A 57,073-nucleotide genomic window follows, 5' to 3' on the forward strand; every position below is an offset into this window, starting at 1 on the left:
TGAGCGTGCCGGTGCTGGCCGGCTTCGGTGCCGGCCTGGCCGTGATGCTGGGCGCCGGCGGCATCCTCTACTACAACCTGCACATCGCCAACGACTACCAGACGCCGTTCCGCCGCGATGCCGACCGTGCCGACTACGAACGCCGCTACAAGGCCACCGCCGCCCTGCCCCAGCCGCGCATCACCTCCGTGCACCTGGACGTGGAGATCATGCCGAACGAACGCCGCCTGGTGGTGAAAGGCCGCTACCTGCTGGAGAACCGCAGCGGCCAGCCCGTTACCGCGATCTACGTGAGCCGCGATCCGCAGGCCGACATGGGCGCGCCCGTGTTCGGCCTGAACGGCAACCGCGCCACGCTGGCCGACCGCGCGCTCGGCTACTACCGCTATGCGCTGGCCACGCCGCTGCCGGCCGGCGGCCAGTTGCCGATGGAGTTCGAGATCGCCTGGTCGCCGAAGGGCTTCTTCGGCCTGGGCAAGGATACGCCGGTGCTGGCCAACGGCACCTTCTTCAACAACGCGATCCTGCCGCGCATCGGCTACCAGCGCGACCGCGAACTGGTCGATCCGCGCGACCGCAAGCAGCACGGGCTGCCGGCGCGCGAGCGCGCGCTGCCACGCGACGATCCGCAGGGCCTGGCCAACAACATGATGGGCAGCGACGCCGACTGGATCACGTTCGATGCGATCGTGGGCACCAGCGCCGACCAGACGGCCATCGCGCCCGGCATGCTGGCGCGGGAATGGACGGCCAACGGCCGGCGCTACTTCCACTACCGGATGGATGCGCCGATCCTGAACTTCTATTCGGTGCAGTCGGCCCGCTACGTGGTGCGGCACGACTGGTGGCAGGACGTGGGCATCGAGATCTGGTACCACCCGGGTCATGAGTTCAACCTGGACCGCATGACGAAGGGCGTGAAGGATGCGCTGGACTACTACAGCCGCAACTTCGGGCCCTACCAGCACAAGGTCGTGCGCATCGTCGAATTCCCCCGCTACGAGACGTATGCCCAGTCGTATCCGAACACGATCCCGTTCTCGGAAGGCATCGGCTTCATCGCCAAGGTGGACGAGCGCAATCCGAAGGACATCGACTACCCGTACTACGTGACGGCGCACGAAGTGGCGCACCAGTGGTGGGGCCATCAGCTCGCGGCCGGCAACACGCGCGGCGGCACGGTGCTCTCGGAAACGCTGGCCGAATACTCGGCGCTGATGGTGATGAAGAAGACCTTCGGCGCGGCGCGCATGCGGCGCTTCCTGCGCTACGACCTGGACATGTACCTGCATGGCCGCGCGCTGGAGAATCACCAGGAGCTGCCGCTGGCGGACAACGAGAACCAGCCCTACATCCACTACCGCAAGGGCAGCCTGGCGATGTACCAGCTGCAGGACCTGGTGGGCGAGGACCGTGTGAACGCCGTGCTGCGCGGCCTGCTCAAGCAGCACGCCTACAGCGGCGGGCCGTATCCGAGCGTGACGGCGCTGGTGGACGGCCTGCGCGCCACGCTGCCGCCGGATCGCGCCTACCTCGTCGACGACCTGTTCAACGCCATCGTCCTGTACGACAACCGCGCGCTGTCGGCCACGGCGCAGCGCCGCGCGGACGGCCGCTATGACGTGCAGCTGACCGTGCAGGCGGCCAAGCTGCGCGCGGACGGCCTGGGCGCGGAGCGGGAAACGACGCTGGCCGACCTGGTCGACATCGGCATCGACGACCGCGACGGCAAGCCGCTGCTGCGCGAGCGCCGGCGCATCGGCCCCGGCGAGACGAGCTTCACGCTGGTGGTCACGGGCCGCCCGGCGCGCGCCGGCATCGATCCGGACAACAAGCTGATCGACCGCAAGCCGGACGACAACATGACGGCCGTGGAGCTGCCCGCGAAATAGCCGCATTTCGCGGCCACTGCGGCGTCCACCCGTGCGTGCGTCCGCGAACAGAGCCCGCCCTGTGCCGCCGCTATCCTGATCGCTGTTTTCAACACAGGAGCCGGCAATGGCATTCGATCTCGGTAATCTGTTACAGCAATACCTGGGCGGCGCGGCCGACCCCGCCCGCGCGGAACAGGACTTCACGCACGCCGCGCAGCAGGCCCCGCAATCTTCCGTCGCCAGCGGCGTGACGGAAGCGTTCCGCTCCGACCAGACCCCGCCGTTCGCGGACATGGTCAGCCAGCTGTTCGGCCGCAGCGACCCGCAGCAGCGGGCCGGCATGCTGAACCAGCTGCTCGCCAACGTGAGCCCGGCGATGCTGACGGCGCTGGCCGGCAGCATCGGCGGCCTGTTCGGCCAGAACGGCCAGCCGCAGGTGACGGCCGAGCAGGCCGAAAAAATCACGCCGGCGCAGGTGCAGGAAATCGCCACGACGGCCGAACAGCACAACCCCGGCATCGTCGACCGCATCGGCGACTTCTATGCGCAGCACCCGCAGCTGATCCAGGCACTGGGCGGCGCGGCACTCGCGATCGTGCTGGGCAAGATGGCGCAGTCGCACCGCTGATCACAGCGTTCCATAGCACCCGCGGCGCATCGGGCACCGCGGGTCGCATCTTTCACGGTTCAATCAAAGGAGAACATCCATGGGCATCCTCAGCAATATCTTCCACAAGATCTTCCCTTCTTCGCACCCGGCCGTCGCCGCGAAACCGGCCGCGCCGGCAGCACCAACGGCCGCACCGGCTGCGCCTGCAGCACCGGCCGCCGCACCAGCACCAGCACCAGCCGCCGCGGCGCCACTGTCCGAAGTGGACGTCGAGCAGATCCTGAACAGCAAGGCGCAAGGCGCGGGCCAGCAGCTGAACTGGCGCTCGTCGATCGTCGACCTGCTGAAACTGCTGGACCTGGACAGCAGCCTGCAGTCGCGCAAGGAGCTGGCGCAGGAACTACATTACACCGGCGACACCAATGATTCCGCCACGATGAACATCTGGCTGCACCGCCAGGTGATGAACAAGCTGGCCGCCAACGGCGGCAAGGTGCCGGCCGACCTGAAGGACTGATCGAACACCCGCGGCACCAAACAATAAAGCGCCCGCGGGCGCTTTATTGCTTTAAAGAGGACAGTCCAATTTTTACAACAGGGGACAGTCCCCATTTTTACAACAGGGGACAGTCCCCATTTTTTACAACAGGGGACAGTCCCCATTTTTAGGAAATATTTCCAGAAAAGGGGGACAGTCCCCGTTTTCAGGAAACTTTTTGGTCGGGGTGCGCGCTCAGGCGGCCAGCCGCAACGAGGTCGAACCGGCGCGTACTGGCGCGGCGTCGTCGATCTGGAACACGGCCACGACCTGCGCCAGCGCCTCGGCCTGTTCGCGCATCGATGCGGCCGCGGCAGCTGCCTCTTCCACCAGCGCGGCGTTCTGCTGCGTCACGCCGTCCATGTCGGCGATCGCGCGGTTGACCTGCTCGATGCCGGCGCTCTGCTCCACGCTGGCGGTGGTGATCTCGCCCATGATGTCGGTCACGCGGTGGATGCTGTCCACCACTTCCGTCATCGTCATGCCCGCTTCAGCCACCAGCTTGCTGCCCGCATCGACCTTGGTGACGGAGTCGCCGATCAGCTCCTTGATTTCCTTCGCTGCCGCGGCCGAGCGCTGCGCCAGGTTGCGCACCTCGCCTGCGACGACGGCAAAGCCGCGGCCCTGCTCGCCCGCGCGGGCCGCCTCCACCGCCGCGTTCAGCGCCAGGATATTGGTCTGGAACGCGATGCCGTCGATGACGGAAATGATGTCCACGATCTTGCGCGCGGACGCATTGATCGACTCCATCGTGTCGACCACCTTGCCCACTACCGCGCCGCCGCGCACCGCCACTTCGGACGCGCTCACGGCCAGCTGGTTGGCCTGGCGCGCATTGTCGGCATTCTGCTTCACGGTGGACGTCAGTTCCTCCATCGACGATGCCGTCTCTTCCAGCGCGCCGGCCTGCTGCTCGGTGCGCGCCGACAGGTCCATATTGCCGGAAGCGATTTCGCCCGAAGCGCTGGACATGTGCACGGTCCCGCTGCGCACCTGCGACACGATCTGCACCAGGCCCGCGTTCATCTGGCGCAGCGCGGCCAGCAGGCGGCCCGTTTCATCGGTACTGGTCACTTCGATGTCATTGCGCAGGTCGTTGTTGGCCACGCTGGAAGCGATGTCCACCGCGCGGTTCAGCGGCACCACGATGCCGCGCGTGAGCCACCAGGCGCAGAACGCGCCGATCACCAGCACCACCACGCCGCAGGCGACGAGGAAGCTGCGGTTCCCCTGGAACAGCGTGTCGATGCGGACGGCCTGGGCGTCGATCTCGGCGCGCTGCATCTGCAGCAGGGCGTTCAGCGCGTCCTGGTAGGCTTTCGCATCCGGCGTGAAGTCCTTCATCAGGAGGGCGTCCGCCTCTTCCAGCTTGCCTTCCTTCTTCAGCGCCGTGATGGCATCGCGCGACTTCACGTAGCGCTTGCGGGTTTCCGTCACGCGTGTATAGGCTTCCTTTTCGGCGGGCGTATCGAGCAGGCCTTCCACCTTCTTGCTCAGCTCACCGATCTCGGCGGTGGAATTCTTCAGGTCCTCGGCAAAGAAAGCGGCCAGGGACGGGTCGCTGCTTTTCGCGATGGCCGACGTGCGGCGCACGCTGGTGTGGATCAGGCGGTACCAGTCCGCCATCATGCGTTCCTTCGCCAGCGGCACGGCCATCAGGTCGTGCGTGGCTTCGGCCACCGATTGCATGCGCAGGATGCCGAACGCGGTCATCAGGGTCATGAGGACCAGCACGAGGCCGAAGCCGACGGAAAGACGGGTACCGATTTTCAGGTTGTTCATGGGGGTGCCGCGGAGTGCGGAAGGATTGCTGGATGATCGCGAGTCTAGCAGTACCTTTTCCATGCAGCAATGTCTAGAACTGCCGCTGTCGCATCGAAGCCATATCTCGAATGCATGACATGGGCTGGACATATTGTGCGTGTAGAGGCGCCATGCCGGCCGATGCAGGGTGGCACCGGCACCGCAAAAAAAAACGGGACCCGCGCGGGTCCCGTTGGTGCTGCGGTGCGGATGCTTATTCCGCCGCCACCACTTTCTTGACGGCCGTCTTCTTCGCGGCCGCCTTCTTGGCCGGCGCCTTCTTCGCGGCGGCTTTCACGGCGGTCTTGGTGGCGGTTTTGGACGCCGCCTTCTTGGCCGCAGCCTTCACCGGCGCTGCATCCGCGCCAGCTTCCGCCGGTGCGTCGCCTGCCGCGCCAGCCTTCGGTTTCGCGCCCGGCTTTTCCTTGCGGGGCTCGAATTCGAAGCTAATCTTGCCGTCCTTGCCGCGTGCCAGGAAGGCCTTGAACGGCCGGCGCGTGCGCTGCGATACAAAGCCCGGCAGCAGGTCGGTCTTGCCCTCGTTCAGCAGCTTGACCATCTGCTCCGGCAGGATCTCCTGCTGCAGGATGATGCGGCCGCTGCGGAAGTCGCACGTCTTCGGCTTTGCCACGCTGTGTTCGCACACATAGGCCAGGCCCATTTCGTACACGCCGCCATTGCACTTCGGGCAAGGGCCCAGCGCGGTCTGGCCGGTGAAGTCCACGCCTTCGCCGTCCTCGCCTTCCTCGTCGTTCTGGCCGAAGTCGAATTCCAGCTTGAAGTTCTTGATCTCTTCATCGCGCACGATGCGCAGGATCGCCGCGAACGGGCGGCCCATCTTCGAGCGGAAGCCCTGCAGCGGACCGATGGTGCGGTTCTGCAGCAGCTCTTCCACTTCGGCGATCTCGAACTGGCGGCTGCCCGGCGTCTTCGACATCGAGAAGTCGCACTTCGTGCAGGCGAAGCGCCGGTAGTTTTCCTTCACCACGGCCGCGCAGTTCGGGCATGGCGTGGTCAACGTGGCGTAGTCGCCGGGGATCGTGTCGTTGCTGTATTCCTTGGCGCGCTTGACGATAATCTGCGTCATCTGCTGGATTTCGCGCATGAACTCCTCGCGCGAGATGCGGCCCTTCTCCATCTGCGACAGCTTGTGTTCCCACTCGCCCGTCAGCTCCGGCGCCGTCAGTTCGTTCACGCCCAGGCCGCGCAGCAGCGTCATCAGCTGCGATGCCTTCGCCGTCGGGATCAGTTCGCGGCCTTCGCGGATCAGGTACTTCTCGCCCAGCAGGCCCTCGATGATGGCGGCGCGCGTGGCCGGCGTGCCGAGGCCCTTGCCGGCCATCGCATCGCGCAGCTCGTCGGAATCGACCAGCTTGCCGGCGCCTTCCATCGCGGACAGCAGGGTCGCCTCCGTGTAGCGCGCCGGCGGCTTCGTCACCAGGCCATTGGCATTGACCTTGTCGGTGTGGACCTTCTCGCCCTTCGCCACCGGCACCAGGTTGCCGCCGTCCTTGTCGCCGTCGGCCGCGGCATCCTTGCCGTAGATCGCCAGCCAGCCGGCGTTCGTCATGACCTTGCCTTCGGTCTTGAACTGATGGCCGGAGACTTCCGTGAAGCGCGTGGTGACCTGGAATTCGGCAGCCGGGAAGAACACGGCCATGAAGCGGCGCGTGACCAGGTCGTACAGCTTCTGTTCCGGCTCGGAGAGGCCCTTCGGCGCGATGCCGGTCGGGATGATCGCGAAGTGGTCCGAGATCTTGGTGTTGTCGAAGATGCGCTTGTTCGGCTTGACCCAGCCCTTGTCCAGGATCTGCTTGGCGAACTGGTGGTAGTTCGGGTTCTGCTTCACCACTTCCAGCGTCGACTGCACGGTGGGGATGTAGTCTTCCGGCAGGAAGCGCGAATCGGTCCGCGGATACGTCAGCACCTTGTGCTTTTCATACAGCGCCTGCGCCAGGCCCAGCGTGTTCTTCGCCGAGAAGCCGAAGCGGCCATTCGCCTCGCGCTGCAGGCTCGTGAGGTCGAACAGCGCGGGCGCCATCGAGGTCGTCGGCTTCGATTCTTCCGTGACGATGCCGGGCTTGCCCTTGCAGGCCAGTGCGATCGAATCGGCGGCAGCCTTGCTCCACAGGCGCTCGGCGCGCTTCTCCGGATCCGTCTCGTCCTTCTTGAACTTCGTGTCCAGCCAGCGGCCTTCGTACACGCCGGCGGCGCACACGAATTCGGCGCGCACTTCCCAGTAGTCGCGCGGCACGAACTTCTTGATCTTGTCTTCGCGCTCGACCACGATCGACAGGGTCGGCGTCTGCACGCGGCCCACGGTCGTCAGGTAGAAGCCGCCCTCCTTCGAGTTGAAGGCCGTCATCGCACGGGTGCCGTTGATGCCGATCAGCCAGTCCGCCTCGGAACGGCAGCGCGCCGCGTCGGCCAGTGGCAGCATCTCGTCGTCGCTGCGCAGGTGCGCGAAGCCGTCGCGGATCGCGTTCGGCGTCATCGACTGCAGCCACAGGCGCTTGACGGGCTGCTTGGCCTTGGCGTTCTGCGCGATCAGGCGGAAGATCAGTTCTCCTTCGCGGCCCGCATCGCATGCGTTGATCAGCGCCGTCACGTCCTTGCGCTTGATGAGCTTGTTGAGCACCTTCAGGCGGCTCTCCGTCTTCGCGATCGGATTGAGCGCGAAGTACGGCGGGATCATCGGCAGGTGCGTGAAGCTCCATTTGCCACGCTTGACGTCATGCTCTTCGGGCACGGCGATTTCCAGCAGGTGACCCACGGCGGAGGACAGCACGTAGTCATCGGACTCGAAATACTCATCGTGCTTGGTAAAGCCGCCAAGCGACTTCGCGATGTCGTTCGCGACAGAAGGCTTCTCGGCGATGATGAGGGTTTTGCTCATGTTTGTTGTTCTCGGTTGCTTTGCTCGGTTGCTTTGCTCGGTCACGTCGGGAGCGGCCTCGCGCGGTGCGCGGCGGCGTCACTCTCCCCGGGGGACGGCAGGCGCATGATACATGGGCAATGCGCCTCGTGCCGGATTTCGTGTCTGGTTGGGGGGCAATCATAAGCGCGTTGCCGCGCAAACCGCAAGCATCGCCCCGCCCGTGGCGCGGGCACACCGCAGTGCCGCCCAATGCAAACCGGCCGCAGGGGCGGCCGGAGGATTCTACCTTTGGAGGGAGAGATTCAGTGCAGCAGGCGCGGGGTCTGGTCTTCGTCGGAGCCGAACAGGTCGTCGAACATCAGCGCATCGGGCTCCTTGCCCTGGCTCCACAGCAGCATCAGCACGATGATCTTCAGCTTGCCCAGGTTGACGGGCGACTCTTCCAGCGCCAGCGCGCGTTCGATGACGATCTCGCGCTGCAGCGGCGACAGCACGCGCGCGCTTTCCAGGAAGGCGATGAAGCCGATCGCCGGTGCACCCAGCACATCCTGTTCTTCGGCCACGTAGAAACGCGTGCCCGTCGATGCCGCCGTACGTGCCTGTTCGATGCCGGCCAGTTCGGTCAGGTCGTTGAGCCAGACCAGTGCCTCGGAGATCTCCACGTCATCGAAACCGACAGCGGAAAGCTTCTTCGCCAACGCGGCCGGTTCGGGGCACGCATCGGGGCGGTAATAGGTCTCGTAGAGGTATACAAGGATGTCGAACATGGCGCTACTCTATCAGCATAAATCGGCGCGGCACAAGTCCCGCACCGCAGCAATCACCGTTTGAGTCGCTGAAAAACACCACCCGGCAGCCGTTCCACAACACCTGCTAACTCAAGTGCAAGCAAACTTGCCTGAGTGGCAGCGGCATCGAGCTGCAGGCGCATTGCCAGTTCGTCAGCGGGCATCGGATCGTACGACAGCACGGTGAGCAAGGCCCTTGCGGCATCGGTGATTTCCTCCAGCATTTCGCTCTCCACTTGCGCTTCGCTCAGTGCCCGCGGCAGGCTGTATTCCTTGAAGATGTCGTCCACCGTCTCCACCAGTTTCGCGCCTTCGCGCAGCAGCTTGTGGCAGCCTTTCGACAGCGACGAATGGATCGAGCCCGGCACGGCGAACACATCGCGGCCCTGGTGCGCCGCAAGGTGCGCAGTGATCAGGGAGCCTGAACGTTCGGCCGCTTCGACCACCAGCACGCCGCGCGACAGCCCGCTGATGATGCGGTTGCGAACCGGGAAATGGTGCGCGCGTGGCGGCGTGCCGAGCGCATGCTCGCTGAGCAGGCAGCCTTCGCTGCGGATGCGTGCCGCCAGCGCTGCATTCGATGCCGGATAGATCATGTCGATGCCGGTACCCATCACCGCGATCGTGGAACCGCGCTCCGCCAGGCCGCCCTTGTGCGCGGCCGCATCGATACCCAGCGCCAGGCCGGACACGATCGCCAGGCCCGCGGCCGACAATGCCTGCGCGAAGCGCTGTGCATTGGCGCTGCCCTGCGCAGTGCATGTGCGGCTGCCGACCACACCGAACGCGGTGCGCTGCAGCAGCGCGACGTCGCCCTGCGCATGCAACAGCAATGGCGGATCGGCAATCTCGCGCAGCGGCGGCGGATAGGCCGCATCGTTCAGCGTAACGAGATGGTTGCCGTGCAGGGCGGCCCAGGCAAGTGTTTCTTCGGCCAGCTTGCGCAGGCGCGGCGCGACCGGTGCACGCAGTGCCTTCACAAGCTGCGGCGACATGACTTCTTCGTCCGTCCCCGCTACCTGTTCGACGTGTTCGTGCGCAGCATGGTCATCCGCATCGTCGATCTTGCAGGCAGCCTCGATCAACGCCTGCGGCGTGCCGTAGCGCCGCACCAGCCGCGCCTTCGTGTAGCGCGGCAGGCCGGGCAGCGCCAGCACGCGCAGCCAGGGCAGCAGCGTGTCGATGCCGGCAATGGGAAGGGATTCCGTGGCTTGCACGGCGCGGTTTACTCCGGAGTTCTGGCAACGTCGCCCACCACCACCGGTTCCGTTACCTGCATGATCAGGCCATACGCAATATGGTTGAACACGCGGAAGATAAACAGGCTGCCCACTTCTTCGTCCGGCAGCTTGACCTGCGGATTGCCCAGGTTGTGCCAGCCCTTGCTGGCGCCCTGGTCCGTCACCGTCTGCCCGACATGGTACAGCTGGAGCACGGTGCCAACGTCGAGCCCATCAAGCTTTCCCCGATTGACGGACACCACCTGGTTCTGCCCCGCGTGCGTGACGCCGTTGTAGATCGCCAGCACGCGCGCATCGACCTGGGTTGCCGGCGGATGGGGCACGTAGTTCTGCATCGGCATCGGCGGCATCAGCATCAGCTGGTCGCCGGCACCCATCTCTTCCTTGGCGCTGGCGACGATGAACGTGTGCACGTCCGAGCCGCCGGCCGCTTCCTTCTGCAGCTTCAGCGTGCCGAGATAGAACGCCTCGATGCCCACGGTCTTCTTCGTGACGGGATCGACCAGGGGCTTGCCCGGCCGGAAGGCCTGGAACGACGTGCCGCCTTTCAGGTTGCCGCGCACATAGGCCTTGTCGCCCTTGCCGATGATCACGCGGTTCTCCGCGGTCGCCACGATGCGCGGCGCATCCTTCAGTTCGTCGCCTTCGATGATCAGCGGCTGGCTCAGGAACGGTTCGATGACGCCGGCCGGGATCGACGGAATGGCATCCCGGCCCAGGCCTTCGGTGCGCGTCTGCGGCGACAGGCGCACGGTGCCCGCCCCGCCGTCATCCGTGACGCCGAGCCGTTTTGCCAGCCGCAGCCGGCCGGCGGCGCGGTCGAACAGGATCACCTGGCCCGGATAGATCCAGTGCGGATTGGCGATCTCTTCCCGGTTCAGGTCCCACACCTGCGGCCAGCACCACGGTTTCTCGAGAAAGGCGCCGGAAATATCCCACAGCGTGTCGCCCTTGACGACGGTGTGCTGGTCGGGCGCGTTCGGCTTGAATGCGCAGCGGAGAGCCTGGGCCTGCGCGGGCGCGACAGCGGCTGCGGAAATCAGTGCCGCCGCCAACAGGCGCACGCCGACTGTGCTAAAATTTTTCATTGAATATGTCCGTTCATCCGGCAGCTGGCCGGCCAGATTGCCGGGCTGAAGTGCCTGGACCGAAGTCCTGGCTTGCCGTACAGAAATTCTGCCCAACTTACCCTGATACAGCAAGCCCCACACGCCCAACGCGCCGCAAGCACTGTCCGGCGGGTCGCGAAGCGTTGCATTTTTGCCGGGGATTCGCCCCGTCATTGCCTTTATCAGCATCTCCATTCGCATCTCCATTATCAACAAGCCATCCATGTCGACACTGAACATCCTCCGCTATCCCGATCCGCGCCTGCACAAGGTCGCCAAGCCCGTCACCGTGTTCGACGAGCGCCTAGCGCGCCTCGTTGCGGACATGGCCGAAACGATGTACGACGCGCCCGGCATCGGCCTGGCCGCCACGCAGGTGGACGTGCATGAGCGCGTGGTCGTCATCGACATCAGCGAGACGAAGGACCAGCTCACCGTCTTCGTCAACCCGGAAGTGCTGTGGGCCAGCGACGACAAGCAGGTGTACGACGAAGGCTGCCTGTCCGTGCCCGGCATCTACGACGACGTGGAACGCCCGGCCAAGGTAAAGGTGCGCGCGCAGAACGAAAAAGGCGAGTTCTTCGAAGTCGATGCCGATGGCCTGCTGGCCGTGTGCATCCAGCACGAGATGGATCACCTGATGGGCAAGGTCTTCGTCGAATACCTGTCGCCACTGAAGCGCAACCGCATCAAGACCAAGCTGCAGAAGGAAGAACGCGGCATGGAACGCTCGCACCTGCGCGCCGGCGGCCGCCGCTGATGGGCAGCGTGCCGCAACGCCCCATGAAAGTCGTGTTTGCCGGCACGCCCGAATTCGCCGCCGTGGCGCTGCGCGCGCTGCATGCGGCCGGCTTCGAGATCCCGCTGGTGCTCACGCAGCCGGACCGCCCCGCCGGCCGTGGCCTGCAGCTGCAGCCTTCGGCCGTGAAGGCCTTCGCGCTGGCCCATGGCATCCCCGTGGCGCAACCCCTGTCGCTGCGCATGGATGCGAAGGATTTGCAGCGGGCGCAGGAAGCAAAGGATGCGCACGCGCTGCTGCTGGCCACCGACTACGACGTGATGGTGGTGGCCGCCTACGGCCTGATCCTGCCGCGCAGCACGCTCGACATCAAGCCCTGCATCAATATCCACGGTTCGCTGCTGCCGCGCTGGCGCGGCGCCGCGCCGATCCACCGCGCCATCGAGGCGGGCGACCATGAAACGGGCGTGACGATCATGCAGATGGAAGAAGGCCTGGACACGGGCCCGATGCTGCTGATCGAGCGCACGCCGATCGGCCCGCACGACACGACGGCGCTGGTGCACGACCGCCTGGCCGCACTGGGTGGCGAGATGGTCGTCAAGGTGCTGCAGCGCATGGCGCAGGGCCAGGTGGATGCGGTGCCGCAGCCGGAAACGGGCGTCACCTATGCCGCCAAGATCGCCAAGGAAGAAGCCACGCTGGACTTCACGCAGCCGGCCAGCGAACTGGACCGCAAGATCCGCGCCTTCAATCCCTTCCCCGGCGCGCACGGCACGGTGGACGGCACCGTCATCAAGCTGTGGGGCGCCGAGCTGCTCGACGGCAGCAGCGATGTGCCCGCCGGCCAGGTGCTCGCGGCGGATGCCCAGCACGGCATCGTGATCGCCTGCGGCCGCGGCACGCTGCGACTGACGGCACTGCAGAAACCCGGCGGCAAGCGCCTGCCCGCCGCCGAGTTCATCAAGGGATTCCCCCTGGACGGCCTGCGCTTCGCCTGAAGTGCAATGGGCCACGGCTGGCCCATTGCCCTGCCCCTTTCCTTACAGTAATCTGAACGCCTGGCGACTTCGGGCGGGACGGGCATGGATCAACTGGCTGCGCTGCGCGCGCTGCGGCGGGTAGTGGAACTGGGCAGCTTCACGGCGGCGGCCGATGCGCTGGGCATTTCGCACACGATCGTGTCGCGCCAGATCCGCCAGCTGGAAAGCCATCTCGGCGCCCAGCTGCTGAACCGCACCACGCGCCGCTTCGCGCTCACCGATGCGGGCCGCGGCTACTACGAAGCCTGCCGCCACATCCTCGATGCGCTGGACGATGCCGACCGCGCCGTCGGCCACCACCAGGCCCAACCCGGCGGCACGCTGCGCATCAATGCGCCGATGGCGTTCGGCACGCTCGAGCTGGCCGGCTGGCTGCCCCGCTTCATCGCCCGCTACCCGCAGCTGCAGGTCGATCTCGTCTGCAACGACCGCATCGTCGACCTGATCGGCGAGGGGTTCGACGTGGCCCTGCGCCTGACCCGCGAGCTGCCCGATTCCACGCTGGTGGCGCGCCGCCTCGCGACCAGCCCGATCCTCCCCGTCGCCAGTCCCGATTACCTGCGCCGCCATGGCACCCCGGCCAGTCCGGATGACCTGGTCCGCCACAACTGCCTGTGCTACACGCTGGCCGAGCGGCCATTCGACTGGACCTTCGAGCTGCCGGTCGGCGGCCACCAGACGGTTCATGTGGGCGGCAACCTGCAGGCCAATACGGGTGTCGCCCTGCGCAGTGCCGCGCTAGCGGGGCTCGGCATCGCCTCAAGCGCCGAATTCATCGTGCGGGCCGACCTGCGCAGCGGCGACCTGGTTCCCGTGCTGCCAGCCTTCCCGATGCGGCCCCGCGAGTTGTATGCCCTGTATCCGCAGAGCCGGCACCTTGCGCCGAAGGTCCGCGCGTTCATCGATTTCGCTGCTGAACATTATGAAGTTTAAACCCGTCAAATGCCGTTTTATATTTGGTGAACAAAAAATATTATCATATTAATATCTTTATTGTTTCAAGAAAACACCTTGCATCGAAGATAATTAAGCTGTTGTATTAGTGCACGTAAGTTGTTTACTGGTAGGAAGCTTGAGATAACGCAGATAACATCAAGCACATCCTCCTCCCATTATCGAGAACCGTCATGTTTAAACCATTAATGCTGGCCAGCCTATTAACTGCGAGCGTGGCGACGAATGCCACGGCCGGTACATGGCAATTTAGTTACACTGGTTTCCAGGATAGTAACTCTGGTGCCATCCTCGCTGATTACCAGATCTCCGGAAAATTCTCCGGCAGCGATGACAATAGCGACGGCATTCTGGAGCTGGCGGAAATCAGCTCGCTGTACGTGAACGGCATGGAATACATTGGTTGCGGTACGGGCAGCGATTATTATCATTGTGGCACCGAGCAATTCAGTTATCACATCGGTGGCCAACTGGATTTCGTTGCCGGCCAATATGGTTACGATCCAGAGGGCGCGTTCGGTGGCGGCCATTATTACCAAACCGGTGTAGGCGAATTTGAATACCATAACGCTTTTGGCCAATATACCGAGCAGGCTTATCTATGGACAGCGCAAACGGCGTTCGCGATTTCCAGCGGAACGGTGCTGGCTGGCGAGGTCGTTTCCGCCGTCCCCGAACCAGCTACCTGGACCATGCTGGCCGCCGGCCTGCTGCTGGTCGGCGGTACCGCGCTGCGGCGCCGTCCGTCGATGCTGACGCCGCACCGCCTCTGATCGCTACATCAGCAGTTTCTTCACGGCGCGGTATTGCTGCGTCAGCCCGCCCCAGCCCCACGCGGCCGGGCGGGCATCGTCGATGTGGATGTAGCTCACCTCGTGCAGTGCCCCCAGCAGTTCCCCCATATCGCGGAACACGGCCTCGATGTAGGCCGCCTTCTCCGCTGCCGTGTTGGTCTCGTCCGAGATCTTGATATCCAGGAAAAAGCTGGCCTTGCCCAGCGTGGCCAGGGTCTCTTCCCCCACGAACCAGTGGGCAGGATCACGGTAGGCGATCGCGATGGCCGTCAGTGCCGGCGCCTTGTGCAGGATTCCGCCGGTATGGCGCAGCAGCAAGTCGGCCACGCGTGGCGCGGGCACGCTCTGCGGGGTGCCCGCGATGGTGATGTTCAGGATCGGCATGTCATTCTCCCTGGATAGGCAAATCGAGAAGGGCCGCGGTCGTGAGGACCTCGGCAAAGTTGTCCGCCAGCGCCGTCAGCGCCGCGCGGTGCAGCATGGCGGACGGCACCACGCCATCGCCGTCCCAGCTGTCGATGTCGCGCGTGGCGCAGGCATCGCCCGCCACCAGCACGCCGTAGTCGCGGCCCGGCCCGAACGCGCGCGCCTCGCGCACCAGCGTGGAGACGCACATATGCGTCATCAATCCCGCCACCAGCAGGGTACCGATGCCCCGCTCGCGCAGCATGCCGTCGAGCGGCGTGCCGGCAAACGTGGCGACCATGGATTTTTCCAGCACATGGTGCCCTGCCGCCGGCGTCAGGGCCTGGTGTATCTGCGACGCCAGGCTGCCCCGGGCGAACAGGGATGCGCCCGAGGCATTCACGTGGCGCACATGGAACACGGCAATGCCGTGCCGGTCGGCATGTTCGACGAGCGCCTGCGCCCGCGTCAACGCGGCAGCGGCGCCGGGCAGCGGCAGGCGGCCATTGAAGTATTCGTTCTGGAAATCGACCAGCACCAGCGCCGTACGGCGCGGCTCGATCGCACCGGTGCGGACGGCACCGGCGATACTGCGGATGGTGGGGGACATGCTGGCTCCTCGTTGACGATGGAGCCATGCTAGAACGCCGTCCGCCGCCCGGGTAGGGGGCGGGCGCCACATGATTTGTGCGCAAATGGCACAAATCGGGCCGCCCGCTGGCTGGCGGGGCCGTTGCCAGACCTGCCCTCCGCTCTTACCTTATAATCTCAAGCCCCCTGCAAGTCTCCGATGGATAGCCAATGAACACGCCCGTGACCCGCCCCGCCCCCCAGACCGAAGCCAAGCTGCGCGACATCCTGTCGCGCCGCACCATGTTCCTCGACGGCGCGATGGGCACGATCATCCAGCAGTACAAGCTGGACGAGGCAGCCTACCGGGGCGAGCGCTTCGCGGACTTCGCGGCGCCGGCCGGCAGCGGCGCCCGCGAGCTGTTCGTGAAGGGCAACAACGAGCTGCTGAACCTGACGCAGCCGCATGTGATCCAGGAAATCCACGAGCGCTACCTGGCGGCCGGTGCCGACCTGCTGGAAACGAACACGTTCGGCGCCACCGGCATCGCGCAGGACGACTATCACATGGCCCATCTGGTGTACGAGATGAACCTGCAGGCCGCGAAACTGGCGCGCGCCGCCGTCGACAAGTACAACTCGCCCCAGAAGCCCCGCTTCGTGGCCGGCGCGCTGGGCCCGACGCCGAAGACCGCCTCGATCTCGCCGGACGTCAACGATCCCGCCGCACGCAACGTCACCTTCGACCAGCTGGTCGCCTCGTACCACGAACAGGTGTCGGCGCTGGTCGAAGGCGGCGTCGACGTGCTGCTGGTGGAAACCATCTTCGACACGCTCAACTGCAAGGCCGCGCTGTTCGCCATCGACCAGTATTTCGACGAGAACCCCGGCCAGGAACGCCTGCCGCTGATGATCTCCGGGACGGTCACGGACGCCTCCGGCCGCATCCTGTCCGGCCAGACCGTGCCGGCATTCTGGAACTCGGTGCGTCATGCGAAGCCGCTGACCGTGGGCCTGAACTGCGCACTGGGCGCAGCGCTCATGCGTCCCTATGCGGAAGAGCTGTCGCGCATCGCCGATACTTTTGTGTGCATCTACCCGAACGCCGGCCTGCCCAATCCGATGAGCGACACGGGCTTCGACGAACTGCCGGCCGATACGTCCGCGCTGCTGCGCGAGTTCGCCGACGCGGGCTTCATCAACGTGGCGGGCGGCTGCTGCGGCACCACGCCGGACCACATCGCCGCCATCGTCGACCTGCTCAAGGATGTCAAGCCGCGCGCCGTGCCGCACGTGCCGGTGGCGCAGCGCCTGTCCGGCCTGGAGCCGTTCACGATCGACGACGATTCGCTGTTCGTCAACGTGGGCGAGCGCACCAACGTCACGGGCTCGAAGGCCTTTGCACGCATGATCCTGAACGAGCAGTTCGACGAGGCGTTGTCGGTGGCGCGCCAGCAGGTGGAGAACGGCGCGCAGGTCATCGACATCAACATGGACGAAGCGATGCTGGACTCGCTGGCCGCGATGACGCGCTTCCTGAACCTGATCGCTTCCGAGCCGGACATCTCGCGCGTGCCGATCATGATCGACTCCTCGAAATGGTCCGTCATCGAAGCGGGCCTGAAGTGCGTGCAGGGCAAGTCGATCGTCAATTCCATCTCGATGAAGGAAGGCGAGGAGGAATTCATCCGCCAGGCGAAACTGTGCCGCCGTTATGGCGCCGCCGTGATCGTGATGGCCTTCGACGAAGTGGGCCAGGCCGACACGTTCGAGCGCAAGATCGAGATCTGCGCGCGGGCCTACAGGATCCTCGTCGAGCAGGTCGGGTTCCCGCCCGAAGACATCATCTTCGACCCGAACATCTTCGCGGTCGCCACCGGCATCGAGGAGCACAACAACTACGCGGTGGACTTCATCAACTCCACGCGCTGGATCAAGGACAACCTGCCGCACGCGAAGATCAGCGGTGGCGTGTCGAACGTGTCGTTCTCGTTCCGCGGCAACGACCCGGCGCGCGAGGCGATCCACACCGTGTTCCTGTACCACGCGATCAAGGCCGGCATGACGATGGGGATCGTCAACGCGGGCATGGTGGGCGTCTACGACGACCTGCCGGCGGAACTGCGCGAACGCGTGGAAGACGTGGTCCTGAACCGCCGCGAGGATGCCACCGAACGCATGATCGACATCGCCGGCACGCTGAAGGCGGGCGCCGGCAAGCAGGAAGCGGCCAACCTGGAATGGCGCAACGCGCCCGTCGAGAAGCGCCTGGCGCATGCGCTGGTGCACGGCATCACCCAGTTCATCACCGAGGACACCGAGGAGATGCGCCAGCAGGTGCTGGCCGCCAATGGCCGCCCGATCCACGTGATCGAAGGCCCGCTGATGGACGGCATGAACATCGTCGGCGACCTGTTCGGACAAGGAAAAATGTTCCTGCCGCAGGTGGTGAAATCGGCGCGCGTGATGAAGCAGGCCGTGGCCCACCTGATTCCGTACATCGAGGAAGAAAAGAAGCTCGAGGAAGAACGCACCGGCATCGTCGCGAAACCGAAGGGCAAGATCGTCATTGCCACCGTGAAAGGCGACGTGCACGACATCGGCAAGAACATCGTCTCCGTGGTCCTGCAATGCAATAACTTCGAGGTGGTCAACATGGGCGTGATGGTGCCCGCCTCCGAGATCCTGGCGCGCGCCAAGGTGGAGAATGCCGACATCATCGGCCTGTCCGGCCTGATCACGCCGTCGCTCGAGGAGATGGCCTATGTCGCGAAGGAGATGCAGCGCGACGAGCACTTCCGCATGCTGAAGATCCCGCTGCTGATCGGCGGCGCAACGACCAGCCGCGCCCACACGGCGGTGAAGATCGCCCACAACTACGAAGGCCCGGTGGTGTACGTGCCGGACGCGTCGCGCTCCGTGTCGGTGGCGCAGTCGCTGCTGACGCCCGAGTCACGGGACAAGTACGTGGCCGAACTCGATACGGACTACGCGCGCATCCGCGAACAGCATGCGAACAAGAAAGCGCTGCCGACGATCACGCTGGCAGCCGCGCGCGCCAACAAGGCCAAGCTCGACTTCGCACCCGTGAAGCCGAAGTTCATCGGTCGCCGGCTATTCCGCAATGTCGACCTGGCGGCGCTGGCCCAGTACATCGACTGGGGCCCGTTCTTCCAGACCTGGGACCTGGCCGGCCCGTTCCCCGCCATCCTGACGGACGAAGTCGTCGGCGAAGCAGCCACCAAGGTCTACGCGGAAGGCCAGGCGCTGCTCAAGCGCATCATCGAGGGCCGCTGGCTGACGGCCAACGGCGTCATCGCCCTGCTGCCGGCCAACAGCGTCAATGACGACGACATCGAGATCTACACGGACGACACGCGCGGCACGGTGGCGTTCACCTATTACGGCCTGCGCCAGCAGGGCGTGAAACCCGTGATCGACGGCGTGCAGCGCCCCAACCAGTGCCTGGCCGACTTCATCGCGCCGAAAGACTCGGGCGTGAAGGACTACATCGGCATGTTTGCCGTGACCGCTGGCCTCGGCATCGAAAAGTACGAGAAGCGCTTCGAGGACGCCCATGACGATTATTCGTCGATCATGCTGAAGGCGCTGGCCGACCGTCTTGCCGAAGCGTTTGCCGAGTACCTGCACCAGCGCGTGCGCACCGACCTGTGGGGCTATGCGGCGGGCGAGCAGCTGTCGAACGAGGCGATGATCAAGGAAGAGTACGTCGGCATCCGCCCTGCTCCCGGCTATCCGGCCTGCCCGGAGCACACGGTGAAGGCGGACATGTTCCGGGTGATGAATCCGGAGGAGATCGGCATGGAGCTGACGGAGTCGTATGCGATGTTCCCGGGCGCGGCCGTGTCCGGCTTCTACTTCGCCCATCCCCAGTCGAAGTACTTCACGGTCGGCAAGATCAACGACGACCAGCTGGACGACATGGTGGCGCGCCGTGGCGTGCCGAAGGCCGAGCTGGAGCGCTGGCTGGCACCGAACCTGTAACGCCGGCACGCTGCCGGCGGAACTCCCGCCCTCCCCCGGTGTCGAACCGCCAGGACCGCGAAGGTTCGATCAGGTTCAATCAGGTTCAATCAGGTTCGATTAGGTTCAACTGCACGGGAGGGCATCATGGCAATCGCACTGAAGCGCTGGCAGGACCAGCTGATCCTGCTGCTCGGCATCTGGCTGTTCATCACGCCGTGGATTTTTTCGTATGTGATTCCGTCACCGCACGCCTGGAACGCATTCCTGTGCGGCGCCGTACTGGCCGTGCTGGCCGCCTGCGACCTGTACAAAACCTATCTGTGGGCGGTGATCGTCAACCTGGCGATCGGCATCTGGGTCGCCGTGTCGCCGTGGGTGCTGGTGGCCGACTATGGGCAGGGCAATGTCATGCTGAACAACCTGCTGGTGGGACTGGCCGCGGCCGTGCTGGCGGCCTGGGAGCTGACAACGGATCCGGAGCTGCACAAGAAGTGGCCGGGCGCCGGGGCGGCCACGTAAAATACACGGGCCGCGCGGGGAGACGCGCGCGTCAGATCGCGTAGCGCACGACGTTGTCGCTCCATTCGAACGCGGCCATCTCCAGTTCCACCAGTTCCACGGTGGACACGGCCAGGTCGTGCAGCGCGGGCACGAGCTCGTCTTCCTCGACCCGTTCGATGCATTCGGCGAGCTTGAGCAGTTCGCCGAAGAAGCCGCCGCGGTACAGCAGCGCATCCGCCACTTCCTCGCTGACGGCGATCTGTCCCAGCAGCTCGGCCATCGGCATCGAGAACAGCGTGTCCATCAGCGACATGATGCCGACCGTGAAGGCGATATCGGCCACGTGCCGGTGCGCCGGCCGCAGCTTCTGGGCCAGCAGTTCCAGCAGGCGGCCGCGCGTGGTGGCCAGGGCCAGCAGCGGCGTCTGGCTGGTGCCGCGCTTGCCGGGCTCCGCATACAGCATGATCTGCAGCCAGCGCTGCAGCTGGCGGCGGCCGAGGATCGTCAGCGCCTGGCCGAGCGAATCGATGCGCTGGCGCGCGCCCACGGCCGGCGTGTTCACCAGCCGCACCAGGTTCAGCGCCAGCGCCGCGTCGCGCTTGATGGCCCGTTCGATCTCGCTGTTCTCCGCATCGGAGATCACCAGCGTCATCAGCTCCATCAGCGCGAGCTGCGAGGGCGACAGCTTCTTGCCGCTCATGATCACGGGGCGCGCGAAATAATAGCCCTGGAAAAAGTCGAAGCCCAGGTCGAGGCCGGTGCGGAACTGGTCCAGCGTCTCGACCTTCTGTGCCACCAGCTTCTTGCCGTCCCCCTTCAGCCGCGCGGCCAGTGCCACCAGGCCTGCCGGGGCCGCGGTGCCGCTCGCAGGGCCGCGATCGAGGCCCAGCTTCACGTATTCGGCCATCGGCAGCAGTGCCTGCAACTGTGCCGCGTCCTCGTGCAGGCCGTCCAGTGCGAAGCGGAAGCCGTGGCCGGCCAGGTCCGTCAGCCGCGCCAGCACGGCGGGCGAGGCCGGCACCGAGCCGGCAATTTCCAGCACGATGCGTTCGCGCGGCAGGAAGCCGAAGATATCGCTCAGCAGCGCCCCTTCGTCGACATTGACGAAGCCGGGTCCGTCGTCGATCGCCTTGTCCACGCCCAGTTGCGCGACATGCGCCAGCACGGCCGCGGTGGCCGACAGCGCCGTCGAGTCGAACTGCGCCGGTCCCACCGGGCCGTTACGGAACAGCAGCTCATAGCCGAACAGACCCTGCTGGCGGTCGAGGATGGGCTGGCGGCCCAGGTAGAACTCGCGCACGCGCTGGCTGCGCGGGGAATCCTTGGCGGAGAGATCGATCATGGAAACGTCCTTGTTTTCCGGCTATTTTGGCATTGATCGTCTGTTTAATGGCAGGAAAATATTCTTTCGCAGCAATCCGTCCACAAACGGCGCACGATATCCGGCCGTGCAGTGCGGGCCATGACAAGATGGTGACTGGTGACGAGGCCGGCGCGGATGCGCCAGGGAGGAAGGAGTAAGGCGCGGGAGAGAAGTGCAGGAGAGAAGTGCGGAAGACAGGTGCGCGAGAAACGAGGTGAACGCAATGGGAGCGAACTCCACGCCGGTCGGCACATTGCGGCTCGAAACGCTGACGGAACAGTGGCAAGGTCTTGTCGACCGTTACCTCACCACCGGAATGCTCCAGGAAGCGGCAATACCTGCTCAGTGCAGCAGCACCGGCTGGCTCATCAGGGAATCATAGGCGCCCAGGAATTCGTCGATCTCTTCCATCGACGGTTCGTTGGCGATCAGTTCGTTCACATCGCGGCGGAAGTTCTGGGCCAGCACGCCGTTGATGAAGATCTCGCGCTTGCCACCCTTGTCGACGATCTCGTAACCGCCGAAACGCAGCGATTCCAGCTCACGATCGGGACCGAATTCGACGACGCTGTACTGCTCGCTGTTGTAGATGAGGTTCATATCGCTTCCTTCTCTTCAGGGTGCGGAAACCGGTCGGGTTCCGCGTTCAGTATCGAAGTGGGGCTGTGGCATGCCATTTCAAGAGCCCTGCCGGCAAAGCTCAGCGATTGCCGGCGGGCGCCACGACATCGTTACAGAGGGCCAGCAGCGCATCGTAGGGCGAGGCCGACAACATGGCGCGCAGCTGTCCCACATGGGTGGCATCGGCCAGCGCGATGAAGAGCTGCGCAGGCCGGCGCCGCAACAGACGATTCAATGTAACACGCAACACCAGATTTCCCGCGCAGCACAGGCAGCCGGGAGCGATCCGCTCGATCTGGGCAGGCACGGCATCGGCCGCCAGCGCGCCAGCCGGATCGGCCAGGCCTTCGAGGATCACCGCGACCAGCGGCGGGGCGGAAGAAAAAGAAGGGGAAGGAGACGGGGACGGCTCGGCCCCGGCAGGCAGGCCAGGTGCGCCGGTCCCGGCCAGGCGCGCCGCGATCGCCGCTTCGCGATCGCGCGCGCTGGCGCCCGTGACCAGGGTGGCGGGAATGCGGGGCTGGGCGGGCGGGTTCAGGAAACGCTCAGGCCTGCTGGTTCTTCTTGGCCAGCTTGCCCGGCTCGACGCCGAGCTGCTTCAGCTTGCGGTACAGGTGGGTGCGTTCCAGCCCGGTCTTTTCGGCCACGCGTGTCATGCTGCCGCCCTCCCGCCCAAGGTGGTGCTCGAAGTACATGCGTTCGAACGCATCGCGCGCCTCGCGCAGCGGCAGGTCGAAGGACAGGCTGAACATGTGGCCTTCGCCACTGCCCCGCGCCACCGCGATGCCATGCGCGCCCTGCGGCGGCAGCGGCTGCGCGCCGAAGCTGGGCGGTGCGGCCTCTTCCGCCGGCGGCAGCGCGGCCGGACGGGGTGCCAGCACGGGCGCCCGCACCACTTCCTGGCCACGCGCCAGGCCGGCCTGGACCGCCTTGAGCAGTTTCTGCATCGCGATCGGCTTTTCCAGGAAATTGAGCGCGCCGATGCGCGTGGCCTCGACGGCCGTATCGATCGTGGCGTGGCCGGACATCATGATCACCGGCATGGTCAGCAGGCCGTCGCGCTGCCATTCCTTCAGCAGCGTGACGCCGTCCGTATCCGGCATCCAGATGTCGAGCAGGACCAGGTCGGGTGCGCCCGTGGCGCGCGCCTGGCGTGCCTGCTGGGCGTTTTCCGCCAGCGTCACCGCATGCCCCTCGTCGCCCAGGATCTCCGACAGCAGCTCCCGGATACCCATTTCATCATCAACTACGAGAATGTTTGCCATCTATCCCTGCCCTTGAGTTCTTGTCGTATGCATTCTTTTTGTGTGCATTCTCATGCCTGCGGCCCATGCCGGCGGATCCGGCCGCTGCGAATCGTGCGCGCCATTCTGCGCTTCGCCTGCCCTGCCAGCAGATTCTATTAGCCCTTCGACATTATGCCAACTGCACCGGTGCCAACTTTAACAGCAAAATCAGTACCGAAGCGCCAGAACCGTCGGCATGGTTCTGGATATCGATGCGGCCACCGTGTTCGTCGATGATCTTCTTCACCATCGCCAGCCCCAGTCCGGTGCCGCGCACCTTCGAGGTCACGTACGGCTCGAAGGCGCGGGCCAGGATTTTCGGTGCGAAGCCCGGGCCATTGTCGGAGATCGCCAGGCGCACGGCAATGCGCGTGCCGCCGTCCGCGCTCTGGTAATGGATCGCTTCCGTGATCACGTCGATGCGCGGGGCCGGGCGCGCATCGGCGTCCGGCAGGTCGGCCAGCGCATCCTGGGCATTCTGCAGCAGGTTGTGGATCACCTGGCGCAGCTGGGTGGGGTCGCCCATCACCATCGGCAGGTAGGGCGCCAGCTGCGGGCGGATGATGTCGTGGCCGTCGCCGGCCACGTACAGGTGCAGGATCTCCTCGACGAGGGAATTGAGGTCCAGCGATTCGAGCTGAGCCGGTGGCGTGCGCGCGTAGTCGCGGAAGTCGTCGACCATGCGCTTCATCGCGGCGACCTGGTTGACGATCGTGCCGGCGCTCTTGTTGAGCAGCTCCAGGTCGGTGCCGCCCAGCTTGTTCTCCAGCTTCATCTGCAGGCGCTCGGCGGACAGCTGGATCGGCGTGAGGGGGTTCTTGATCTCGTGCGCCAGGCGGCGCGCCACTTCGCCCCAGGCGATCGAGCGCTGCGCCGAGATCACGTCCGTGATGTCGTCGAACACCACGATGTAGCCGCCGCCACCGCCTTCCAGCGGCAGGCGCGAACCGCGCGTGAGCAGGATCAGCGCGTTGTCGTCCGGGCTGGTGGTGGGCCGCGAGATCTCGATCTGCCGCTGCCAGTGCAGGTGCTGCAGGTTGCGGCCGGCGGCCGACTGGGCGCTCTGGGCCGAGAACGCCGCGATCACGGCGCCGGCGAATTCCTGCATGCCTTCCACGTCCACCAGCGGCCGGCCGGTCAGCGTCACGCCCGCCTTCTGCAGGATGCGTTCGACGGACTCGTTGCAGGTGACGACGCGGAAGTCGGCATCGAGCACCATCACGCCGGCCGACATATTGGCCAGCACGGATTCCAGGTGGGCCTTGGCGTTCTGCAGCGCGATGCGGTTGCGCTCGACGGCGCTGCGCGCTTCGGACAGCTGGCGCGTCATCGTGTTGAAGCTTTGCGTGAGCGTGCCCAGTTCGTCGGAACTGGCGACGATCGGGCGTGGCGACAGGTCGCCGCCGGCCACCGCGCGCGTGCCTTCGGCCAGCAGCAGCAGCGGCTGCGCCAGGTCATTGGCGATCAGGAAGGCGGCCGCAATGGCGCCGAACACGGCCAGCAGCAGGGTCAGCGTCAGGGTCACGATGTACATCTGGCGCAGGCCGTCGCGCGCCACGTCGCGCTGCTTGTATTCGCTGTAGGCGGTGCGCAGCGTTTCGCCATCGGCCGCCAGGCGCGACGGCACGGCCTGCAGCACCTGCAGGTAGCGCGGCGCGAAACGGCCGCCCGACGGCTGCACCGGGTCCGGCACGGGGATCAGCACGCGCAGGCGCAGCTGGCTGCCGGGATCGGGCGGCACGGGCGGACCGTTCGGGTCGCGCAGTTCGCCGCCGCCTTCCGGCGCCGCATACGGCGGTTCGGCCTGGGCGCGCGCCATGATGGCGGCGGTGGGCAGGTCGCCCGCCAGGTTGATGCGGCGCTCGCCCAGCGCCGAGACGATCAGGCCGCCGCGGTTGTCGACGATGACGGCGCTCTGCGTGCCGGGATGCTCGCGGACGAAGCGGGCCAGCGTGGCCGGCGCCGCGTAGAACGGCTGCGTGGCCAGTTCGTCGGCGGTGCGCTGCGCATCGCCTTTCAGTTCGGCCAGCGACGCATCGAGCGCGGAACGGCCCAGGTCCAGGCCCGCTTCCAGCGCCTCTTCGACGCGCACGTTGAACCACGAGTCGATCGAGTGCGAGACGAACTGCACGGAGACGAGGAAGATCACGAGGCCGGGCAGCACGCCGATGGCGGCGAACAGCATCACCAGCCGCGTCATCAGCCGCGAGCCGAACTTGCCGCTCTTGTAGCGCGAATACAGGCGGAACAGCGACACGCCCACCAGGATCAGCAGCGCCACGGCCACGGCGGCGTTCAGCCCCAGCAGCCAGGAATAATAGCGTTCGATGAAGCCGGAATTGTTGGAGGCGGAGGCCAGCAGGAACAGCAGGATGCTGCAGACGGCACCCGCCACGACGAACAGATACCGCAAGGCCTGGGTCACTTACTCCGCCCTGTACTGGAAGGTTCTCTTCTGGGACGCCAGCGTCCAGTCACGGTTGTTCAGGGCGTTCACCTGGATCGGCTTGGGCAGGTAGTCGCGGTCCATGCCCATGCTGAGGGTCACGTTGTACGTTTCCCCCACCTTCAGCACGCCGCGTGCCGCCACGACCCAGCGGGTGGGCCGGCGGATGAAGAACAGCGCATCGTCGAGCGACTCGAAGGTCTGCTGCACGCTGCCCACGATCTTCACGTGGTACTGGCGCGTGAGCACGTCGTAGTACAGGCGGTAGGTGCGGCGCGCGGTCACGGCCTTTTCGTCGAACCAGTACCAGCGCGGCCGGGTGAAGGTGATTTCGGTGGTGAACGACACGGGCACGCCGTACTGCAGCGCATCCTCGAGGCCATGACTGAGGTCGAATGCGTAGCTGGCCTTCAGCCGGTAGCCCTCTTCGGCGGCTTCGATGCGGGGATCGGTGATCTCCACGACCCCTTCGGCGGCACGCACAGCCTGCGGCAATGCGCAGGCCAGCATCAGCAGCAGGCAGAAAAGTCGAACAAATCGGAAGGTCACGTGCGCTATCGTCGGTGGTAAAGGAGCCTTGTTCCAGGGGCCAAACAAGCCAGGTGAGGCGACGTTCTACGCATCCTTCTGGAACAACGCATAGAACAGGCCGTCGTGATCCTGTTCGGCACCGCCCACGGGCAGTAGCTGACCGGGCGCATCGATTCGCGTGGCGCGATTGCGCACCGCGAAAGCGGCCGCCTGCGCCTCGGATTCCTGCGGCCACAACGAACATGTCACGAACAGCAATTTACCATTGGGCCGCAGCATCTGCCAAAGATTGTCGAGAATTTGCCCGGAAAGTGTTGCAAGTTGGAGCGCGTCGCCCTTGCGCCGCAGCCAGCGGATATCCGGGTGGCGGCGCACGATGCCGGAGGCCGTGCACGGCACGTCGGCCAGGATGCGATCGAACGGTTCGCCGTCCCACCATTCGCGGCCCTGCGCCTGCGCGGCCTGCAGCTCGGCGGACAGGCCCAGGCGCTCGAGGTTCTCGCGCACGCGGGTCAGGCGCTGCGGGTCCGCATCGAGCGCGGTCAGCGCCACGTCGGCCAGTTCCAGGATGTGGCCCGTCTTGCCGCCCGGCGCCGCGCACGCATCCAGCACTCGCATGCCGTCCTGGACATCGAGGAGCTGCGCGGCCAGCTGGGCGCCGGCATCCTGCACCGAGACGTCGCCTTCGTCGAAACCAGGGATCAGGTGCACACCCACCGGCTTGTCGAGCCGCACCGCCTGCTCGCCGATGCGGCGCGCGCCGATGCCGGCCTCGGCCAGCCGCACCAGGTAATCCTCGACCGTCACGCGCCGCGCATTGACGCGCAGCGTGAGCGGCGGCGCCTGGTTGCCGGCCGTGAGCACGGCTTCCCATTGGGTCGGGAAGGCGGTGATGGCCGCATCGATCCACCATTGCGGGTAGTTCCAGCGTGCCACCGGCTGGGCCAGCACGGCGGCCAGCAGCGTTTCGCGTTCGCGAAGGAAGCGGCGCAGCAGCGCATTGACCATGCCCTTGGCGCGCGCCGTGTCGGGATGGGCGCCGGCCGCCGTCACGGCCTGGTCGACGACGGTGAACGCTTCGTACGGTGCCGGGCCCTCGTCGCTCGCCTGCATCAGCGGCAGTGCGCAGGCCAGCAGGCCGGCCACCAGCGGATCCGGCGCTTTTGGCGCCATCTCGGCCACCAGCGCATCGCTGCGGCCCAGCTGGCGCATGGCGCGGTAGGCGATGTCCTGGATCGCGCCGCGCGCCTGCGGCGACGGGGCGTTCACGCCGGCCAGCGCCTGCGGCAGCGCCATGCCGCCGCGTACCTGCAGCACGGCGGCGGCCGCGCCCAGCAGCGCGAAGGCCAGCGAATCGCTCTTCAGTTCGGCCTGGAACTCGGTCTGTACACGGGGTTTCAGGTCGCGGTGATGGCTGGCGCGCAGGCCGCCCGAGTCGCTGCGGGGCGGTGCGAACGATGGCGCCTTCGACGGGCCGGACGATGTGTTCCGGGCCTTGTGGACGCGCGGCGCGGCCGTTTCCCATGGGCTCGGCGCCGGGGCCGATGGTGCTGCGGTTTGTGCCGCAGCCGGCACCTTTCCGGCGGGTTGCAACGCCGGCTTCACGGCGGGCTTATCGGCTGGCTTATCGGCTGGCTTGCTGGCCGGCTTGTTGGCCGCCGCCTTGCCGGCTTCGGACCGGGGCCGCCCGCCGGGGGGCACGGCGGGCCTGGATCCCATGCCGGCGCCGGCCTTCTTCGTGGCCGGGGCTGGCTTGGACTTCAGACTCAGCGTCGGACGCTTGCTCATCGTGTTCTTTCGTGGTGCATGGGAAGGGCAGGATTGTAGCAGCGGGCAGCCCGGGCCCACTCCCGGCACGCCCGCAGCCCGGCCCGCCGCCCTCCTGCCGCCGGGCGCAAACCGGTATAATGTCCGATCTTCCGGCGCACGCGCGTGCGTCCCGCAGTCCTCTTTTTTAGCTGTCAACCCGCTGTCAACCTTTCGTTCCGACCGACCATGCTCGCCCAACAAAAACAACAGATCGCCGCCCTGTTCCAGGCCGCCCTCGTCCCGTTCCTGGCCGATACCGGCATCACTGCCAACGTGGTGCTGGAACGCCCGCGCGACCCGGCGCATGGCGACGTGGCCTGCAATATCGCCATGCAGCTCGCCAAGCAGCTGAAGATGAACCCGCGCGAGCTGGCCACGAAGATCGTTGCCGCCGTGCTGGACAACCCGGCCGGCAAGGCGCTGGTGGCCTCGGCCGACATCGCCGGTCCCGGCTTCATCAACCTGCGCGTGACGGATGCGGCCAAGCAGGCCGTCGTAACCACCGTGCTGGAACAGGGCGCCGCCTATGGCCGCAGCGACGCCGGCAACGGCCAGCACGTGATCATCGAATTCGTCTCCGCCAACCCCACCGGCCCGCTGCACGTGGGCCATGGCCGCCAGGCCGCGCTGGGCGATGCCCTGTCCGCGCTGTTCGAAGCGCAGGGCTACGGCGTGACGCGCGAGTTCTACTACAACGATGCGGGCGTGCAGATCCACACGCTGGCCACGTCCACCCAGGCGCGCGCGCGCGGCATCAAGCCGGGCGACGCCAACTGGCCGGACCCGGCCTACAACGGTGACTACATCGCCGACATCGCCGCCGATTTCCTGGCGAAGAAGACGGTCGCGGCCAGCGACGGCGCGCCGGTCACGGGCTCGGGCGACGTCGATGACCTGGAGTCGATCCGCGCATTCGCCGTCACCTATCTGCGCAACGAACAGGACATCGACCTGCAGGCCTTCGGCGTCAAGTTCGACAATTACTACCTGGAGTCCTCGCTGTACAAGGACGGCAAGGTGGAGTCGGCCGTCAATGCGCTGGTGGCGAACGGCCACACGTACGAAGACGGCGGCGCGCTGTGGCTGCGCACCACCGACTACGGCGACGACAAGGACCGCGTGATGCGCAAGACGGACGGCACGTTCACGTACTTCGTGCCGGACGTGGCCTACCACATCGTCAAGTTCCAGCGCGGCTTCACGCAGGCGATCAACGTGCAGGGTTCCGACCACCACGGCACCATCGCCCGCGTGCGCGCCGGCCTGCAGGCCGTGGGCCTGGACATCCCGCAGGGCTATCCCGACTACGTGCTGCACAAGATGGTCACCGTGATGAAGGACGGCGCCGAGGTGAAGATCTCGAAGCGCGCCGGTTCCTACGTGACGGTGCGCGACCTGATCGAATGGTCCGGCGGCGGCGACATCACCAGGGGCCGCGACGCGGTGCGCTTCTTCCTCATCTCGCGCAAGGCCGACACGGAATTCGTGTTCGACGTGGACGTGGCGCTGAAGACCTCCGACGAGAACCCGGTGTATTACGTGCAGTACGCCCACGCGCGCATCTGCCGCATGCTGCAGCAGTGGGGCGGCGACCCGGCCACGGTGGCGGGCGTCGATCTTTCCCCGCTCGTCGCGCCGACCGAACAGACGCTGCTCGCCACGCTGGCCGCCTACCCGGAAGTGCTGGCGCGCGCGCAGGCCGAGCTGGGCCCGCACCAGGTGGCGTTCTACCTGCGCGACCTGGCCGCGAACCTGCACAGCTTCTATTTCGCCGAACGCGTGCTGGTCGACGACGAGGCCCTCAAGCTGGCCCGCCTGGCGCTGGTCGTCGCCACCCGCCAGGTGCTGCGCAACGGCCTGGCGCTGATCGGCGTCTCGGCGCCGGACCAGATGTAATCCATCACAAGGACAATCCGTACAATGGCTTTCCGCACTCCCCACCTGCGCCAGCAGGGCAGCACGCTGGTCGGCATCATCATCGGCCTCGTGATCGGCCTCGTCATCGCCGTGATCGTCGCGCTGATGATCACCAAGGGCCAGTCGCCGTTCACCGAGCGCACGGCGCGCACCGCCAAGCCCGCCGAATCGTCCGGCACGATCGCCGATCCGAACAAGCCGATGTACGGCAACCGCGACAGCACGCGCAGCGCCAACCGCGATTTCGAACGGGATGCGCGCAATCCACAGCAAGCTGCTCCCGCTGCACCGGCCAAGCCATCTGCCGCCCCGGCCGCCGATCCGCTGCAGGCAGTGGTGGACCGCATCCAGAACCAGCCGGAGCGCAAGCCCGCCACACCGGCGCCGGCGCCGCTCAACACGGCAGCGCCACCCGCGCAGTCCGCGGCACCGGCACCGTCCCCGGCAGGCGAAGAGAAGTGGGTTTATTATCTGCAGGCTGGCGCCTACCGCGAAACGAACGATGCCGAAGCGGTGCGCGCCAAGCTGGCGCTGCTCGGCTTCGAAGCGAGCGTGACGGACCGCAGCACCGATTCCGGCGTGCTGCACCGCGTGCGCGTGGGCCCGTTCACGCAGGTCGAGGCGATGAACAAGGTACGTAGCAAGCTGTCCGAAAACGGTGTCGACGTGGCCGTCGTCCGCAACCAGAGATAATGGAGAACCGATGCACTTCCTGAAGAAGATCCTGTCCGCCGCCACCCTGAGCTTTGCTGCCGCGGGGGCGTTTGCTTCGCCCACCGCGCCCGTCGAAGGTGCCGACTACCAGGTGCTGAAGGCGCCGCAGCCGACGGACACGGGCAAGAAGATCGAAGTGATCGAGTTCTTTGCCTACTGGTGCCCGCACTGCGCCACGTTCGATCCGATCCTCTCGGCCTGGGTGAAGAAACAGGGCGACAACATCGTCTTCAAGCGGGTGCACGTGTCGCACAGCGACCGCTTCCTGCCGCAGCAGAAGCTGTACTACACGCTCGAATCGCTGGGCCTGGCCGACCAGTACCAGTCGAAGGTGCTGGCCGCCATCCACCAGGGCGGCAAGGATCTGCAGCGCGACGAAGAAGTGCTCGACTGGGTGGGCGCGAACGGCATCGACAAGGCGAAGTTCACGGATGCCTACCGCTCCTTCGGCGTGGCCGGCAAGACGCGCCGCGCCAAGTCGATGATGGAGAGCTACCAGGTCGAATACTGGCCGCTGCTGGTGGTCGATGGCCGCTGGCAGGCATCGCCCAGCCTGACGGGCAAGGCGAACGAAAACCTGAACACGGAAACCGCGCAGCAGCAGGCCACCACGCAGGTGCTGGACGCGCTGGTGGCGAAAGCGAAAGCCGGCAAGAAGTAATGGCTGCTGCCGGGGCGCCGCGGGTCTTCATCACGGGCGCCTCCAGCGGCATCGGCGCCGCGCTGGCCACCCGCTACGCATCGGACGGCGCCATCCTCGGCCTGTTCGGCCGCCGGGGAGATGCCATGCATGCGCTGGCCGCCTCCCTCCCCTCTCCTTCCGATTGCCATGTGTATGCCGGCGACGTATGCGACCACGTCGCGCTGGCCGCTGCCGCGCAGGCGTTCATCTCACGTGCCGGCGGCATCGACATCGTCATCGCCAGTGCCGGCATCTCGCACGGCACGCTGACGGAGGTGCCGGAAGACCTGCCCGTCTTCGAAGCCATCTTCGCCACCAATGTGACGGCCACCGTGGCCACGTTCGCGCCGTTCATCGCGGCGATGCGGGAACAGGGCACCGGTACGCTGGTGGGCATCGCTAGTGTGGCCGGCGTGCGCGGCATGCCCGGCGGCGGTGGCTACAGCGCCTCGAAGGCGGCCGTCGTCACCTACTGCGAATCGTTGCGGCTGGAAATGCGCCGCCACGGCATCCGCGTCGTCACCATCGCGCCGGGCTACATCGACACGCCGATGACGCAGCAGAACGCCTATCCAATGCCGTTCCTGATGGCGCCGGAACGCTTCGCCGCGCGCGCCGTGCGCACCATCGCGGCCGGTGCGCGCTACCGCGTGATCCCGTGGCAGATGGGTCTCGTGGCGCGGCTGCTGCGGCTGCTGCCGAACGCGCTGTATGATCTAGCCTTTGCCCGCGCGCCCCGCAAGGCGCGCAAACATGCATGAGCACTCCAGAACCTGATCCCGGCACCACGCTGGACGCCGCCGCGATCCACGCGCGCTGCGCCGCCAGCGCTTCCCATATCGCCATCGAGGCCGTGGCCGAAACCGGGTCGACCAATGCCGACCTGCTGGCGCGGCTGCCCGGCACCGCCGCCAGCGCTGTCCTGACCGGCCCCGTGCTGCGCATCGCCGCAACCCAGACGGCCGGCCGCGGCCGCGCGGGACGCAGCTGGCTGTCGGCACCCGGCGCCTCGTTGACCTTCTCGCTGGCCTGGCGTTTCCAGGGGCCGCTGCACCGGCTGGCCGGCCTGCCGCTGGCGGTGGGCGTGGCGCTGGCCGAGACGGTGGCCTCGCTGGGCGTGCCGGTGCAATTGAAATGGCCGAACGACCTGATGAAGGATGGCGCCAAGCTGGCCGGCATCCTCGTGGAGACGGGCACGGCGCCGGACGGTGCCATCTGGGCCGTGATCGGCTGCGGCATGAACCTGGTGATGCCGGACGCGATGGAGGCCGAGATCGGCCGCGCCGTGTCGTCGGCCCCCTGGCTGGCGCGGATGGACCGCAACGAACTCGTGGCGCAGCTGCTGTCGCGGCTGGCCGCCGTGCTGGCCGAATTCGACGACACGGGCTTCGCGCCGTTCTGCGAGCGGTGGAATGCGCTGCAGGCGTGGCGCGGGGCGGCCGTCAACATCCTCGACAACGGTGCCGTGGTGCAGCAGGGGCTGGCGGCCGGGGTCGATGACATGGGCCGGCTGGTGCTGGACACGCCGGCCGGGCGGGTCACCGTGCTGTCCGGCGATGTGTCGCTGAGGCTGCAATGACAGAAGCTGCAATGACTGGCGCTGGAGTGACTGACGTCGCAATGACATGGCTGCTGGTCGATGCCGGCAATACCCGCGTCAAGTGGGCGCTGGTGGATGCCGACGCACCACTCGGCCAGTGGCGCGCGCAGGGTGCGGTGACGCTGGACCGGATCGATGCGCTCCCGGCCCAATGGCCATTCGTCGCCGACCGGGTGCTCGTGTCGAACGTGGCCGGCGCCGCCGTGCGCGCCGCGCTGGAAGCGGCACTTGGGGCGCAGGCAAACGTCGAATGGTTTGCCTCGGTGCCGGCCCGCGCCGGCGTCGTCAACGGCTACCGCAATCCGCTGCAGCTGGGCTGCGACCGCTTCGCCGCCGCGATCGGCGCGCATGCGCTGGTGCCCGCGCAGGCCGCGGTGATCGCGAACTGCGGCACGGCCACGACGGTCGACATCGTCGGCGCGGACGGGCGCTTCGGCGGCGGCATGATCCTGCCGGGACTCGCGCTGATGCATGGCGCGCTGGCCCGCAACACGGCGCAGCTGCCGCAGATCGATGCCGGCGCGCCGCTGCCGCCCGTCTTTGCCGACAACACGCACGATGCGATCCTGTCCGGCTGCCTGGCCGCGCAGGCCGGCGCCATCGCGCGGGCGTGCGACAGCGCTATGGCCACGCACGGTACTGTCGCGTGTATCATTTCCGGCGGCGCAGCGCAGCTGGTGATGCCGGCGCTGGCCCTGCCCGGCGCCGTGGCGCCGCGGCGGGTGGACAATATCGTGATGGTGGGCCTGCATGCCGCGCTGCAGGCCGACGCACTGGACCAGGCCCCATGCTGAAACCCGTTTTCTTCCTGCTGCTGGCCGCCAACGCGGCGCTGTTTGCCGTCGGCCAGGGCTATGTCGGCCACCTTGCCGATGGCGAGCGCGAACCGGCGCGGCTGGACGGCCAGCTGAATGCAAAAGCGCTGAAGCTGATCCCGGCCGCGCAGGCCACTGCCGTGGCCGCCGAGGTGGCACCCGGGGCCGAGGTGGCAGCCCAGGTTGCGCCCCCGGTGCCGGCACCGAAGGCCGCGGCGGTCACGCTGGCCTGCCTGGAGGCGGGCGACTTCACGCTGGCGCAGGCGCGCCGCTTCGAGGCCGCGCTCGACCCCCTCGCATTGGGCGACCGCCAGTCGCGCCGCAACCTGCCGGGCCAGGACGTGTCGAGCTACATGGTGAACATTCCGCCGCAGGGCAGCAAGGAGGCGGCCGATAAGAAGGTCGCCGAACTGAAGGCGCGCGGCGTGACCAACTACTTCGTCATGAACGACAGCCAGCCGCTGCGCTGGGGCATCTCGCTGGGCGTCTTCAAGCAGGAAGCGGCGGCGCAGACGCAGCTGGCCGCGCTCGTCAAGCAGGGCGTGCACAGCGCCCGCATCACGCCGCGCTACTCCCCCTCGAAGCTGCTGGCCTTCCAGTTCCGCGACGTCGGCCCCGACACCCGTGGCCGCCTCGACAAACTCCTCGCAAACTTCGCCGACCAGTCGCTCCGCAAGTGCCCGTAACAGCCGAGCTCGTGTCCACTTTGGGGTCAACCCCGGAATCGGACACGAACTGAGCCATAACGTGCGTTCAATGAATGGATTACGGCTGGGGTCGTGTCCGAAAACGGGGTTGACCCCAAGGTGGACACGGACTGCGCAGTAACTGCGCAGTTACTGGGACGCAGAAGCGGTGCTGTAAGCCCCTTCGCGCTGGACGACCAGCGGTTTCAGGCGCAGGCCGGTGGGCAGGCGGGCGGCGGCGGCGGCGGCTTCCTGGCGTGTCGGGAACGGGCCGCCGTACAGGCGATACACGCTGCCGGCCTGCACCACCTGGTATTCGCTGCCGCGCGTCGCCTCGATGAGGCGCTCACGCATCGTGTTGGCGCCCTCTTCCTTCGAGAACGCTCCCAGCTGCAGGTAGTAGCCACCCGAGGTGGGCGCGGCCACGTCCGGTGCGGGCGGGCGCGTGAGGATGAAGCGTTCCAGCTCGTCCGGCCCGGCCAGCAGCGGCGCGCCGGGCTGCAGTGCGGCGACGGGCACGCCTTCGACGGCAGCAATGATGGTGCCGGCCTTGCGCGCGGCCACCATGCGCTCGATCTCGTCCGGCATGATGCGCGTGACTTCCAGCTGGCTGCTGCCGTTGGCCAGCAGGCCCAGTTTCAGCGCCGCCGTGTACGACACGTCGATCACGCGCGACGAGTGGAACGGCCCGCGGTCGTTCACGCGCACGACGACGCTCTTGCCGTTCGCCAGGTTCGTCACGCGCGCATACGAGGGGATCGGCAGCGTGGTGTGCGCCGCCGTCATCTTGTACATGTCGTAGATCTCGCCGGACGAGGTGCGCTGGCCATGGAATTTCTTGCCGTACCACGTGCCCATGCCCCGCTGCGTGAACGGCTGGCTGTTCGGGATCGGCTCGTAGGTCGACCCCAGCACCGTGTAGGGCCGGTTCGAGCGGGGCAGCAGCGGATCGTTGCGCACCTCCGCGTCCGGCACCTGCATCAGGTTCGGTGGCGGATCGTCGCCGGGACCATCGTCCTTGTAGTAGCCGCCGCGGCCGGAGTTCGCCGCCGGCATGTCCGGCATGCCCGGCTGCTGGTGCTTCGGCTTGACCTTCGGCGCACCCGGCAGGTGGCTGATCAGCTCCCGGCTGCCGCAGCCGGCCAGCGCCAGCAGGGCCGCCAGCAGCAGCGATGAAGTGAACCTGGTGCGCGCCATCATGTCTGCACCAGCTTGCGGTGGCGCTGCACGCTCATCAGGATGCCCGAGGCGAGGCCCAGGGTCAGCAGCGCGGTGCCGCCGTAGCTCATGAACGGCAGCGGCACGCCGACCACCGGCAGGATGCCGCTCACCATGCCCATGTTCACGAATGCGTACGTGAAGAAGATCATCGTCGTCGCGCCCGCCAGCAGGCGCGTGAACAGGTTCGGCGCGCCGGCCGTGATCATCAGCCCCCGGCCGATCAGCAGCAGGTACAGCAGCAGCAGGAACAGGTTGCCGGCCAGGCCGAACTCCTCGGAGTACACGGAGAAGATGAAGTCCGTCGTGCGTTCCGGGATGAATTCCAGGTGCGTTTGGGTGCCCTTCGTCCAGCCCTTGCCCGTGATGCCGCCGGAACCGATGGCGATGGTGGACTGGATGATGTGGAAGCCCTTGCCCAGCGGGTCGGCGGTGGGATCGAACAGCGTGCGCACGCGCTCGCGCTGGTAGTCGTGCATCATCGACCAGGCCACCGGCATGCTGCAGGCCGCCGCGATCACGAGCGCCAGCAGCGCCTTCCACGGCAGACCGGCCAGGTAGATGACGGCGAAACCGGCCGCCACCACCAGCAGCGACGTGCCGAGGTCGGGCTGGCGCATGATCAGGCCCACGGGGATCAGCAGCAGCAGCGCGCCCACCGCGTACGAGTGCCAGCGCAGGTGCCCCTGCTGGTGCTGGAAGAACCAGGCCAGCATCAGCGGGACGGCGATCTTGGCCAGTTCGGACGGCTGGATATCGATCACGCCGATGTGCAGCCAGCGCCGCGCGCCCAGCTTGATCGTGCCCACCAGCGCCACCGCCACCAGCAGCAGCACCGTGATGGCATACGCGGGCACGGCGATCCGCATCATGTTCTGCGGCGAGATGTTCGCCACCACCCACATCACGAAGAACGACATCAGGATGTTGCGCACCTGGTCCTCGATCTTGCCGGGGATGCCGATGCTGGCGGAGTACAGGGTGACGAGGCTGGTGGCGAGCAGCATGACCAGCACCAGCAGCAGCGCCGGGTCGAAGACCGCCACGTGCGGGCGCAGGCGCCGCCACAGCGAGCGTCGTTCGTTGATGCGCATATTATTCCTTACGCGGCGGCAGGGCCGCCTGCGGTTGTGCGGGCCGCGCCGGCGCAGGGGCCGGCGCCTTGGCCTGTGCCGGCGGCCGGCTCTGCGCCGTCGCGGCATTGGTGACGGCCGTGCGCGGTACCGGCTGCGCATTCGGCGCGGCCTGGCTGGCCGCCGTCTTCGGCGCCGCCGTGGAGGCGGGACGCTGCGGCATCAGCCCCGGCGCGGCCGGCGATGCGGCAACCGCCGCGGCAGGTTTCTTCACGCCAGCCGCCGCCTTGTCGGCCTCGAAGGCCCGTTCGTCGTTGTCCAGCGCGGCCTGCTCCAGCGCCTGCGCCGCTTCCTCCTCGGCAGCCGGTCCCTCGACGGGCTCCAGCAGCTCGGCATCTTCCTTCGGCACCTTGGTGGTGTCCTTCTCGGTCGGCCGCTTGCCGAGGATCCAGTAGTCGAGCACCTTGCGGGCGATCGGCGCCGCGACGGCGCCGCCGAAGCCGGCGTTCTCCACCACCATGGCCAGCGCGATGCGCGGCTGCTCGGCCGGCGCGAACGCCGTGAACAGCGCGTTGTCGCGCAGCCGCTCGGCCAGCGACTTGGCGTTGTATTTCGCATTCGCGCCGATGCCCACCACCTGCGCGGTCCCCGTCTTGCCGCCCACCGTGTAGCCGACATTGGTGAAGGCGCGGAACGCGGTGCCACCCTGTTCGCTGGTGACGCCCACCATGGCATTCTTGATGAAGTCGATGTTCTGCTGCTGCAGCGCGATGCGGTAGCTTTCCTTCGGCACCGTCAGCGTGCGGCCCTTGGTGGCGCCATCCTCCAGGATCTTCACCAGGTGCGGCTTCATCACCACGCCGTTGTTGGCCAGGTTGGCCACCGCGTGGGCGATCTGCAGCGGCGTGTACGAGTTGTAGCCGGAACCGTTCGACACGGAGATCGTGTCGCCGCCCACCCAGCGGCCGGCCGCCGGGTTCTTCTTGTAGCGGGAGCGCTTCCACTCCTGCGACGGCAGCACGCCGGTCTTCTCGTTTTCCAGGTCGATACCGGTCTTCTGGCCGAAGCCGAAGGGCTTCATGAAGTCATGGATCGAATCGATGCCCATGTCCCGGCCCAGCTGGTAGTAGTAGGTATTGCAGGAGACGACGATCGACTTGCGCATGTCCACCATGCCGTGGCCGCCCACCACGTCGTCGCGGAATTTGTGATTGCCCAGGTACATATAGCCCGGATCGGCAATCGCCTGGCCCGGCGTGCGCTTGCCCAGTTCCAGCGCGGCCAGCGCCATGAACGGCTTGAAGGTGGAGCCCGGCGCATAGGTGCCGGACAGCGGCCGGTTCACCATCGGCCGGTCCAGCGAAGTATTGAGTTCGTTCCAGCTCTGCGCATCGATGCCGTCGACGAACAGGTTCGGGTCGTAGCCGGGCCGCGACACATAGGCCAGCACGTCGCCGGTCGACGGTTCGATGGCCACCAGCGCGCCGCGCCACTCGCCGAACGCTTCCTCGGCCACCTTCTGCAGCTCGATGTCGATCGACAGGATCAGGTTGTTGCCGGAGGTGGGCGGGGTGCGCGACAGCGTGCGGATCGCGCGGCCGCCGGCGGAGACCTCCACCTCCTCGTAGCCCGTCACGCCGTGCAGCTGCTTCTCGTAGCTCTTCTCCAGGCCTTCCTTGCCGATGTAGTCGGTGCCGTTGTAGTTGGCGGCGTCGTCGCCCTCCTCGATCGCCTTCGCCTCGCGCTGGTTGATGCGGCCGATGAAGCCGATCACGTGCGAGGCCGTCTCGCCCAGCGGGTAGTTGCGGAACAGGCGCGCCTGTACCTCCACGCCCGGAAAGCGGAAGCGGTTCGCCGTGAAGCGCGCCACTTCCTCGTCCGACAGGCGGGTGCGCAGCGGCACGCTGGCGAAGTTCTTCGATTCGTCGAGCAGCTTGCGGAAGCGCCGGCGGTCCTTCGGCGTCACTTCCACGATGCCGGCCAGCTGGTCGATCGCCTCGTCGAGCGGCACGCGCAGTTTCGATGGCGTGATCTCCAGCGTGTAGGCCGAGTAGTTGCGCGCCAGGACCACGCCGTTGCGGTCCAGGATCAGGCCCCGGTTCGGCTGGATCGGCACGACGGCGATGCGGTTGTCCTCGGCCTGCGCGGCGTAGTCGCTGTGCTTGATCACCTGCAGCCAGACGAAGCGCGCCAGCAGCAGGCCGAAGCAGACGAACACGAGCGCGCCGAGCAAGGTCAGGCGCACCCGGAACAGGTACAGTTCGCGTTCGTTGTTTTTCAGCTCGGTCATGGAATGGCCACGCTCAGATCGGGCGCGTGTGGTCCTTGTCGACCGCGCGGCGCTGCGGCGCCAGCAGGATCACCGTGATCACGGGCCACAACAGCACCGAGACGACGCTTTCGACAAAGTACAGCCAGCCGGGGAACTTGCCGGAGACGACGAAGCGCACCAGCAGCTGCACGGCCTGCGCCAGCAGCAGCAGCGGCAGCACGTGCATGGCCTGCGTGCTGAGGCGGAACCACAGGATCCGGCGATGCATCATGATGGCGCCATACGACAGCAGCGTGTAGGCCAACGCGTTCTCGCCGAGCAGCGTGGCGTCATGCACGTCCATCAGCAGGCCCAGGCAGAAGGCGGTGCCGATGCCCACCTTGCGGGGCTGGTGCACGCCCCAGAACACCAGCACCAGCGCCACGAAGTCGGGCGCGGCAAAGAAGCGGCCCCACGGCATCAGGTTCAGCAGGAAAGCCACCAGCAGGCTGGCGATGATGAAGATCGGGCTGACGGGCAGCAGGATGTACTGGGGGCGGTTCATCGGGTTTCCTTCGGTGCCGCTGCAGCGGTGGCCGGTGCCGCCGCCGGCGCGGCCGGACGCAGGCCCGGTGCGGCGGCCGGGGCTGCCGGCGCCACGGTCGGGGTGACTGCCGCAGCCGGCGCAGCCGCAGTCGCAGGCGCTGTGCCGGCGCCGGCATCCTTGCCTGCATCCTTGGCCGGTTCCTTTTTCTTCCTGCCCGGCTTGACGATCTCTTCTTCCGGCGGCCGCGGCGGCATCTCGGGCAACGACATCAGGATCAGCAGCTGGGTATTGCGCTCGATGCCGGCCAGCGGCTGGCAGACGATGCGGCCGAACATGCCGTTGGCCGTGTTCTCCACCTGCGTGACGCGGGCCACGGCCAGGCCGGCCGGGTAGATGCCGTCGATGCCGGAGGTGATCAGGATATCGCCGACGACCACATCGGCGTTCGGCGCCATGAAGCGCAGGTCGAGATTGCCGGACTGGCCGCGGCCATAGGCCACGCTGCGCAGGCCGTTGCGCAGCACCTGCACGGGGATCGCCTGCTCCTTGTCGGTCAGCAGCGTGACTTCGGACGTAAAGGGGAACACGCGGGTCACCTGGCCGACCACGCCAGCGTTGTCGATCACGGGCAGCCCGGTGGTCACGCCCTGCTGCGTGCCGCGGTTCAGGATGACCTTGCGGGTGAACACATCGCGGGCGTTGTAGAGGATTTCGGCCAGCATCGTCTTGCCCGGCACTTTTTCACGCGCTTCGAGCAGCTTGCGCAGCTGCGCGTTCTCGGCCTGCGTGAGCTGGGCCTGCTGCAGCGTGTGCGCCAGCACGATCTGCTGGGTGCGCAGGTCGTGCACCTGTTTTTCCAGGGCGGACAGGGTGGAGAAGTAGCTGCCCATGCCCATCAGCGCGTCGCGCGGCAGCATGGCCACCACCTGCAGCGGATACAGCACGGTGCCCACTGCCTGGCGCACGAAGGACAGCGCGCCGACGCGCGAGTCGAAGACCAGCAGCGCGATCGACAGGCAGGCGCAGATCATCATCTTGGCGCGCGCGGACGCCCCTTGCTTGAAGAGTGGCGGCGGACTGTATTCCATAAATCCATCAAGGACGGGAACGGCCGTGGTTCAGCTTGTGGCTTCACCAGGTGCGATACGGCCGCTCCGGTAATGCGAACGCTTGTTGCAAAGCTGCCGGCAAAGCCAGCCGGACTTTACTCGTACGAGAAGATCGAACCCAGCTGGTCCATGCGTTCCAGCGCCATGCCGGAGCCGCGCACCACGCACGTCAGCGGGTCTTCGGCCACCAGCACCGGCAGGCCCGTCTCTTCCATCAGCAGGCGGTCCAGGTCGCGCAGCAGCGCGCCGCCACCCGTCAGCATCATGCCCTTCTCGGCGATGTCGGCGCCCAGTTCCGGCGGCGTCTGTTCCAGCGCGTTCTTCACGGCCGACACGATATTGTTCAGCGGGTCCGTCAGCGCTTCCAGGATCTCGTTCGACGAGATGGTGAACGAACGGGGAATGCCTTCGGACAGGTTGCGGCCCTTGACTTCCATTTCCTTCACTTCGGAGCCCGGGAACGCGGAGCCGATCGCCTTCTTGATCGCCTCGGCCGTCTGTTCGCCGATCAGCATGCCGTAGTTGCGGCGGATGTAGTTGACGATGGCTTCGTCGAACTTGTCGCCGCCCACGCGCACGGAACCTTTATAGACCATGCCGCCCAGCGAGATGATGCCCACTTCCGTGGTGCCGCCGCCGATGTCGACGACCATCGAGCCCGTGGCGTCCGAAACCGGCAGGCCGGCGCCGATCGCGGCGGCCATCGGTTCTTCGATCAGGTACACCTGGGAGGCGCCGGCGCCCAGCGCCGATTCGCGGATCGCGCGGCGTTCCACCTGGGTGGAACCGCAGGGCACGCAGATGATGATGCGCGGCGAGGGGCGGAAGAACTTCGAGTCGTGCACCATGCGGATGAACTGCTTGAGCATCTGTTCGGTGACGGTGAAGTCGGCGATCACGCCATCCTTCATCGGGCGGATCGCCTCGATATTGCCGGGCACCTTGCCCAGCATCTGCTTGGCTTCCTTGCCGACTGCCTGGATGGTTTTCTTGCCGTTCGGGCCACCTTCCTGACGGATCGCCACGACCGAGGGTTCGTCGAGCACGATGCCGGAACCGCGCACGTAAATGAGGGTATTTGCCGTGCCGAGGTCAATGGCCAGGTCCGACGAGATGTACCTGCGTAAAAAACCGAACATGAGTATCCTGTATCGCGAGCCGCACAAGGGCAGTTAAAAATGGATGCGAAAAATAAGGTAATGCCCGAGGCAAAACCTGAGGTAATGCACGAGTCGATGCGGCGGCTAGTCACTCTCTTCCTGGAGCCGGTCCATGCCCCCAGGGCGCCAGCAACGCATCAACCCGCCATTCTACCTTATAATTCTCCGGATATTTGCCCTATATCCACGCAAACGTGCAGCTCGACAACCATGTTTTTCGGCGGGTTTAATGGGTTTATAAGACCAAGATGGACGATGTTGCAAAAGTCTTGACGATTCAATAACCAAATACCGCGCGCTTCCCGAACCATGTCCCTGACACCTACCGACGTAAAACGCATTGCCAACCTGGCCCAACTGGAAATGGACGAAGCCGCGTCCGCCGCCATGCTGGACAAGCTGAACGGCATTTTCGCGCTGGCCGGCGAAATGGCGGCCGTCGATACCGAAAGTATCGCGCCACTGGCGCATCCACTGGCGGCCCATATGCAGGTGGCGCTGCGGTTGCGCGAAGACGCGCCCACGGAACCGGACCGCCGCGACGCCTACCAGCAGGTGGCGCCGAAGACCGAGGACGGCCTGTACCTCGTGCCGAAGGTAATCGACTAATTCAGCAGGCTGCGGCATTGCGCCGCGCCGAGACAATATGATCCATACCAAAACACTGAAAGAGCTGTCGACGCTGCTGCAGTCGAAACAGCTGTCCGCCACCGAGCTGGCCACGCACTACCTCGACCGCATCGAGGCAAGCGACCTGAATGCCTTCCTGCACGTCGACCGCGCCCTGACGCTGGCGCAGGCCGCCGATGCCGATGCGCGCCTCGCCGCCGGCCACGCGCACGCGCTGACGGGCGTGCCGGTCGCGCACAAGGACATTTTCGTGACGCGCGACTGGCGCTCCACGGCCGGCTCGAAGATGCTGGCGAACTACGTGAGCCCGTTCGATGCGACCGTCGTCGAGAAACTGCATGGCGTGGGCATGGTCCACCTGGGCAAGCTCAATTGCGACGAATTCGCCATGGGCTCAGGCAACGAGAACTCCGCGTTCGGCGCCGTGAAGAACCCGTGGGACAAGCGCGCCGTACCGGGCGGCTCGTCCGGCGGTTCCGCTGCCGCCGTGGCCGCGCGCCTGGCGCCGGCCGTGACGGGTACCGATACGGGCGGCTCGATCCGCCAGCCGGCCTCGTTCTGCGGCATCACCGGCATCAAGCCGACCTACGGCCGCGTATCGCGCTTCGGCATGATCGCGTTTGCCTCGTCGCTCGACCAGGGCGGCCCGATGGCGCAGACGGCGGAAGACTGCGCCCTGCTCCTCTCCGCGATGGCGGGCTACGACGAGCGCGACTCGACAAGCCTGACGCCGGAACAGGGTGGCGTGCATGAAGACTTCACGCGCAACCTGAACGAGCCATTGAAGGGCCTGCGCATCGGCGTGCCGAAGGAATACTTCGGCGAAGGGCTTGCCGCGGACGTGGAAGCGGCCGTGCGCGCGGCGCTGGACAAGTTCGTCGAGCTGGGCGCCACGCTGGTGGACATCTCGCTGCCGAACACCGCCCTGTCGATCCCGGCCTACTACATGATCGCGCCGGCCGAGGCCTCGTCGAACCTGTCGCGCTTCGACGGCGTGCGCTACGGCTTCCGCGCCGAGGGTTATAAAGACCTGCAGGACATGTACAAGAAGACGCGCGCCCAGGGCTTCGGCCCCGAGGTGCAGCGCCGCATCATGGTCGGCACCTACGTGCTGTGCCACGGCTACTACGACGCCTACTACGTGAAGGCGCAGAAGATCCGCCGCCTGATCGCCGACGATTTCGCCAGGGTCCTCTCCGGCGCCGATGCCGTCTGCGACGTGATCATGGGCCCGGTCGCGCCGACCGTGGCGTGGGACCTGGGCGCCCAGACGGACGACCCGGTGAAGAACTACCTGGCCGACATCTTCACGCTGTCCACCAGCCTGGCTGGCCTGCCCGGCATGTCGATCCCCTGCGGGTTCGGCACCGGTGACACGAATGCGAACCGCCCCGTGGGCCTGCAGCTGATCGGCAACTACTTCGCCGAGGCGAAGCTGCTGAACATCGCCCACCAGTACCAGCAGGCGACCGACTGGCACACGCGCGCACCGAGCGGCATCTAAGAAGACAAGGAATACAGCTATGGAATGGGAAGTCGTCATCGGTCTCGAGAACCACGTGCAGCTCACGACCGATTCGAAAATCTTCAGCGGTTCGCCAACCGCCTTCGGCGCCGCGCCGAACACGCAGGCGAGCCCGGTGGACCTGGCGCTGCCGGGCGTGCTGCCGGTCATGAACAAGCAGGCCGTGGACCGGGCGATCCGCTTCGGCCTGGCCGTGGGCGCGAAGATCGCGCCGCAGTCGATCTTCGCCCGCAAGAACTACTTCTATCCGGACCTGCCGAAGGGCTACCAGATCAGCCAGATGGACGACCCGGTCGTGCAGGGCGGCTCGCTGACGTTCGGCTACGAGAAGGACGGCAAGTTCGTCACGAAGACGGTGAACCTGACGCGCGCGCACCTGGAAGAAGACGCCGGCAAATCGCTGCACGAGGATTACCACGGCATGTCCGGCATCGACCTGAACCGTGCCGGCACGCCGCTGCTGGAGATCGTGTCGGAACCGGAGATCCGCTCGGCGCAGGAAGCCGTGGCGTATGCGAAGGCGCTGCATGGCCTGGTGATGTGGCTGGGCGTCTGCGACGGCAACATGCAGGAAGGCTCGTTCCGCTGCGACGTGAACGTTTCAGTGCGGCCGAAAGGTCAAACGGAGTTCGGCACGCGCTGCGAGATCAAGAACCTGAACTCGTTCCGCTTCATCGAGGAAGCCGTCAACGTGGAAGTGCGCCGCCAGATCGAACTGATCGAGGATGGCGGCAAGGTGCAGCAGGCCACGCGCCTGTACGATCCGGATAAGAAGGAAACGCGCTCGATGCGCAGCAAGGAAGACGCGCAGGACTACCGCTACTTCCCCGATCCGGACCTGCCGCCGCTGGCCATCTCCGAGGAATGGATCGCACAGGTGAAGGCATCCATGCCCGAGCTGCCGGCCGTGATGCGCGAGCGCTTCGTGAACGAGTACAAGCTGCCGGAATACGATTCGCTGGTGCTGACCTCGTCGAAGGCGATGGCGACATACTTCGAAGCGGTGGTCGCGAAAGCGGGCCAGGAGAACGCCAAGGCCGCGGCCAACTGGCTGATGGGCGACGTCTCGTCCACCCTGAACCGCAACGATGTCGACATCGCCGACGCGCCCGTGACACCGGCGCAGCTGGCCGGCATGTTGAAGCGCATCGCCGATGGCACGATCTCGAACAAGGCCGCCAAGGAAGTGTTCCAGGGCCTGTGGGAAGCCAATTCCGAGGACGAGGGCCTGGTCGACGCCATCATCAAGGACAAGGACCTGGGCCAGGTCTCCGATTCCGGCGCGCTGGCCGCGATCGTGGACGAAGTCCTCGCCAACAACGCCAAGTCGGTCGAGCAGTACCGCGCCGGCAAGGAAGCGGCGATCAATGCGCTGATCGGCCAGGCGATGAAGGCCTCGAAAGGCAAGGCCAATCCGGCCCAGCTTACCGAGCTGCTGAAGGCGAAGCTGGCGGGCTGATTTCCGGCGCCACATCGGGGACAGGCACCTATTCTGGAGCAACACGCGTGTTGCTCCAGAATAGGTGCCTGTCCCCTTTTTCATGCCTCCCTTGTCATGTCGGCGCCGTTTTTCGATGACAATGCTATCGTTGCGTTTGTCCCGACACTACGCAACCTCATGATCCGGTTATCGATCGCAGCGCTGCTCGGCGCCACGCTTCCCGCAATCCCGTTCCCCGCACTGGCGGGCGACACCTACGGCTTCCACTTCACCCACAAGGACTGGGAACTGGCCTGCGACAACACGCGCACCTGCCGCGCCGCCGGCTACCAGGAGGACGATGGGCGGTTGCCCGCCGTCTCCGTGCTGCTGGAACGCCAGGCCGGCGCCGGCCAACCCGTCATTGCGAAGGTGCGCATCGGTGACTACGCGGAGGATGCGCCGCGGCCGCAATCGTCCACGCTGGCGATGTCGATCGACCGCAAGCCGCAGGGCGATGTGCAGCTGGACCCGCAGACATCGACGGCACGACTGGGCACCGCGCAGATGGAAGCGCTGGTGCGCGCGCTGGCCAAGGACAGCGTGGTGCAGTGGACCGACGGCCACCAGGCCTGGACGGTGTCCGGCAAGGGCGCCGCGGCGGTGCTGCTGAAGATGGACGAATACCAGCGCCGCATCGGCACCCACACGGCATTGATCCGGCGCGGGAACCGGGGCGAAGAAAAAGTGGCGGCCGCCGTGCCGGTACCGGAGATCTCGCCGGCGTCCGCAGGGTCCACCGAAGTGGACCTGCCGCCGGCCGCACGCGCGGCGCTGCTGCGCGAAGTGCGCGGCACGATCGGCAAGGAGGATTGCAGCGGCTTCGCCGCGGACCGCCTGGCGGCGCTGCGGCTGACACCCGAAAAGCTGCTGGTGCAGGTGCCCTGCTGGACAGGTGCCTACAACGAAGGAACCGCCTTCTGGATCGCGAACAGGACGGCACCCTACTCGCCCGTGCTGGTGACGCTGGACGGCAGCGACTATGCGGCTGGCGTGGTGAGCGCAACGCAGAAAGGCCGCGGGCTGGGCGACTGCTGGCGTACGCAGGAATGGGTGTGGGATGGCCGCCGCTTCATGCTGGCGGAAGACGCCACCACCGGCATGTGCCGGATGGTGGCCGCAGGCGGCGCGTGGAAGCTGTACACCTACACGGCCAAAGTGACGCGCGGCTCTCGGTGAAGGAGCACGGCGATCGAGCGGGTGGTGCCTGACGCCATTCCGGTCCGCGGCTCGCGGCTGGTGCCTACACCATTCCCGACTGCGGCTCAGTTGGTGTCGGACACCGGTTGTGAGTGGCGGGACTGGTGTCGGACACCCGTCGTGCTGCGACACCCGCCGCGCCCGTCCGGCCCGCCACTTACGGCGTAACGCGCCCTTCGATCGAATCGTCCAGCGTCTTGCCGATCGCGGCACCCACCATGATCTTCAGGCCGGCCACCAGGTTGCCGTGCTTGTTGTCCCAGTAGTAGCCGTCCGTCGGCACCACGCGGATCACGGTGATGCGCGGGTCGTCCTCGCCTTCGGTGAACCAGGTCTTCAGGTCCGGCGTCCACAGTTCGTGGATGCGCGCCTTGTCGCGCGAGATGGTGGCGATGCCGTCCAGGTACAGGAAGCCGGAATGCTTCGAGCCCTGGAAGTACAGGCGCACTTTCGGATCGGCGGCGATCTCGACGTTCTTCAGGCTGTCCGAGGCGCTCATGAACCACAGGTTGCCGGCATCGTCCACGTCGAGCACGGACATCGGCCGGGCATCGGAGCCGCTGCTGACGAAGAAGCCGCTGTTGGCTTCGTCGACGAGTTCCTTGATGCGCTTGACGGCCTCGGGGCCGCTCACGTCCTTGTGATTCTGTTCGGGTTGGTTACGGTTGATGGAATCCATGGAAGTCTCCTATGCGAGCTGTGAATGGTAGTGGCGCAGCGGCGCACGGTCTGTGGGGTGCCTAACCGTTGCACCGGATCGCCGCCACGGGCAGTTCAGTTGCGCCCGCGCGCGAGCCCCACGCCGACCGCCGTGGCCAGCAGGGCCACGCCCAGCACCAGCGCCTTGCTGGCCGGCTGGCTGGACGGGCGTTCGCCACCGACGCCGCTTGCCTCCCTCGGCGGCGCATACAGCGTGCCTTCGGTGACGGGAGCGGGATCGGCCTTCCGCGTCCAGCGTTCCATGAAGCGGTCCATCAGCACGGCCGCGATCGGATTGGCAAACGAGGCGAGCTTGAGCAGCGGTGCCGGCATGCCGACCACCGTCGTGGCGCGCGGCTGCCTTGCCAGCTTGACGATGGCCCGCGCCACCTGGTCCGGCATCAGCGCGCCGGGCGGGAACGACAGCCGGGCGCCCGTGTAGTTGGCCGCGTGGTGCACGGCCGGCGTGTCGACGAAGGTGGGATAGACGTCGCAGATGTGGATGTCAGGCTGCCGGTGCAGCTCGCCCCGCAGTGCCGCGGAAAAGCCGCGCAGGCCGAACTTGCTGGCAGCATAGGCAGCCGCGTAGGGCGCCGTGACATAGCCGCCCACGGAGATCATGTTGACCCAGATGCCGTGGCCCTGCGCCTGGAAGATCGGCAGCACGGCATGGGCATCGTTCATGTGGCTGACCAGATTCGTTTCGATCACGCGCTGGTGATCGGCGATGGGCACGTCGGCGAACTTGCCGACCACGCCGATGCCCACGTCGCTGAACCACAGGTCGATGCCGCCGAGGGCAGCGCGCGCCTGCGCGGCGAAGTCCGCCACGGCATCGGCATCGGTCACGTCGACGAGGCCCACCTGCGCCGTGCCGCCTGCCTCGCGGCAGCGCCGGGCAATGTCATCCAGGCCCGCTTCGCCGCGCGCCCCCAGGACGAGGTGGCTGCCCTGGCGGGCAAAAGCGATCGCGGTGGCGGCACCGATCCCGCTCGATGCGCCGGTGATGACGACGCGGAGCTGCTTGTTCCTCATGCTGTACACCTTTCAACGGTGGCAGCCGGAAGGCTGCCTCGCCCCCATGGTGCCCCAGCGGCGCCGTTGTACGTCGCACGCCACCGCCACGCGCGCGGGGGCGCGGGCCGTATCAGCCGGTGATGCTGAGCGTGATGCCCATGTTGACCAGCAGGGTCAGGTCGGCGATGGAGAGGTCCAGCGCGATGCCGGGGCTGACGTCGCTGATCGCGATGCGCAGCTCGGCCGCCAGCGGCGGCACGTCGAACGTGATGCCGCGCGCCTCGCATTCGTGCAGCCAGGCACGCAGCTGGCGCAGCAGCGCGGCGGGATCTTCGTCCTCGCCCAGGCTCACGTAGAAGCCGGCATCGATGCGGGTGCGGCCATCCGGCCGCGGGTCGCCCTTGCGCCAGGTGGTTTCCGGTTCGCTGGGCAGGCCGTCGCGGGCGTCGGCAACGGCGGCCTCGTCGCCGTAGACTTTCAGGGATGCGGTATGCATGGCGGCTCCTCCGTAATAATTGTTGCCGCTATTAAAGCATGATTTTTATGCGGATTACTTTTGCGGCGATGGCCCGGCCACCCCGTAGCGGTCGCGGTACGCGGCCACCGCCTCGCGCGACTGCGCCAGCGCGGGGTCCGCGGCCAGGTAGCCCAGCAGGTCGTCCAGGTTGCCGATCGAGATGACGGGGATGCCGTAGTTCTGGCTCACTTCCTGCACCGCCGACAGGGCCGACAGCTGGCCGTCCTTGCCGCCCCGCTCCATGCGGTCGACCGCGATCAGCACGGCGCACGGTTCGGCGCCGGCACTGCGGATCATCTCGACGGACTCGCGCACCGAGGTGCCGGCCGAGATCACGTCGTCGATGATCACGACCCGGCCCTGCAGCTTCGCGCCGACCAGCGTGCCGCCTTCGCCGTGGTCCTTGGCTTCCTTGCGGTTGAAGGCGAACGACGTGTTGCGGCCCTTCCCGGCCAGCGCCATCGACGTGGCGGCGGCCAGCGTGATGCCCTTGTACGCGGGGCCGAACAGCATGTCGAACTGCACGCCGGAGTCGAGCAGCGTCTGCGCGTAGAAGTCCGCCAGCCTGGCCAGCGTGGCGCCGTCGTGGAACAGGCCCGCATTGAAGAAGTACGGCGACTGGCGCCCTGCCTTGGTCGTAAACTCGCCGAATTTCAGCACGCCCGCGGACACGGAAAACGCGATAAACTGCTGCCTCAAATTACTCATGTGCACTATCCTTCCATCAAAAGTGCCCGTATTTTAATCCATGACCAAGATCATCTCCGCCAACCTGAATGGCATCCGCTCCGCGTCGAAAAAGGGCTTCTTCACCTGGATGGGCGAGCAGTCCGCCGATTTCATCTGCGTGCAGGAGCTGAAGTGCCAGGCCAGCGATATGACGGAGGAGTTCCTCCGCCCGCACGGCTACCACGGCCACTTCCACTACGCCGAGAAGAAGGGCTATTCGGGCACGGGCGTGTACAGCCGCATCGAGCCCGACGCCGTGAAGATCGGCTTCGGCAGCCCCGAATTCGATGCCGAAGGCCGCTATGTGCGCTGCGATTTCGGCGACCTGACGATCATCTCCGTGTACTGTCCTTCCGGCTCGTCGTCGCCGGAGCGCCAGCTGGCCAAGTTCCGCTTCATGGAGCTGTTCCTGCCGCACCTGGTGGAGCTGTTCGCCGAGGGGCGCGAGGTGGTCATCTGCGGCGACTGGAACATCGCGCATAAGGAGATCGACCTGAAGAACTGGAAGGGCAACAAGAAGAACTCCGGCTTCCTGCCGGAAGAACGCGAATGGCTGACGCGCATCTTCGACGAATGCGGCTACGTGGACGTGCACCGCGGCCTCGACCCGCGCCCCGAGCAGTACACGTGGTGGAGCAACCGCGGCCAGGCCTATGCGAAGAACGTGGGCTGGCGCATCGACTACCACGTCGCCACGCCCGGCATCGCCAAGTGCGCGCAGACCGTCTCGGTCTACAAGGACGTGAAGTTCTCCGACCACGCGCCGCTGATCATCGACTACGTGCGCTGATTTTTACTGCTCGGTTCGTGTCCTGGTGCCTGGCACCGAGACATTGCCGAGCTTGTGTCCCGGTGCCTGGCACCAGGACACGCGATTACAGGCTGCGGCGGCTCTCGAACTGCCGCCACTCGCCGGTCAGCGGATCGGGAAAGCCCAGCGAGCGGGCCAGCAGTTTCAGCGGGGACGACACATCGTCCTGCTTGCAGGGCAGCGCGACAGGGTAAAACGCGTCGTTGACGATCGGGATGCCGAGCGCGGCCAGGTGCACGCGCAGCTGGTGCTGGCGGCCCGTGTGCGGCCACAGGCGGTACAGCACGTGTTCGCCACGTTGTTCGATCACGTCGAGCATCGTCTCCGAGTTCGGCTCGCCCTCCTCCTCCTTCATGGTGAAGAACTTGTCGCCCTGGACCATGCGGCTTTTGTAGCTGAAGGGGAAGGTGCGGCCCGGCAGCGGGCCGGCCAGCGCCTCGTATTCCTTCTGCACGAGACGCTTCTGGAACAGCGACTGGTACGCGCCGCGGCTGTCGAGATTCGACGAGAACACCACGATGCCGGCCGTCTCGCGGTCCAGCCGGTGGATCGGCACCAGGTCCTCGATGCCCAGCTTCGCGCGCAGGCGCACCAGCAGCGTCTCTTTTAAAAAACGCCCAGTCGGAATCGTCGGCAGGAAGTGCGGCTTGTCGGCCACGACGATGTGCTCGTCCTGGTACAGGATTTCCTCGGCAAACGGGATCGGCGCCTCGTAGTCCAGCTCGCGGTAGTAGAAGATGCGCAGCTGGCGCTTGTACGGCGAATCGGGCCGCAGCGGCGTGCCCTGCGCATCGACCACGTCGCCGCGCGCCATCCGCTCGCGCCACTGCGCCTCGGTAACGGCCGGGTAGTTCGCCACCATGAAGGCCAGCAGGTCGGGCCAGTCGCCTTCCGGCAGCCACAGGTAGCTGGGCGTGACGCCGTCGCGCATCGGCAGCGGCGCCTTGCCATGGACCTTGACCGTCGACGACATCAGGCCTTCGGCAGCGGCGTGGTACGGTACGGCGGCAGCTTCGCCACCGTGGTATTGCGGGTGCGCGCGTAGACCGGCAGCACCAGCGGCATGCTCTTGTTCATCTCGGCGATGCGCGTGTCGCCGCTCGGGTGGGTGGACAGGAATTCGATCGGCGCGCGCGCATTCACGGCGCCCATCTTCTGCCACAGCGCGATGCCTGCACGGGGATCGAAGCCCGCGCGGGCGGCCAGGTCCAGGCCCACCAGGTCGGCCTCGGTTTCTTCGCCGCGCGAGAATTTCAGCACGGCCGCCTGGGCCGCCATGCGGCCGCCGAAATCGGTCAGTTGCGGATCGATGCCGAAGATGGCCGATGCCGCCACGCCACCGAGCTTGCCGGCGATGGCCGCCAGCTGCGATTCGCCCTGCCGCTTGCGGGCATGTTCGCGCAGCGCGTGGGCGATCTCGTGGCCCATCACCATCGCCACTTCGTCGTCCGTCATGTTCAGCTTCTGCAGGATGCCGGCAAAGAAGGCGATGCGCCCGCCCGGCATGCAGAATGCGTTCACCTGGCCCGAATTGAGCAGGTTGACTTCCCAGTTCCAGCTGGCCGCTTCCGGATTCCAGCGGCCCACGTGCGGAATGATGCGCTTGGCGATGGCGCGCAGCCGCTGCACCTGCGGATGGTCGGCCGGGAACAGCGCGTTCTTCTGGTTGGCTTCCTGCAGCAGCTGGTTGTACTGCAGTTTCGATTGCTGGTTGACGGCGTCCTCGTCGGACAGCACGCGCAGCCGCGACAGGCGCGTGACGGGAATGCCGTCCGCCTGGGCATGCTGGGCCGGCTGCTGCGCCGGCACGGTGCCCATGCTGGCGGCGAGGACGAGGAAGGCGATGGAGTGTCGGAAGCGTTTCATGATGATGGCGTGCTCAGGATCGTATCGGTCGATACATATCATTCTGGCAAATTCGGGCGCCGGCCGCCACACGATAGCACGGCCGCGCCCCCCACCTGCCAGCGAGCGTTCTTCACCCGCGCTCAACGGCCATTCTTTTTCCGCAGCCTGAACACGGCCAGTTCGCCGCGCAGGTTGGGCAGGAAGCCGACGATGCGCCCTTCGGCCAGCGCCACGCATTCCAGCACGTCCAGGCCCACTTCCTCGGCCAGTTCGAGGAAATCCTCGATCGTGGCGCAGCGCACGTTCGGCGTGTCGTACCACTGGTAGGGCAGCGTCTTCGAGACGGGCATGCGGCCCTTCAGCAGCGCCACCCGGTGCGGCCAGTAGGCGAAGTTCGGGAACGACACGATGGCCTCCTTGCCGACGCGGACGATGTCGCGCAGCAGCGCCTCGACATGCTGCATCATCTGCAGCGACGACAGGCACAGCACCGTGTCGAACGAGTTGTCGCCGAAGATGCCCAGGCCGTTCTCGAAATCCTGCTGGATGACGCGCACGCCACGCTGGGTGCTGGCCAGCACGCGGCCGTCATCGAGTTCCAGGCCGTAGCCGCTGCAGCCCTTGTCGGACTGGAGGTAGTCCATCATCACGCCATCCCCGCAGCCCACGTCCAGCACGTGCGTGCCGGGCTGCACCCAGTGCGCGATGAAGGCCAGGTCGGGCCGCGCGGTCTTCAGGTCGTCGAAGGTCATGCCGCGCTCCTTGCCGTGGTCAGTTCGGTCTCCTGGCCGATCTGGTCGAAGTAGGCGCGCACCATGTTCATGTAGCGCGGATCTTCCAGCAGGAAGGCATCGTGGCCGTGCGGCGCATCGATCTCGGCATAGGTCACCTCGCGGCGGTTGGCCAGCAGCGCCTGCACGATCTCGCGCGAACGCTCCGGCGAGAAGCGCCAGTCGGTGGTGAACGAGGCGAGGAAGAACTTGGCCTTCGTGTGCGCCAGCGTGCGCGCCAGGTCGCCGTCGTACGCCCGCGCCGGATCGAAGTAATCGAGCGCCTTCGTGATCAGGAGATAGGTGTTCGCATCGAAGTACTCGGAGAACTTGTCGCCCTGGTAGCGCAGGTACGATTCGATCTCGAAGTCGATGCCGAAGCCGAACTTGTAGCTGCCGGTTTCGGTAATGTCCCTGAGCTTGCGGCCGAATTTTTCCGCCATGTCGTCGTCCGACAGGTAGGTGATGTGGCCCACCATGCGTGCCACCTTCAGGCCGTTCTTCGGCACCACGCCGTGCGCATAGAAGTCGCCGCCCCGATAGTCGGGGTCGGACAGGATCGCCTGGCGCGCCACGTCGTTGAAGGCGATGTTCTGCGCCGAGAGCTTCGGCGTCGAGGCGATGACCACGCAATGGCGCAGCCGGTCGGGGTACATGATGCTCCAGGCGAGCGCCTGCATGCCGCCCAGCGAGCCGCCCATCACGGCGGCGAACTGCGCGATGCCGAGACGGTCCGCCAGCAGCGCCTGCGCGGCCACCCAGTCTTCCACCGTCACCACCGGAAAGGCGGCGCCATATGGCTTGCCGGTGGCAGGATTGGCATGCATCGGGCCCGTGGAGCCGAAGCAGGAGCCCAGGTTGTTGATGCCGATGACGAAGAAGCGGTCCGTGTCGACCGGCTTGCCGGGACCGACCATATTGTCCCACCACCCCACGTTCTTCGGATCGTCGGCATACCAGCCGGCCACGTGGTGCGACGCGTTCAGCGCGTGGCAGATCAGCACCGCATTGGAGTGGTCGGCGTTGAGGGTGCCGTAGGTTTCATACATCAGCGTGTAGTCGCGCAGCGACGCGCCGCTTTGCAGCGGCAGGGGTTCCGCAAACGTCATGGTTTGCGGGGAGACGGTTCCTATCGAGGACATGTGTTCTGTTCTGCTGGCGGCCCCGCGGGCCGTGAGGTGGCGGCGCCCGAATGGGGGCGCCGCAATGTACATCGCCGTTGCCTACATCGTCTGCAGGGCGAGGACGGCATCCGCGATGCCGTCCGGGTCCATCGAACGAAGTATCTTGCGCGTGTGCGGCCCGATTACTGCCATGTCGCTGTTCAGGATTTCCTGTTTCACCGACAGCAGCTGGGCCGGATGCATCGAGAATTCGCGCAGGCCCATGCCGAGCAGCAGGCGGGTGAGCTTCACGTCGCCGGCCATCTCGCCGCACACGGCAACGTCGATACCGGCCTTGTGGCCGGCGGCTATGGTCATCGAAATCAGTTGCAGTACGGCGGGATGGAGGGGATTGTAAAGGTGTGCCACCTCATAATCAACCCGGTCGATGGCCAGCGTGTACTGGATCAGGTCATTCGTGCCGATCGAGAGGAAATGCATCTTCCGGACGAACATCGGCAGCGCCAGCGCGGCAGCCGGGATCTCGATCATCGCGCCCACTTCCACGTTAGGGTCGAACTTCAGGTTCGCCTCGCGCAGTTCGGACTTGGCCAGCTCGATCATCGCCAGCGACTGGTCGATCTCGTGGGCATGGGCCAGCATCGGGATCAGGATGCGCAGCTTGCCGAACGCGGAGGCACGCAGGATGGCGCGCAGCTGCGCCAGGAAGATCTGCGGCTCGGACAGGCAGTAGCGGATCGCGCGCAGGCCCAGCGCGGGATTGAGGGCCGTGTGCTCGGTGGGATCGAGCGGCTTGTCGGCGCCGATGTCCAGCGTGCGGATCGTGACCGGGCGGCCCTTCATCGCCACCACGGCGCGCCGGTACTGTTCGAACTGCTCGTCCTCGGACGGCATGTCGCCGGCCCGGCCCATGAACAGGAATTCGGAGCGGAACAGGCCCACGCCGTTGGCGCCCGCCTCCAGCGCGGGACCGCAATCGTCCGGCAGCTCGATATTGGCCAGCAGCGTGATGACGGTGCCGTCCTTCGTCACGGCCGGGGTTTTCTTCAGCTTGCCCAGCTTCTTGCGGGCGCGCTGCGCGGCGGCCTGGCGGTCGCGGTACTGCTGCAGCACCAGCGCGCTGGGGCTGACGATGACGACACCCGCTTCGCCGTCGATGATCACCCAGTCGTCCTGCTCGATCAGGTTCGAGGCCTGCGACACGCCCACTGTGGCCGGAATGTCCAGGCTGCGCGCGACGATGGCCGTGTGCGAGTTCTGGCCGCCCACGTCGGTGACGAAACCGATGAAGGAGCGGTCGCGGAACTTGAGCATGTCGGCCGGCGAGATGTCGTGCGCCACGACCACCATCTGCGCGGCGAATTCGTCGTCGTCCGGTTCCACGCGGTTCGGCAGGCCGAGCGACTCGGTCCCCAGCAGCACCTTCAGCACGCGTTCGGCCACCTGCTGGATATCGGCCTTGCGTTCGCGCAGATAGGCATCCTCGATCTCGTCGAACTGCGCCGACAGCTCCTCGATCTGCGTGACGAGGGCCCATTCGGCGTTGTAGTGGCGGCTGCGGATGATGTCCAGCGGCGCCTCGGAGATCATGGGGTCGGAGAGGATCAGTGCATGGACGTCGATGAACGCACCGAGCTCGGTGGGCGCATCCTTGGGCAGCTCGTTCCACAGCGTCTGCAGCTCGCGGTGCACGGTGGCCAGCGCCGACTGCAGGCGCACCACTTCGGCTTCCACGTGTTCTTCGGGGACCAGGTAATGCTTGACGTCCAGCGCGGCGGGCGCCAGCAGGTGGGCGCGGCCGATGGCGATGCCGCGCGAGACGGGAATGCCGTGGAGGGTGAACGATGACATCGGAGCTCCTCGGTCAAACGGCATTTACTCGCCTTCGCCGAACTTGTCGTTGACCAGGCCGGCCAGCGCCGTGATGCACTCCTGTTCGTCCGCGCCATCCGCTTCCAGCGTGACCCTGGCGCCCTTGCCGGCGGCCAGCATCATCACGCCCATGATGGATTTCGCATTGATGCGGCGGCCATTGCGGGACAGCCAGACGTCGCTCCGGTACTTGGCGGCCAGCTGGGTGAACTTGGCGGAGGCGCGCGCATGCAGACCCAGTTTGTTGATAATCTCGAGTTCTTGCTGAATCATGTTTTGACTATTGTAGAGACGTCTGCCAACACGCCGGCCCGGGCTTTTCGGCACCGGCGTTCCCAATCGGACTAGTTCACCCGCTTGCGGTTGTCCACCCGCACCGCGCCACTCTGCGCGCCGGCCAGCGCCATCTCCACCACCACATCGAGCGTATCGGTGCGGTAGGTGATCGCGCGCAGCAGCATCGGCAGGCTGATGCCGGCGATGACTTCCACGTGGCCCGCGTCGGCCAGCCGGTTGCAGCAGTTGGCCGGCGTGCCGCCCTTCACGTCCGTGATCACCAGCACGCCGGCGCCGTCGTCGAGCCGCTTGATGGCCGCCGAGGCCAGCGCCTGCACATCGGCCAGGTCCTGGTCTGCCACCACGTCGATCGCTTCCAGATGTTCCACCTTGCCGCGAAAGACGTGGGCCACGGCCGCCAGGAAGGCCTCCCCCAGCGGGGCGTGCGTCATGAGCAGAATACCGACCATTAGATTCCTTGCTGCGTCTTCAATGTGCCGCCGCCGCGCGCGCTTCCAGCGCATCGACGAACATGGCGGCAACGTCGAAGCCGGCCTGCTGCGTGATCTCCTGGAAGCAGGTAGGGCTCGTGACGTTCACCTCGGTGAGGTAATCACCGATCACATCCAATCCTACCAGCAATAAGCCACGTGCGGCCAATACCGGACCGATCGCCTCGGCGATTTCGCGGTCCCGCGCCGTGAGGGGCTGGGCCACGCCCACGCCACCGGCCGCCAGGTTGCCGCGTACTTCGGTCCCCTGCGGAATGCGGGCCAGCGAGAACGGCACCGGCTTGCCGTCGATGACGAGGATGCGCTTGTCGCCCTTGACGATCTCGGGGATGTACTTCTGCGCCATGATCGTCTGCTTGCCATTGAGCGACAGCGTTTCGATGATGGCGCCCAGGTTCAGC

General features: G+C 66.3%; 53 protein-coding genes (2 of these 53 only partly in view). 21 read left to right on the forward strand and 32 right to left on the reverse strand.

The annotated features are described in order from the left end of the window. The 3 genes from IP91_RS18245 to IP91_RS18255 all read left to right on the forward strand — a co-directional run. Positions 1–1,892: the 3' portion of an ABC transporter permease/M1 family aminopeptidase gene (locus IP91_RS18245; RefSeq protein WP_145650521.1), read on the forward strand. The gene continues 1,693 nt to the left of window position 1, outside the view; 1,892 of the gene's 3,585 nt are visible here — the last part of the coding sequence; the start codon falls outside the window, past its left edge; the stop codon is at positions 1,890–1,892. A gap of 106 nt (positions 1,893–1,998) precedes the next feature. Then, positions 1,999–2,502 (forward strand): hypothetical protein, encoded by a 504-nt coding sequence (locus IP91_RS18250; protein WP_145650522.1) that lies wholly within the window; start codon positions 1,999–2,001, stop codon positions 2,500–2,502. Between the two features lie 79 nt (positions 2,503–2,581). Next, positions 2,582–3,001: a DUF3597 domain-containing protein gene (locus IP91_RS18255; protein WP_145650523.1), complete on the forward strand. Its 420-nt coding sequence runs from the start codon at positions 2,582–2,584 to the stop codon at positions 2,999–3,001. A 216-nt stretch (positions 3,002–3,217) separates the two neighbouring features. Here IP91_RS18255 and IP91_RS18260 read toward each other — a convergent pair whose 3' ends face one another. From IP91_RS18260 to IP91_RS18280, 5 genes are all read right to left on the reverse strand, one after another. Further along, positions 3,218–4,804: a methyl-accepting chemotaxis protein gene (locus IP91_RS18260; RefSeq protein ID WP_145650524.1), complete on the reverse strand. Its 1,587-nt coding sequence runs from the start codon at positions 4,802–4,804 to the stop codon at positions 3,218–3,220. A 235-nt stretch (positions 4,805–5,039) separates the two neighbouring features. After that, positions 5,040–7,721: a DNA topoisomerase III gene (locus tag IP91_RS18265; protein WP_145650525.1), complete on the reverse strand. Its 2,682-nt coding sequence runs from the start codon at positions 7,719–7,721 to the stop codon at positions 5,040–5,042. Positions 7,722–8,005: 284 nt separating this feature from the next. Then, positions 8,006–8,470 carry a Smg family protein gene (locus IP91_RS18270; RefSeq protein WP_145650526.1) on the reverse strand — a complete coding sequence of 155 codons (465 nt, stop codon included), beginning with the start codon at positions 8,468–8,470 and terminating at the stop codon, positions 8,006–8,008. A 53-nt stretch (positions 8,471–8,523) separates the two neighbouring features. Next, positions 8,524–9,708, reverse strand: coding sequence for a DNA-processing protein DprA (gene dprA / locus IP91_RS18275; RefSeq protein ID WP_145650527.1), 1,185 nt, complete (start codon positions 9,706–9,708; stop codon positions 8,524–8,526). Positions 9,709–9,716: 8 nt separating this feature from the next. Then, entirely contained in the window at positions 9,717–10,820 is a 1,104-nt protein-coding gene (locus tag IP91_RS18280; protein WP_145650528.1) for a LysM peptidoglycan-binding domain-containing protein, read from the reverse strand. A 244-nt stretch (positions 10,821–11,064) separates the two neighbouring features. Here IP91_RS18280 and def point away from each other — a divergent pair, with 244 nt between their 5' ends. From def to IP91_RS18300, 4 genes are all read left to right on the forward strand, one after another. Continuing rightward, on the forward strand, positions 11,065–11,601 hold the full coding sequence (gene def / locus IP91_RS18285) for a peptide deformylase (protein WP_145650529.1): 537 nt from the start codon (positions 11,065–11,067) through the stop codon (positions 11,599–11,601). 23 nt (positions 11,602–11,624) lie between these two features. Next, positions 11,625–12,581, forward strand: coding sequence for a methionyl-tRNA formyltransferase (gene fmt / locus IP91_RS18290; RefSeq protein WP_145650530.1), 957 nt, complete (start codon positions 11,625–11,627; stop codon positions 12,579–12,581). Between the two features lie 84 nt (positions 12,582–12,665). Beyond that, the gene (locus tag IP91_RS18295; RefSeq protein ID WP_145650531.1) at positions 12,666–13,556 is read left to right on the forward strand and encodes a LysR family transcriptional regulator; all 891 of its coding nucleotides are present in this window, start codon (positions 12,666–12,668) and stop codon (positions 13,554–13,556) included. A gap of 194 nt (positions 13,557–13,750) precedes the next feature. Beyond that, complete coding sequence (locus IP91_RS18300) at positions 13,751–14,350, forward strand: PEP-CTERM sorting domain-containing protein (RefSeq protein WP_145650532.1); 600 nt, start codon at positions 13,751–13,753, stop codon at positions 14,348–14,350. Positions 14,351–14,353: 3 nt separating this feature from the next. Here IP91_RS18300 and IP91_RS18305 read toward each other — a convergent pair whose 3' ends face one another. Both IP91_RS18305 and IP91_RS18310 read right to left on the reverse strand, forming a co-directional pair. Continuing rightward, on the reverse strand, positions 14,354–14,755 hold the full coding sequence (locus IP91_RS18305) for a tautomerase family protein (protein ID WP_145650533.1): 402 nt from the start codon (positions 14,753–14,755) through the stop codon (positions 14,354–14,356). Position 14,756: 1 nt separating this feature from the next. After that, a complete protein-coding gene (locus IP91_RS18310) occupies positions 14,757–15,386 on the reverse strand; it encodes a cysteine hydrolase family protein (protein ID WP_145650534.1) in 630 nt (209 codons plus the stop codon). A 191-nt stretch (positions 15,387–15,577) separates the two neighbouring features. Between IP91_RS18310 and metH the strand changes: the two genes are divergently transcribed. Further along, positions 15,578–19,351, forward strand: a complete 3,774-nt coding sequence (gene metH / locus IP91_RS18315) for a methionine synthase (protein ID WP_145650535.1) — start codon at positions 15,578–15,580, stop codon at positions 19,349–19,351. Between the two features lie 126 nt (positions 19,352–19,477). Beyond that, on the forward strand, positions 19,478–19,852 hold the full coding sequence (locus IP91_RS18320) for an SPW repeat protein (protein WP_145650536.1): 375 nt from the start codon (positions 19,478–19,480) through the stop codon (positions 19,850–19,852). 31 nt (positions 19,853–19,883) lie between these two features. Here the strand turns inward: IP91_RS18320 and IP91_RS18325 are convergent, their stop codons facing one another. The 7 genes from IP91_RS18325 to rsmB form a co-directional block, all read right to left on the reverse strand. Next, complete coding sequence (locus IP91_RS18325; protein WP_145650537.1) at positions 19,884–21,176, reverse strand: EAL and HDOD domain-containing protein; 1,293 nt, start codon at positions 21,174–21,176, stop codon at positions 19,884–19,886. A 363-nt stretch (positions 21,177–21,539) separates the two neighbouring features. Beyond that, positions 21,540–21,797 carry a BTH_I0359 family protein gene (locus tag IP91_RS18330; RefSeq protein WP_145650538.1) on the reverse strand — a complete coding sequence of 86 codons (258 nt, stop codon included), beginning with the start codon at positions 21,795–21,797 and terminating at the stop codon, positions 21,540–21,542. 100 nt (positions 21,798–21,897) lie between these two features. Then, entirely contained in the window at positions 21,898–22,176 is a 279-nt protein-coding gene (locus tag IP91_RS26720; protein WP_307724427.1) for a GTPase, read from the reverse strand. 187 nt (positions 22,177–22,363) lie between these two features. Next, positions 22,364–23,083 carry a response regulator gene (locus IP91_RS18340; RefSeq protein WP_145650540.1) on the reverse strand — a complete coding sequence of 240 codons (720 nt, stop codon included), beginning with the start codon at positions 23,081–23,083 and terminating at the stop codon, positions 22,364–22,366. A gap of 151 nt (positions 23,084–23,234) precedes the next feature. Beyond that, positions 23,235–25,529: a sensor histidine kinase gene (locus tag IP91_RS18345; RefSeq protein WP_199754639.1), complete on the reverse strand. Its 2,295-nt coding sequence runs from the start codon at positions 25,527–25,529 to the stop codon at positions 23,235–23,237. Further along, positions 25,530–26,099 (reverse strand): DUF4390 domain-containing protein, encoded by a 570-nt coding sequence (locus IP91_RS26265; RefSeq protein ID WP_229474605.1) that lies wholly within the window; start codon positions 26,097–26,099, stop codon positions 25,530–25,532. 66 nt (positions 26,100–26,165) lie between these two features. After that, on the reverse strand, positions 26,166–27,506 hold the full coding sequence (rsmB, locus tag IP91_RS18350; protein ID WP_229474642.1) for a 16S rRNA (cytosine(967)-C(5))-methyltransferase RsmB: 1,341 nt from the start codon (positions 27,504–27,506) through the stop codon (positions 26,166–26,168). Positions 27,507–28,076: 570 nt separating this feature from the next. Here rsmB and argS point away from each other — a divergent pair. Genes argS through IP91_RS18385 form a run of 7 tightly spaced genes read left to right on the forward strand, consistent with a single transcriptional unit; the run spans position 28,077 to position 34,304 of the window. Continuing rightward, entirely contained in the window at positions 28,077–29,786 is a 1,710-nt protein-coding gene (argS, locus tag IP91_RS18355; RefSeq protein ID WP_145650541.1) for an arginine--tRNA ligase, read from the forward strand. 24 nt (positions 29,787–29,810) lie between these two features. Next, positions 29,811–30,500, forward strand: coding sequence for an SPOR domain-containing protein (locus tag IP91_RS18360; RefSeq protein ID WP_145650542.1), 690 nt, complete (start codon positions 29,811–29,813; stop codon positions 30,498–30,500). Between the two features lie 10 nt (positions 30,501–30,510). After that, positions 30,511–31,182, forward strand: coding sequence for a thiol:disulfide interchange protein DsbA/DsbL (locus IP91_RS18365; protein ID WP_145650543.1), 672 nt, complete (start codon positions 30,511–30,513; stop codon positions 31,180–31,182). Continuing rightward, complete coding sequence (locus IP91_RS18370; protein WP_145650544.1) at positions 31,182–31,964, forward strand: SDR family oxidoreductase; 783 nt, start codon at positions 31,182–31,184, stop codon at positions 31,962–31,964. The genes IP91_RS18365 and IP91_RS18370 overlap by 1 nt, the downstream gene beginning before the upstream one ends. Then, positions 31,961–32,782: a biotin--[acetyl-CoA-carboxylase] ligase gene (locus tag IP91_RS18375; RefSeq protein ID WP_145650545.1), complete on the forward strand. Its 822-nt coding sequence runs from the start codon at positions 31,961–31,963 to the stop codon at positions 32,780–32,782. The genes IP91_RS18370 and IP91_RS18375 overlap by 4 nt, the downstream gene beginning before the upstream one ends. A 41-nt stretch (positions 32,783–32,823) precedes the next feature. Then, positions 32,824–33,597, forward strand: a complete 774-nt coding sequence (locus IP91_RS18380) for a type III pantothenate kinase (RefSeq protein ID WP_145650587.1) — start codon at positions 32,824–32,826, stop codon at positions 33,595–33,597. Next, complete coding sequence (locus IP91_RS18385) at positions 33,591–34,304, forward strand: SPOR domain-containing protein (RefSeq protein ID WP_145650546.1); 714 nt, start codon at positions 33,591–33,593, stop codon at positions 34,302–34,304. Before IP91_RS18380 ends, IP91_RS18385 begins: the two co-directional genes overlap by 7 nt. 150 nt (positions 34,305–34,454) lie before the next feature. Here IP91_RS18385 and IP91_RS18390 read toward each other — a convergent pair whose 3' ends face one another. From IP91_RS18390 to IP91_RS18415, 6 genes are all read right to left on the reverse strand, one after another. Continuing rightward, positions 34,455–35,504, reverse strand: a complete 1,050-nt coding sequence (locus IP91_RS18390; protein ID WP_145650547.1) for a septal ring lytic transglycosylase RlpA family protein — start codon at positions 35,502–35,504, stop codon at positions 34,455–34,457. Then, positions 35,501–36,616, reverse strand: coding sequence for a rod shape-determining protein RodA (rodA, locus tag IP91_RS18395; protein WP_145650548.1), 1,116 nt, complete (start codon positions 36,614–36,616; stop codon positions 35,501–35,503). Before rodA ends, IP91_RS18390 begins: the two co-directional genes overlap by 4 nt. 1 nt (position 36,617) lies before the next feature. Beyond that, entirely contained in the window at positions 36,618–38,885 is a 2,268-nt protein-coding gene (mrdA, locus tag IP91_RS18400; protein ID WP_145650549.1) for a penicillin-binding protein 2, read from the reverse strand. Positions 38,886–38,898: 13 nt separating this feature from the next. Beyond that, positions 38,899–39,411 (reverse strand): rod shape-determining protein MreD, encoded by a 513-nt coding sequence (gene mreD / locus IP91_RS18405; protein WP_145650550.1) that lies wholly within the window; start codon positions 39,409–39,411, stop codon positions 38,899–38,901. After that, on the reverse strand, positions 39,408–40,481 hold the full coding sequence (mreC, locus tag IP91_RS18410; RefSeq protein ID WP_145650551.1) for a rod shape-determining protein MreC: 1,074 nt from the start codon (positions 40,479–40,481) through the stop codon (positions 39,408–39,410). The genes mreD and mreC overlap by 4 nt, the downstream gene beginning before the upstream one ends. A gap of 116 nt (positions 40,482–40,597) precedes the next feature. After that, positions 40,598–41,641: a rod shape-determining protein gene (locus IP91_RS18415; RefSeq protein ID WP_050409489.1), complete on the reverse strand. Its 1,044-nt coding sequence runs from the start codon at positions 41,639–41,641 to the stop codon at positions 40,598–40,600. 330 nt (positions 41,642–41,971) lie between these two features. Here IP91_RS18415 and gatC point away from each other — a divergent pair, with 330 nt between their 5' ends. The 4 genes from gatC (at position 41,972) to IP91_RS18435 (ending at position 46,476) form a co-directional block, all read left to right on the forward strand. After that, the gene (gene gatC / locus IP91_RS18420) at positions 41,972–42,271 is read left to right on the forward strand and encodes an Asp-tRNA(Asn)/Glu-tRNA(Gln) amidotransferase subunit GatC (protein ID WP_145650552.1); all 300 of its coding nucleotides are present in this window, start codon (positions 41,972–41,974) and stop codon (positions 42,269–42,271) included. 40 nt (positions 42,272–42,311) lie between these two features. Then, on the forward strand, positions 42,312–43,796 hold the full coding sequence (gene gatA, locus IP91_RS18425; protein WP_145650588.1) for an Asp-tRNA(Asn)/Glu-tRNA(Gln) amidotransferase subunit GatA: 1,485 nt from the start codon (positions 42,312–42,314) through the stop codon (positions 43,794–43,796). Between the two features lie 19 nt (positions 43,797–43,815). Then, positions 43,816–45,276, forward strand: coding sequence for an Asp-tRNA(Asn)/Glu-tRNA(Gln) amidotransferase subunit GatB (gatB, locus tag IP91_RS18430; RefSeq protein ID WP_145650553.1), 1,461 nt, complete (start codon positions 43,816–43,818; stop codon positions 45,274–45,276). Positions 45,277–45,435: 159 nt separating this feature from the next. Beyond that, positions 45,436–46,476 carry a DUF1176 domain-containing protein gene (locus tag IP91_RS18435; protein WP_158643167.1) on the forward strand — a complete coding sequence of 347 codons (1,041 nt, stop codon included), beginning with the start codon at positions 45,436–45,438 and terminating at the stop codon, positions 46,474–46,476. A gap of 178 nt (positions 46,477–46,654) precedes the next feature. Here the strand turns inward: IP91_RS18435 and IP91_RS18440 are convergent, their stop codons facing one another. The 4 genes from IP91_RS18440 to pyrE all read right to left on the reverse strand — a co-directional run bounded on the left by IP91_RS18440 (position 46,655) and on the right by pyrE (position 49,438). Then, positions 46,655–47,176: a pyridoxamine 5'-phosphate oxidase family protein gene (locus IP91_RS18440; RefSeq protein WP_145650555.1), complete on the reverse strand. Its 522-nt coding sequence runs from the start codon at positions 47,174–47,176 to the stop codon at positions 46,655–46,657. Between the two features lie 95 nt (positions 47,177–47,271). After that, complete coding sequence (locus IP91_RS18445; protein WP_145650556.1) at positions 47,272–48,231, reverse strand: SDR family oxidoreductase; 960 nt, start codon at positions 48,229–48,231, stop codon at positions 47,272–47,274. 112 nt (positions 48,232–48,343) lie between these two features. Beyond that, on the reverse strand, positions 48,344–48,709 hold the full coding sequence (locus IP91_RS18450; RefSeq protein WP_145650557.1) for a hypothetical protein: 366 nt from the start codon (positions 48,707–48,709) through the stop codon (positions 48,344–48,346). A gap of 54 nt (positions 48,710–48,763) precedes the next feature. After that, positions 48,764–49,438, reverse strand: coding sequence for an orotate phosphoribosyltransferase (pyrE, locus tag IP91_RS18455; RefSeq protein ID WP_145650558.1), 675 nt, complete (start codon positions 49,436–49,438; stop codon positions 48,764–48,766). Positions 49,439–49,478: 40 nt separating this feature from the next. Here pyrE and IP91_RS18460 point away from each other — a divergent pair, with 40 nt between their 5' ends. Beyond that, positions 49,479–50,249, forward strand: coding sequence for an exodeoxyribonuclease III (locus IP91_RS18460; RefSeq protein ID WP_145650559.1), 771 nt, complete (start codon positions 49,479–49,481; stop codon positions 50,247–50,249). Positions 50,250–50,334: 85 nt separating this feature from the next. Here IP91_RS18460 and IP91_RS18465 read toward each other — a convergent pair whose 3' ends face one another. The 8 genes from IP91_RS18465 to gshB all read right to left on the reverse strand — a co-directional run. Next, positions 50,335–51,243, reverse strand: coding sequence for a pseudouridine synthase (locus tag IP91_RS18465; RefSeq protein WP_229474608.1), 909 nt, complete (start codon positions 51,241–51,243; stop codon positions 50,335–50,337). Continuing rightward, the gene (locus tag IP91_RS18470) at positions 51,243–52,136 is read right to left on the reverse strand and encodes a M48 family metallopeptidase (RefSeq protein ID WP_145650560.1); all 894 of its coding nucleotides are present in this window, start codon (positions 52,134–52,136) and stop codon (positions 51,243–51,245) included. The genes IP91_RS18465 and IP91_RS18470 overlap by 1 nt, the downstream gene beginning before the upstream one ends. A 122-nt stretch (positions 52,137–52,258) precedes the next feature. Then, positions 52,259–52,870 (reverse strand): methionine biosynthesis protein MetW, encoded by a 612-nt coding sequence (metW, locus tag IP91_RS18475; protein WP_145650561.1) that lies wholly within the window; start codon positions 52,868–52,870, stop codon positions 52,259–52,261. Further along, the gene (gene metX / locus IP91_RS18480) at positions 52,867–54,030 is read right to left on the reverse strand and encodes a homoserine O-succinyltransferase MetX (RefSeq protein ID WP_199754641.1); all 1,164 of its coding nucleotides are present in this window, start codon (positions 54,028–54,030) and stop codon (positions 52,867–52,869) included. The genes metW and metX overlap by 4 nt, the downstream gene beginning before the upstream one ends. 81 nt (positions 54,031–54,111) lie before the next feature. Further along, complete coding sequence (gene ptsP / locus IP91_RS18485) at positions 54,112–55,863, reverse strand: phosphoenolpyruvate--protein phosphotransferase (RefSeq protein ID WP_145650563.1); 1,752 nt, start codon at positions 55,861–55,863, stop codon at positions 54,112–54,114. Positions 55,864–55,887: 24 nt separating this feature from the next. Further along, complete coding sequence (locus tag IP91_RS18490) at positions 55,888–56,157, reverse strand: HPr family phosphocarrier protein (protein WP_145650564.1); 270 nt, start codon at positions 56,155–56,157, stop codon at positions 55,888–55,890. A 71-nt stretch (positions 56,158–56,228) separates the two neighbouring features. Further along, a complete protein-coding gene (locus tag IP91_RS18495; RefSeq protein WP_145650565.1) occupies positions 56,229–56,630 on the reverse strand; it encodes a PTS sugar transporter subunit IIA in 402 nt (133 codons plus the stop codon). Positions 56,631–56,649: 19 nt separating this feature from the next. Then, positions 56,650–57,073: the 3' end of a glutathione synthase gene (gene gshB, locus IP91_RS18500; protein WP_145650566.1), read on the reverse strand. It continues 530 nt past the right edge of the window; the window shows 424 of its 954 coding nt (coding positions 531–954); the start codon falls outside the window, past its right edge; its stop codon occupies positions 56,650–56,652.

Source organism: Pseudoduganella lurida, assembly GCF_007830455.1.
GTDB lineage: Bacteria > Pseudomonadota > Gammaproteobacteria > Burkholderiales > Burkholderiaceae_D > Rugamonas > Rugamonas lurida.

Excerpts from the sequence above, each read along its gene's own strand:
- gatB (WP_145650553.1), top strand. The coding sequence starts at position 43,816 with ATGGAATGGGAAGTCGTCATCGGTCTCGAGAACCACGTGCAGCTCACG.
- IP91_RS18490 (WP_145650564.1), bottom strand. The coding sequence starts at position 56,157 with ATGATTCAGCAAGAACTCGAGATTATCAACAAACTGGGTCTGCATGCG.
- argS (WP_145650541.1), top strand. The coding sequence starts at position 28,077 with ATGCTCGCCCAACAAAAACAACAGATCGCCGCCCTGTTCCAGGCCGCC.
- IP91_RS18465 (WP_229474608.1), bottom strand. The coding sequence starts at position 51,243 with ATGTCGTCGACGGTCAAGGTCCATGGCAAGGCGCCGCTGCCGATGCGC.
- IP91_RS18390 (WP_145650547.1), bottom strand. The coding sequence starts at position 35,504 with ATGATGGCGCGCACCAGGTTCACTTCATCGCTGCTGCTGGCGGCCCTG.
- def (WP_145650529.1), top strand. The coding sequence starts at position 11,065 with ATGTCGACACTGAACATCCTCCGCTATCCCGATCCGCGCCTGCACAAG.
- IP91_RS18340 (WP_145650540.1), bottom strand. The coding sequence starts at position 23,083 with ATGGCAAACATTCTCGTAGTTGATGATGAAATGGGTATCCGGGAGCTG.
- IP91_RS18470 (WP_145650560.1), bottom strand. The coding sequence starts at position 52,136 with ATGAAACGCTTCCGACACTCCATCGCCTTCCTCGTCCTCGCCGCCAGC.
- fmt (WP_145650530.1), top strand. The coding sequence starts at position 11,625 with ATGAAAGTCGTGTTTGCCGGCACGCCCGAATTCGCCGCCGTGGCGCTG.
- IP91_RS18295 (WP_145650531.1), top strand. The coding sequence starts at position 12,666 with ATGGATCAACTGGCTGCGCTGCGCGCGCTGCGGCGGGTAGTGGAACTG.
- IP91_RS18380 (WP_145650587.1), top strand. The coding sequence starts at position 32,824 with ATGACATGGCTGCTGGTCGATGCCGGCAATACCCGCGTCAAGTGGGCG.
- IP91_RS18435 (WP_158643167.1), top strand. The coding sequence starts at position 45,436 with ATGATCCGGTTATCGATCGCAGCGCTGCTCGGCGCCACGCTTCCCGCA.
- IP91_RS18255 (WP_145650523.1), top strand. The coding sequence starts at position 2,582 with ATGGGCATCCTCAGCAATATCTTCCACAAGATCTTCCCTTCTTCGCAC.
- mreC (WP_145650551.1), bottom strand. The coding sequence starts at position 40,481 with ATGGAATACAGTCCGCCGCCACTCTTCAAGCAAGGGGCGTCCGCGCGC.
- mreD (WP_145650550.1), bottom strand. The coding sequence starts at position 39,411 with ATGAACCGCCCCCAGTACATCCTGCTGCCCGTCAGCCCGATCTTCATC.
- IP91_RS18330 (WP_145650538.1), bottom strand. The coding sequence starts at position 21,797 with ATGAACCTCATCTACAACAGCGAGCAGTACAGCGTCGTCGAATTCGGT.
- IP91_RS18415 (WP_050409489.1), bottom strand. The coding sequence starts at position 41,641 with ATGTTCGGTTTTTTACGCAGGTACATCTCGTCGGACCTGGCCATTGAC.
- IP91_RS18300 (WP_145650532.1), top strand. The coding sequence starts at position 13,751 with ATGTTTAAACCATTAATGCTGGCCAGCCTATTAACTGCGAGCGTGGCG.
- IP91_RS18270 (WP_145650526.1), bottom strand. The coding sequence starts at position 8,470 with ATGTTCGACATCCTTGTATACCTCTACGAGACCTATTACCGCCCCGAT.
- metW (WP_145650561.1), bottom strand. The coding sequence starts at position 52,870 with ATGACCTTCGACGACCTGAAGACCGCGCGGCCCGACCTGGCCTTCATC.
- gatC (WP_145650552.1), top strand. The coding sequence starts at position 41,972 with ATGTCCCTGACACCTACCGACGTAAAACGCATTGCCAACCTGGCCCAA.
- metX (WP_199754641.1), bottom strand. The coding sequence starts at position 54,030 with ATGTCCTCGATAGGAACCGTCTCCCCGCAAACCATGACGTTTGCGGAA.
- IP91_RS18450 (WP_145650557.1), bottom strand. The coding sequence starts at position 48,709 with ATGCATACCGCATCCCTGAAAGTCTACGGCGACGAGGCCGCCGTTGCC.
- IP91_RS18260 (WP_145650524.1), bottom strand. The coding sequence starts at position 4,804 with ATGAACAACCTGAAAATCGGTACCCGTCTTTCCGTCGGCTTCGGCCTC.
- IP91_RS18445 (WP_145650556.1), bottom strand. The coding sequence starts at position 48,231 with ATGAGGAACAAGCAGCTCCGCGTCGTCATCACCGGCGCATCGAGCGGG.
- IP91_RS18440 (WP_145650555.1), bottom strand. The coding sequence starts at position 47,176 with ATGGATTCCATCAACCGTAACCAACCCGAACAGAATCACAAGGACGTG.
- IP91_RS18365 (WP_145650543.1), top strand. The coding sequence starts at position 30,511 with ATGCACTTCCTGAAGAAGATCCTGTCCGCCGCCACCCTGAGCTTTGCT.
- IP91_RS18385 (WP_145650546.1), top strand. The coding sequence starts at position 33,591 with ATGCTGAAACCCGTTTTCTTCCTGCTGCTGGCCGCCAACGCGGCGCTG.
- IP91_RS18320 (WP_145650536.1), top strand. The coding sequence starts at position 19,478 with ATGGCAATCGCACTGAAGCGCTGGCAGGACCAGCTGATCCTGCTGCTC.
- IP91_RS18375 (WP_145650545.1), top strand. The coding sequence starts at position 31,961 with ATGAGCACTCCAGAACCTGATCCCGGCACCACGCTGGACGCCGCCGCG.
- IP91_RS18325 (WP_145650537.1), bottom strand. The coding sequence starts at position 21,176 with ATGATCGATCTCTCCGCCAAGGATTCCCCGCGCAGCCAGCGCGTGCGC.
- pyrE (WP_145650558.1), bottom strand. The coding sequence starts at position 49,438 with ATGAGTAATTTGAGGCAGCAGTTTATCGCGTTTTCCGTGTCCGCGGGC.
- IP91_RS18495 (WP_145650565.1), bottom strand. The coding sequence starts at position 56,630 with ATGGTCGGTATTCTGCTCATGACGCACGCCCCGCTGGGGGAGGCCTTC.
- IP91_RS18280 (WP_145650528.1), bottom strand. The coding sequence starts at position 10,820 with ATGAAAAATTTTAGCACAGTCGGCGTGCGCCTGTTGGCGGCGGCACTG.
- IP91_RS18250 (WP_145650522.1), top strand. The coding sequence starts at position 1,999 with ATGGCATTCGATCTCGGTAATCTGTTACAGCAATACCTGGGCGGCGCG.
- IP91_RS18305 (WP_145650533.1), bottom strand. The coding sequence starts at position 14,755 with ATGCCGATCCTGAACATCACCATCGCGGGCACCCCGCAGAGCGTGCCC.
- IP91_RS18265 (WP_145650525.1), bottom strand. The coding sequence starts at position 7,721 with ATGAGCAAAACCCTCATCATCGCCGAGAAGCCTTCTGTCGCGAACGAC.
- mrdA (WP_145650549.1), bottom strand. The coding sequence starts at position 38,885 with ATGACCGAGCTGAAAAACAACGAACGCGAACTGTACCTGTTCCGGGTG.
- ptsP (WP_145650563.1), bottom strand. The coding sequence starts at position 55,863 with ATGTCATCGTTCACCCTCCACGGCATTCCCGTCTCGCGCGGCATCGCC.
- IP91_RS18360 (WP_145650542.1), top strand. The coding sequence starts at position 29,811 with ATGGCTTTCCGCACTCCCCACCTGCGCCAGCAGGGCAGCACGCTGGTC.
- metH (WP_145650535.1), top strand. The coding sequence starts at position 15,578 with ATGAACACGCCCGTGACCCGCCCCGCCCCCCAGACCGAAGCCAAGCTG.
- rodA (WP_145650548.1), bottom strand. The coding sequence starts at position 36,616 with ATGCGCATCAACGAACGACGCTCGCTGTGGCGGCGCCTGCGCCCGCAC.
- IP91_RS18370 (WP_145650544.1), top strand. The coding sequence starts at position 31,182 with ATGGCTGCTGCCGGGGCGCCGCGGGTCTTCATCACGGGCGCCTCCAGC.
- IP91_RS18460 (WP_145650559.1), top strand. The coding sequence starts at position 49,479 with ATGACCAAGATCATCTCCGCCAACCTGAATGGCATCCGCTCCGCGTCG.
- IP91_RS18310 (WP_145650534.1), bottom strand. The coding sequence starts at position 15,386 with ATGTCCCCCACCATCCGCAGTATCGCCGGTGCCGTCCGCACCGGTGCG.